Origin of the sequence: Rahnella sp. RcJ3, from assembly GCF_009498575.1 — a bacterium.
Taxonomy (GTDB): Bacteria; Pseudomonadota; Gammaproteobacteria; order Enterobacterales; family Enterobacteriaceae; genus Rahnella; species Rahnella aceris.
In genome coordinates, this window is record NZ_QSNX01000008.1 from 115344 (window position 1) to 172829 (window position 57486).

57 protein-coding genes (2 of these 57 running past the window's edge) are annotated in these 57486 nt (G+C 52.9%); 25 read left to right on the forward strand and 32 right to left on the reverse strand.

Annotation, left to right across the window (positions count from 1 at the left end):
• The 3 genes from DXU84_RS12410 to DXU84_RS12420 form a co-directional block, all read right to left on the reverse strand.
• Window positions 1-555, reverse strand: the 5' end (the start) of a protein-coding gene (locus DXU84_RS12410) for an amidohydrolase family protein (RefSeq protein ID WP_131638836.1). Its footprint begins 882 nt before the window's first position; the window shows 555 of its 1437 coding nt (coding positions 1-555); the start codon lies at window positions 553-555; the stop codon falls past the left edge of the window.
• An 11-nt stretch (window positions 556-566) separates the two neighbouring features.
• A complete protein-coding gene (locus DXU84_RS12415; protein WP_112151852.1) occupies window positions 567-1556 on the reverse strand; it encodes an ABC transporter substrate-binding protein in 990 nt (329 codons plus the stop codon).
• A gap of 261 nt (window positions 1557-1817) precedes the next feature.
• On the reverse strand, window positions 1818-2741 hold the full coding sequence (locus DXU84_RS12420) for a LysR family transcriptional regulator (RefSeq protein WP_119261491.1): 924 nt from the start codon (window positions 2739-2741) through the stop codon (window positions 1818-1820).
• 214 nt (window positions 2742-2955) lie between these two features.
• On the opposite strand from DXU84_RS12420, the gene DXU84_RS12425 reads away from it, so the two are divergent.
• From DXU84_RS12425 to DXU84_RS12460, 8 genes are all read left to right on the forward strand, one after another.
• Window positions 2956-3930 carry a PDR/VanB family oxidoreductase gene (locus DXU84_RS12425; protein WP_153375876.1) on the forward strand — a complete coding sequence of 325 codons (975 nt, stop codon included), beginning with the start codon at window positions 2956-2958 and terminating at the stop codon, window positions 3928-3930.
• Window positions 3931-3950: 20 nt separating this feature from the next.
• Window positions 3951-5231 carry a cytosine deaminase gene (locus DXU84_RS12430; RefSeq protein WP_153375878.1) on the forward strand — a complete coding sequence of 427 codons (1281 nt, stop codon included), beginning with the start codon at window positions 3951-3953 and terminating at the stop codon, window positions 5229-5231.
• Window positions 5221-5682 carry a RidA family protein gene (locus DXU84_RS12435; protein ID WP_013575208.1) on the forward strand — a complete coding sequence of 154 codons (462 nt, stop codon included), beginning with the start codon at window positions 5221-5223 and terminating at the stop codon, window positions 5680-5682. Before DXU84_RS12430 ends, DXU84_RS12435 begins: the two co-directional genes overlap by 11 nt.
• A 29-nt stretch (window positions 5683-5711) precedes the next feature.
• Window positions 5712-6593, forward strand: a complete 882-nt coding sequence (locus tag DXU84_RS12440) for a creatininase family protein (protein ID WP_112151848.1) — start codon at window positions 5712-5714, stop codon at window positions 6591-6593.
• 82 nt (window positions 6594-6675) lie between these two features.
• On the forward strand, window positions 6676-7590 hold the full coding sequence (locus DXU84_RS12445) for an ABC transporter substrate-binding protein (protein ID WP_370461772.1): 915 nt from the start codon (window positions 6676-6678) through the stop codon (window positions 7588-7590).
• On the forward strand, window positions 7587-8414 hold the full coding sequence (locus DXU84_RS12450; protein WP_013575205.1) for an ABC transporter ATP-binding protein: 828 nt from the start codon (window positions 7587-7589) through the stop codon (window positions 8412-8414). The genes DXU84_RS12445 and DXU84_RS12450 overlap by 4 nt, the downstream gene beginning before the upstream one ends.
• A 4-nt stretch (window positions 8415-8418) precedes the next feature.
• Window positions 8419-9234: an ABC transporter permease gene (locus DXU84_RS12455; RefSeq protein WP_013575204.1), complete on the forward strand. Its 816-nt coding sequence runs from the start codon at window positions 8419-8421 to the stop codon at window positions 9232-9234.
• Between the two features lie 26 nt (window positions 9235-9260).
• A complete protein-coding gene (locus DXU84_RS12460) occupies window positions 9261-10661 on the forward strand; it encodes an FAD-binding oxidoreductase (RefSeq protein ID WP_153375882.1) in 1401 nt (466 codons plus the stop codon).
• Between the two features lie 60 nt (window positions 10662-10721).
• Here the strand turns inward: DXU84_RS12460 and katG are convergent, their stop codons facing one another.
• From katG to DXU84_RS12475, 3 genes are all read right to left on the reverse strand, one after another.
• Window positions 10722-12932, reverse strand: a complete 2211-nt coding sequence (gene katG / locus DXU84_RS12465) for a catalase/peroxidase HPI (protein WP_153375885.1) — start codon at window positions 12930-12932, stop codon at window positions 10722-10724.
• Window positions 12933-13194: 262 nt separating this feature from the next.
• Window positions 13195-14220, reverse strand: coding sequence for an LLM class flavin-dependent oxidoreductase (locus tag DXU84_RS12470; protein WP_013575201.1), 1026 nt, complete (start codon window positions 14218-14220; stop codon window positions 13195-13197).
• A gap of 223 nt (window positions 14221-14443) precedes the next feature.
• Complete coding sequence (locus DXU84_RS12475) at window positions 14444-15229, reverse strand: helix-turn-helix domain-containing protein (protein WP_013575200.1); 786 nt, start codon at window positions 15227-15229, stop codon at window positions 14444-14446.
• 125 nt (window positions 15230-15354) lie between these two features.
• Here DXU84_RS12475 and DXU84_RS12480 point away from each other — a divergent pair, with 125 nt between their 5' ends.
• From DXU84_RS12480 to DXU84_RS12490, 3 genes are read left to right on the forward strand one after another with little or no spacing between them, the layout of a single operon-like run.
• Window positions 15355-17382: an FUSC family protein gene (locus DXU84_RS12480; RefSeq protein ID WP_153375887.1), complete on the forward strand. Its 2028-nt coding sequence runs from the start codon at window positions 15355-15357 to the stop codon at window positions 17380-17382.
• Window positions 17372-17587, forward strand: coding sequence for a DUF1656 domain-containing protein (locus tag DXU84_RS12485; RefSeq protein ID WP_013575198.1), 216 nt, complete (start codon window positions 17372-17374; stop codon window positions 17585-17587). Before DXU84_RS12480 ends, DXU84_RS12485 begins: the two co-directional genes overlap by 11 nt.
• Window positions 17584-18501, forward strand: coding sequence for an HlyD family secretion protein (locus DXU84_RS12490; RefSeq protein WP_112198307.1), 918 nt, complete (start codon window positions 17584-17586; stop codon window positions 18499-18501). Before DXU84_RS12485 ends, DXU84_RS12490 begins: the two co-directional genes overlap by 4 nt.
• Window positions 18502-18580: 79 nt before the next feature.
• Here DXU84_RS12490 and DXU84_RS12495 read toward each other — a convergent pair whose 3' ends face one another.
• Genes DXU84_RS12495 through DXU84_RS12510 form a run of 4 tightly spaced genes read right to left on the reverse strand, consistent with a single transcriptional unit; the run spans window position 18581 to window position 23587 of the window.
• A complete protein-coding gene (locus DXU84_RS12495; RefSeq protein ID WP_013575196.1) occupies window positions 18581-19963 on the reverse strand; it encodes a DHA2 family efflux MFS transporter permease subunit in 1383 nt (460 codons plus the stop codon).
• Window positions 19964-19991: 28 nt separating this feature from the next.
• Window positions 19992-20915: an aminoglycoside phosphotransferase family protein gene (locus DXU84_RS12500; protein WP_223509396.1), complete on the reverse strand. Its 924-nt coding sequence runs from the start codon at window positions 20913-20915 to the stop codon at window positions 19992-19994.
• 53 nt (window positions 20916-20968) lie between these two features.
• The gene (locus tag DXU84_RS12505; protein WP_200225136.1) at window positions 20969-22111 is read right to left on the reverse strand and encodes a hypothetical protein; all 1143 of its coding nucleotides are present in this window, start codon (window positions 22109-22111) and stop codon (window positions 20969-20971) included.
• 48 nt (window positions 22112-22159) lie between these two features.
• Complete coding sequence (locus DXU84_RS12510; protein ID WP_153375888.1) at window positions 22160-23587, reverse strand: bifunctional 2-methylcitrate dehydratase/aconitate hydratase; 1428 nt, start codon at window positions 23585-23587, stop codon at window positions 22160-22162.
• 467 nt (window positions 23588-24054) lie between these two features.
• Here DXU84_RS12510 and DXU84_RS12515 point away from each other — a divergent pair, with 467 nt between their 5' ends.
• Complete coding sequence (locus tag DXU84_RS12515; RefSeq protein ID WP_013575192.1) at window positions 24055-24942, forward strand: LysR family transcriptional regulator; 888 nt, start codon at window positions 24055-24057, stop codon at window positions 24940-24942.
• Between the two features lie 162 nt (window positions 24943-25104).
• On the opposite strand, the gene DXU84_RS12520 is transcribed toward DXU84_RS12515, so the two are convergent.
• From DXU84_RS12520 to DXU84_RS12565, 10 genes are all read right to left on the reverse strand, one after another.
• Window positions 25105-26319: an acyltransferase gene (locus DXU84_RS12520; protein WP_131638830.1), complete on the reverse strand. Its 1215-nt coding sequence runs from the start codon at window positions 26317-26319 to the stop codon at window positions 25105-25107.
• A 192-nt stretch (window positions 26320-26511) separates the two neighbouring features.
• The gene (locus tag DXU84_RS12525; RefSeq protein ID WP_037034806.1) at window positions 26512-27348 is read right to left on the reverse strand and encodes an MBL fold metallo-hydrolase; all 837 of its coding nucleotides are present in this window, start codon (window positions 27346-27348) and stop codon (window positions 26512-26514) included.
• A gap of 10 nt (window positions 27349-27358) precedes the next feature.
• Entirely contained in the window at window positions 27359-27685 is a 327-nt protein-coding gene (locus tag DXU84_RS12530) for a hypothetical protein (RefSeq protein WP_013575189.1), read from the reverse strand.
• A gap of 41 nt (window positions 27686-27726) precedes the next feature.
• A complete protein-coding gene (locus DXU84_RS12535) occupies window positions 27727-28290 on the reverse strand; it encodes a peptidylprolyl isomerase (protein ID WP_013575188.1) in 564 nt (187 codons plus the stop codon).
• Between the two features lie 107 nt (window positions 28291-28397).
• Window positions 28398-29180 (reverse strand): alpha/beta fold hydrolase, encoded by a 783-nt coding sequence (locus DXU84_RS12540; RefSeq protein ID WP_037034814.1) that lies wholly within the window; start codon window positions 29178-29180, stop codon window positions 28398-28400.
• Between the two features lie 448 nt (window positions 29181-29628).
• Window positions 29629-30600, reverse strand: a complete 972-nt coding sequence (locus tag DXU84_RS12545) for a chemotaxis protein (RefSeq protein ID WP_013575185.1) — start codon at window positions 30598-30600, stop codon at window positions 29629-29631.
• A 192-nt stretch (window positions 30601-30792) separates the two neighbouring features.
• Window positions 30793-31770: an oxidoreductase gene (locus DXU84_RS12550; RefSeq protein ID WP_013575184.1), complete on the reverse strand. Its 978-nt coding sequence runs from the start codon at window positions 31768-31770 to the stop codon at window positions 30793-30795.
• 105 nt (window positions 31771-31875) lie between these two features.
• A complete protein-coding gene (locus DXU84_RS12555; protein WP_153375890.1) occupies window positions 31876-32544 on the reverse strand; it encodes a TetR/AcrR family transcriptional regulator in 669 nt (222 codons plus the stop codon).
• A gap of 170 nt (window positions 32545-32714) precedes the next feature.
• Window positions 32715-34052, reverse strand: coding sequence for an LLM class flavin-dependent oxidoreductase (locus DXU84_RS12560; RefSeq protein WP_153375892.1), 1338 nt, complete (start codon window positions 34050-34052; stop codon window positions 32715-32717).
• 9 nt (window positions 34053-34061) lie between these two features.
• Window positions 34062-35048 carry an MsnO8 family LLM class oxidoreductase gene (locus DXU84_RS12565; RefSeq protein WP_112151839.1) on the reverse strand — a complete coding sequence of 329 codons (987 nt, stop codon included), beginning with the start codon at window positions 35046-35048 and terminating at the stop codon, window positions 34062-34064.
• Between the two features lie 230 nt (window positions 35049-35278).
• Between DXU84_RS12565 and DXU84_RS12570 the strand changes: the two genes are divergently transcribed.
• From DXU84_RS12570 to DXU84_RS12600, 7 genes are all read left to right on the forward strand, one after another.
• Window positions 35279-36463 carry a M20 peptidase aminoacylase family protein gene (locus tag DXU84_RS12570; RefSeq protein ID WP_153375894.1) on the forward strand — a complete coding sequence of 395 codons (1185 nt, stop codon included), beginning with the start codon at window positions 35279-35281 and terminating at the stop codon, window positions 36461-36463.
• 201 nt (window positions 36464-36664) lie between these two features.
• On the forward strand, window positions 36665-37597 hold the full coding sequence (locus tag DXU84_RS12575; RefSeq protein ID WP_037034824.1) for an ABC transporter substrate-binding protein: 933 nt from the start codon (window positions 36665-36667) through the stop codon (window positions 37595-37597).
• 15 nt (window positions 37598-37612) lie between these two features.
• Complete coding sequence (locus DXU84_RS12580; RefSeq protein WP_013575178.1) at window positions 37613-38128, forward strand: GNAT family N-acetyltransferase; 516 nt, start codon at window positions 37613-37615, stop codon at window positions 38126-38128.
• Between the two features lie 15 nt (window positions 38129-38143).
• Window positions 38144-39058 (forward strand): amino acid ABC transporter permease, encoded by a 915-nt coding sequence (locus DXU84_RS12585; protein WP_153375934.1) that lies wholly within the window; start codon window positions 38144-38146, stop codon window positions 39056-39058.
• A 15-nt stretch (window positions 39059-39073) separates the two neighbouring features.
• Window positions 39074-39919, forward strand: a complete 846-nt coding sequence (locus DXU84_RS12590) for an amino acid ABC transporter ATP-binding protein (RefSeq protein ID WP_228389005.1) — start codon at window positions 39074-39076, stop codon at window positions 39917-39919.
• A gap of 359 nt (window positions 39920-40278) precedes the next feature.
• Complete coding sequence (locus DXU84_RS12595) at window positions 40279-40683, forward strand: CidA/LrgA family protein (RefSeq protein ID WP_013575175.1); 405 nt, start codon at window positions 40279-40281, stop codon at window positions 40681-40683.
• The gene (locus DXU84_RS12600) at window positions 40676-41371 is read left to right on the forward strand and encodes a CidB/LrgB family autolysis modulator (protein ID WP_013575174.1); all 696 of its coding nucleotides are present in this window, start codon (window positions 40676-40678) and stop codon (window positions 41369-41371) included. The genes DXU84_RS12595 and DXU84_RS12600 overlap by 8 nt, the downstream gene beginning before the upstream one ends.
• 304 nt (window positions 41372-41675) lie before the next feature.
• Here the strand turns inward: DXU84_RS12600 and flgL are convergent, their stop codons facing one another.
• From flgL to flgB, 11 genes are all read right to left on the reverse strand, one after another.
• The gene (gene flgL / locus DXU84_RS12605) at window positions 41676-42638 is read right to left on the reverse strand and encodes a flagellar hook-associated protein FlgL (protein ID WP_013575173.1); all 963 of its coding nucleotides are present in this window, start codon (window positions 42636-42638) and stop codon (window positions 41676-41678) included.
• Between the two features lie 27 nt (window positions 42639-42665).
• A complete protein-coding gene (gene flgK / locus DXU84_RS12610; RefSeq protein ID WP_013575172.1) occupies window positions 42666-44318 on the reverse strand; it encodes a flagellar hook-associated protein FlgK in 1653 nt (550 codons plus the stop codon).
• A gap of 140 nt (window positions 44319-44458) precedes the next feature.
• On the reverse strand, window positions 44459-45409 hold the full coding sequence (flgJ, locus tag DXU84_RS12615) for a flagellar assembly peptidoglycan hydrolase FlgJ (RefSeq protein WP_013575171.1): 951 nt from the start codon (window positions 45407-45409) through the stop codon (window positions 44459-44461).
• On the reverse strand, window positions 45409-46515 hold the full coding sequence (locus DXU84_RS12620; RefSeq protein ID WP_013575170.1) for a flagellar basal body P-ring protein FlgI: 1107 nt from the start codon (window positions 46513-46515) through the stop codon (window positions 45409-45411). The genes flgJ and DXU84_RS12620 overlap by 1 nt, the downstream gene beginning before the upstream one ends.
• Window positions 46516-46525: 10 nt before the next feature.
• A complete protein-coding gene (locus DXU84_RS12625) occupies window positions 46526-47230 on the reverse strand; it encodes a flagellar basal body L-ring protein FlgH (protein ID WP_071823641.1) in 705 nt (234 codons plus the stop codon).
• A 127-nt stretch (window positions 47231-47357) separates the two neighbouring features.
• Window positions 47358-48140: a flagellar basal-body rod protein FlgG gene (gene flgG, locus DXU84_RS12630; RefSeq protein WP_013575168.1), complete on the reverse strand. Its 783-nt coding sequence runs from the start codon at window positions 48138-48140 to the stop codon at window positions 47358-47360.
• A gap of 21 nt (window positions 48141-48161) precedes the next feature.
• Window positions 48162-48917, reverse strand: a complete 756-nt coding sequence (locus DXU84_RS12635; RefSeq protein WP_013575167.1) for a flagellar basal body rod protein FlgF — start codon at window positions 48915-48917, stop codon at window positions 48162-48164.
• A 34-nt stretch (window positions 48918-48951) separates the two neighbouring features.
• Entirely contained in the window at window positions 48952-50196 is a 1245-nt protein-coding gene (gene flgE, locus DXU84_RS12640; protein WP_013575166.1) for a flagellar hook protein FlgE, read from the reverse strand.
• Window positions 50197-50273: 77 nt separating this feature from the next.
• A complete protein-coding gene (flgD, locus tag DXU84_RS12645; RefSeq protein WP_013575165.1) occupies window positions 50274-50978 on the reverse strand; it encodes a flagellar hook assembly protein FlgD in 705 nt (234 codons plus the stop codon).
• A gap of 11 nt (window positions 50979-50989) precedes the next feature.
• Window positions 50990-51394 (reverse strand): flagellar basal body rod protein FlgC, encoded by a 405-nt coding sequence (flgC, locus tag DXU84_RS12650; RefSeq protein WP_013575164.1) that lies wholly within the window; start codon window positions 51392-51394, stop codon window positions 50990-50992.
• Between the two features lie 6 nt (window positions 51395-51400).
• Window positions 51401-51811 carry a flagellar basal body rod protein FlgB gene (flgB, locus tag DXU84_RS12655; protein ID WP_013575163.1) on the reverse strand — a complete coding sequence of 137 codons (411 nt, stop codon included), beginning with the start codon at window positions 51809-51811 and terminating at the stop codon, window positions 51401-51403.
• Window positions 51812-51975: 164 nt separating this feature from the next.
• On the opposite strand from flgB, the gene flgA reads away from it, so the two are divergent.
• The 6 genes from flgA (at window position 51976) to DXU84_RS12685 (ending at window position 56660) form a co-directional block, all read left to right on the forward strand.
• Entirely contained in the window at window positions 51976-52707 is a 732-nt protein-coding gene (gene flgA, locus DXU84_RS12660; protein ID WP_015689767.1) for a flagellar basal body P-ring formation chaperone FlgA, read from the forward strand.
• A gap of 159 nt (window positions 52708-52866) precedes the next feature.
• On the forward strand, window positions 52867-53169 hold the full coding sequence (gene flgM / locus DXU84_RS12665; RefSeq protein ID WP_013575161.1) for a flagellar biosynthesis anti-sigma factor FlgM: 303 nt from the start codon (window positions 52867-52869) through the stop codon (window positions 53167-53169).
• A gap of 49 nt (window positions 53170-53218) precedes the next feature.
• On the forward strand, window positions 53219-53671 hold the full coding sequence (locus DXU84_RS12670; protein WP_013575160.1) for a flagella synthesis protein FlgN: 453 nt from the start codon (window positions 53219-53221) through the stop codon (window positions 53669-53671).
• Window positions 53672-54151: 480 nt separating this feature from the next.
• Entirely contained in the window at window positions 54152-54829 is a 678-nt protein-coding gene (locus tag DXU84_RS12675; protein WP_153375898.1) for a hypothetical protein, read from the forward strand.
• Window positions 54830-54841: 12 nt separating this feature from the next.
• On the forward strand, window positions 54842-56272 hold the full coding sequence (locus tag DXU84_RS12680) for a PAAR domain-containing protein (RefSeq protein ID WP_153375900.1): 1431 nt from the start codon (window positions 54842-54844) through the stop codon (window positions 56270-56272).
• The gene (locus tag DXU84_RS12685; RefSeq protein ID WP_121019424.1) at window positions 56265-56660 is read left to right on the forward strand and encodes a hypothetical protein; all 396 of its coding nucleotides are present in this window, start codon (window positions 56265-56267) and stop codon (window positions 56658-56660) included. Before DXU84_RS12680 ends, DXU84_RS12685 begins: the two co-directional genes overlap by 8 nt.
• A 498-nt stretch (window positions 56661-57158) precedes the next feature.
• Here DXU84_RS12685 and DXU84_RS12690 read toward each other — a convergent pair whose 3' ends face one another.
• Window positions 57159-57486: the 3' portion of a flagellar protein FlhE gene (locus DXU84_RS12690; protein WP_015689761.1), read on the reverse strand. 89 nt of this gene lie beyond the right edge of the window; 328 of the gene's 417 nt are visible here — the last part of the coding sequence; its start codon lies beyond the right edge, outside the window — the gene reads right to left on this strand; its stop codon occupies window positions 57159-57161.

The window sequence follows — 57486 nt, forward strand, 5'->3', positions numbered from 1 at the left end:
CATATAGTGGTCGAAATTTTCCGGTCGCAGCGCCTGCGGTAAATCCTGCTCAATCGCCCGTCCCTGCGTTGCGCCGCCCCGGCACAACACAATGCGCATGCCCAGCGCCTCCCCTTCACTGAACAGGATTTCCGAGGTATCGAACGGCATATCCGGCCAGTAAAGATAATTGTGATCCGCCACGGTGGCGCAGCCGGAACGCAGCAGTTCGGTCAGGCCGATACGCACCGCGAGGCGAAAGGTGGATTCATCAAACGTGGCGCGAAAGCGGTAAGGCGTCGCGCTTAGCCATGCAGTGAGACTTTTGTTCAGCCCCTGCGGTTCGCCTTTGAGCAATGACTGAAACAGATGATGATGCGTATTGACCCAGGCCGGATAGACCACGCAGTCGCGGGCATCCATCAGGCGCTCGCCGGGCAACGCCGTCAGGGGGCCGATCGCCTCGATGACGCCATCACGCACACGGATATCCGGCCCGGCGTGACGCGCGGCTTCTCCCGGCAGACCGGTGAGGATGGCGTGCGCATTTTTAATCAGTAAAGAGTCAGATGACATGGCAACACTCCTCAGGGTTTAACCTGCATGTGCTCAACAAATTCGGTGGTATACGCCTGCTTCCAGTCGGTATCCGCGTTTAGCAGTTTGGCGTTCACCATGAAATCACGGGTTTTCTGCCAGCGGGCTTCGGTCATGGTGCCCCAGCCCTGCGTCGCCGCGTCGCCGCCATCAATCAGGTGGTGCGCCTGGATTTGCTCAACACCCCAGGCCAGCAGGTCGTCGGTCATCTTCGGGTTATCTTTTTTGATCAGCGCATTACCCGCCGCCGGGTTTTGCAGATAACTCACCCAGCCTTCCATCGACGCCTTTACGAACTTCGCCATCGCGTCTTTCCGGCTGCTGATAAGCTCAGGACGGGTGATCAGAATGCCACCGTAAGGCGGATAGCCGTGCTCCGAGAACAGGAAGAAATTGGATTTCACGCCAGCCTTCTGCGCCTGAAACACTTCAGAGCTGACATACGCCTGTTGCGCCACGTTCCCGTCGGCGACGAAAGGCTGAATGTTGAAGGTATACGGACGAACCTGAGAATCACTGAGCTGATAACGCGCCTTAAGCCACGGCCACCAGGTCGATTGCCCGGAGCTGGACACCAGAATGGTTTTGTCTTTCAGGCCGTCGAGCGACGTCACGGACGCATGCGTCAGTAAACCCTGCGGGTCGAACTGGAAAGGGGCGGCGATAGCTTTGGCCTGAAAACCACGCTGCACGGATTCGAGCAACTGGAGGTCATAACCGATGATCACATCCGCGCGTTTTGACAACAGTAACTGCATGCCGTTGATCTGCGGGCCGCCGGACTGAATACTGACATCCAGCCCGTAACGTTTGTAAATGCCCGTCGCCAGCGCCTGATAATAGCCGCCCTGTTCAGCCTGCGCGTACCAGGAAGTCAGCAGCGCGATTTTCTCATCGGCCTGCGCCGACAGTGAGAAAGCACCAGCAATCAGCGTGCTCAGCACGCAGCAAGACAGGGGAATGCGGGAAATTGACTTCATTGCTCCTCTCCTAATCATCGCCGGAGGGAGGATAAGCAAACGCGGCTCAGCCCCCTGACCGGCTCAAAATGAACCGCGAAATGGTTGCTGAGCAATGTCCCGCGCAGTTGCCTGCACTGACCGCTTCTACTCACGTTTAACTATACAAAAACGATGCCAACTTCGCAGACCCGCTTTCCCTGCGCGTTGTCGGGATAAACAGGTCTCACCCCCTGCAACCTTTGATTCATCACAGAGCGCCAGGCACCAAATCAGTGCAAATCAGTGCCGGTTGCGCCCCGGCGTCTGGATCTGGCTGAATAGCATCTCCAGTTGTTTAAGCATCATCGAAGCGGCCAGAGAAAGTTGTCGTGAAGGGGCGACGCACAGGGAGAGCGTGAAGGTTTTTAACTGCGGATCGGTCAGCGGAATAAACTGCAGTTCCTCGCTTTCCACCTCATCCATGATATCGAGCCAGCACAGAATGCCGATGCCCATTTTCTCCTTAATCAGCGAGCGGATCATGTGGATGTTATTCGATACCGCGACCTCATGAATCATGTCGCCGTTGATATTCATCAGCGCCTGCACCGGCTCGGCCAGCATCAGCGGCGCGGCGGGCAGGATAAACGGATATTCCATGCACTGATTAAAACGCACGCCGCTTCTGCCCCCGAGCGGGTGCCCTTTCGGCACAACAACACCCAAATCGATTTCGGCAAAAGCCCGCACCTGCAACTCGCGGGAGCTTTGCGGATTCAGCATCAGTCCGAAATCAGCATCGCCCGACATCAGCGCCTGCTGGATGTCCACGTTGTTCATGGTGGTCAGGGTGAATGAAATGTTCGGATACTCGAGATGCACCTTTTTGAGCATCGACGAGAAAAACTGCCGGTTGATGGCATCGATGGTGGCAATGCGCACGTGTCCGCGCCGTAACCCGCGCAGATCGTCGAGCTGTTCGCAGACACGCGAGAAATCCTTTTTCCAGTTATTGGCAGCATGCAGTAACAGCTCGCCCGCCGCCGTCAGCCGCAGCCCGGTGGGGTGTCGCTCAAACAGCGGCATGGCTAATTCTTTTTCAACCCGCAATATCTGCCGGTCAATTGACGATGCGGCAACGTGCAGGGTTTCCGACGCCTTACGGAACGATCCCTGGCGGGCGACCTCAGTGAAGTACAGCAGAAACCGGGAGAATGCGAACATAATGAGTGCTCTCTTTTATGCAACGGGATGTGCGAATCAAAGCGCTGGACGCAACAGTTTTATAACAATAACGTAGCTTTCATTGCAACGGGAACAATCGTTTCACCGCTCATCAGGCCGGCTCCGCGCAGTAATGCGCGTTAAGACAGCGGGTTATGCGGCAAACGGACCAACTCCCCTTTTTATGAATGTTTCACCAGAGTCAATACGGTAAATGACGATGAAAGATGCCGGATTAATCCCTGTCACAATTAAAACCGCCAATATCAACGGTGTCGGGAATATTTCCCTGCAGCTTGTTGCGCAGCAAGGAAGTTTATTACCGGCTTATTTACCGGGAGCACACATTGACGTTTTTATTCCCGAACTCGGCCCGCGCCAGTATTCTTTGTGCAGTGAAAACAGCAGCGGTGAATATTATGAAATTTGCGTCAAACTGGCGGAAAACTCCACCGGCGGCTCGCACTTCATTCATCATCATTTCCGCCCCGGCGATAACCTGATGATCTCGGCACCGCGCAATCATTTTCCGCTGCCACAGGCCGGGCGATATTTACTGTTTGCCGGGGGGATCGGCATCACGCCGTTGCTGGCGATGGCGGAACACCTGGCTGAGCAACAGATTGAATTTGAACTGCATTACTCTGTTTCAGACAGGGAACACATTGCGTTTCTGCCGCGTTTAACCGCGCCTGCCTTAGCGAAACACGTCTTTTTTCATGACAGCAGCGCAAACGATTCCCTGCGCCATAACACGCCACTGAGTTTGTTGCAGCCGGATGAGAATACCCGGGTGCTGGCCTGCGGCCCGGACGGATTTATTCAGCGGCTTAAAGACATTATGCAGACCCATCACTGGCAGGAAAATCAATTATCTTTCGAACGGTTCAGTAATGCGAATCTGAATAATGAAGCCGACAGCCAGGCATTTCATATTCAGCTTAACTCCACCGGACAACGTTATTTAGTCGGCCCGCACCAGACGATTGCTGAAATTTTATTAAGTGCCAGAGTCGATATTATGCTGTCGTGCGAACAGGGTATTTGCGGCTCCTGTATTACTGACGTGATCGACGGTATTCCCGATCACCGCGACTGCGTGCTGACTGAAGAAGAGAAAGCGGAGAACACGCAGATAACGCTGTGCTGTTCGCGATCCAAAAGTCCCGTTCTGGTCCTCGACCTGTAATGTCCACGCGGAGCCTGACGATGAACATTCCCACCCCCGCTGCAACACTTAATGGCATTGCTAACGTTCGCCTCCCCGCGTGGTTGCTGCCCGACGGATGGCCTTTGCAGGCAGGCGAACCGGTGACGGCAGATGTGCGTTTTGATGCAGGCAAAATTGCGTCCGTGACGCCTTATCAGCCAGAACAAGATGATTTGTGGAACGCACACGGCGCACTGGCGTTACCGGGGCTGGTTGAACCCCATGCGCATCTCGATAAAACCTTCACCCTTGCCCGCAGCCGCCCGTCAAAACCCGGTCTGCTGGCGGCCATTGAAACCCTGCATCAGGACCGTCAGCACTGGACGGCGGCTGACATTCGCCAGCGTGCCGGCAAGGCACTGACCTGGGCGGCCGCGAACGGCGTGACCCGTTTGCGCACTCACATTGACTGGTTTGACGTGGTGCCACCGCAGGCCTGGCTTGAGCTGGGCGGGATGGCGCAACCGGGTGTCACGCTGGAGCGGGTGGCGCTGGCACCGCTGAGCTTTTTCACCGATGCCGAAGCGGCTGACCGCATCGCCCGCGCGGTGGCACAAAGCGGAAAAGACTGTCTGCTGGGCGGATTTATCCACTCCTCAAACTGGGATCCGGCGGCGATGACCCACCTGATGCAAAGTGCCGCACGCTGGAAACTGAATCTGGATTTGCATATCGACGAGGAGCTTTCGCCGGTGGCACACGGCCTGAGCTGGCTGGCGGATTACCTGTCGGAGAGCACATTCAGCGGCCATATCTGTTGCAGCCACGGCTGTGCGCTGGCTTCCGGCAGTGAACAACAGGCGCAGGAGATTTTGAGTGTGCTGGCGGCGCAGCGCGTCACGCTGATTGCGCTGCCGATGACCAACCAGCTGTTGCAGGACGCCGTCACAGGTCGCACGCCGCGCCAGCGCGGTATCACCTTGCTGAAAGAAGCACAGGCGGCGGGCATTCCGATGCTGCTTGGCTGCGATAACGTGCAGGACGCCTTTTGTCCGGCGGGCAGTTATGACCCGCTGGATACGCTGAGCTGCGCCCTGTTCGCGCTTCAGCTTGAAAACGTTTTTGATCAGCAGTCACGGCTTATTTGCGATGTCGGCGCACTGACCGGTGAGGCTCAGAACGCCCTGCCACTTGCGCCCGGCAGCGACGCCACGCTGGTTCTCTTTCCGGGCAGCGACAGCCTGACCTGGCCTTTACACAGCGCGGCCCGTCTGGTTATTCACCACGGCAGGCTGACGCACCAACGTACCTGGAATCAGGAGTTATCCCATGAGTCTTGAAGCGGGAGCGGGAAAACCGCTCGCCAAATATGCCGCGTGGCGTCGTGCCGGTGATTTCGTTTTTCTCTCCGGCATTATTCCCGTTAACCCGCAGACGGCGACCATCGTGCGCGGTTTTCAGGATATCCCCGCCGAAGCACGCCTGCTGCTGGGCGAAACCGGCGAATTCTCCACTGACGCCAAACAGGGGCCGGTTCTGGCGCAAAGCTGGTATGTGCTCGAAAGCATCCGCCACACCATTGAAGACGCAGGCGGGCAAATGAGCGATGTGATCAAGCTGGTGCAGTATTTTCGCAATCTCGATCACTTCCCGTATTACAGCCGGGTCAGAAAACTCTTTTATCCCGGGCAGCCGCCGGTTTCCACCGTGGTACAGGTCAGCGAAATGCTGCCAGATGCCGGGGTGCTGATTGAGGTGGAAGCCACCGCCTGGTTACCCCAGTCCCGCTAACCCTAAAATGTCCGACCACGAGGCACAGCATGATTAACGGTTATATTCCCGCAGCGCGTTTTCTCCCTTTTCTGAGCTGGACGGCCATTGCCGCCCTGCCCGACAAAGCCAACACCGTGATCGTCTTACCGACCGGTGCGATTGAGCAGCACGGGCCGCATCTGCCGTGTTCGGTTGACAGCGTAATCTCCTCCGGCGTGGCGGGTCATGCGCTGGCGCGGCTGCCGGAAGCTATTCCTGCTTACGCTATTCCGCCCATCACCTACGGCAAATCTGACGAACATTTAAATTTCCCCGGCACGCTGACCTTAACCGGCGACACGCTGTTGCAGACGGTTTTAGAAATTGCCGAATCCCTGTATCGCGCCGGATTCCGCAAGCTGCTGATGATTAACGGTCACGGCGGACAGCCGCAGGTGCTGCAAATGGCCTCGCGGGAAATGCGCCTGCGTCACGGCGACATGATCATGATCCCTCACGACGTGTTCCGCGTGCCCAACGTGGAAAATCAGTTCCTGAGCGCGCAGGAGCAGAAAATGGCGATGCATGCCGGTCACAGCGAAACCGCTGTAATGCTGGCGCTGGCACCGGAATGTGTCCACATCGAACATGCCGTCGCCAATTATCCGCCGGAATTCCCGTGCCCGACGCTGTCATCGGGCCGCCCTGCCGCTGCCTGGGCTTCCTATGATTTTGGCCCGAGCGGCGTCATTGGCGACCCGACCGGCGCAACCGCTGAACAGGGCCACGCGATCCTCGATTCGCTGGCGGCAAGCTGGGCGCAGGCGATCACCGAAATCCATCACATGCAATGGAAAGCCCGCAGCGAGCCAACCTGGGGAAAACACCACTGGAACGGCTTTGTGCAAACCAGCTTCACTCCTCCTTCGTCTTCTCTGGCCTCTGAATAAAGGAATTCTCAAGATGAAAACACAGCGTCCCTTCACTTACAGCCTGCTGGCCGTGCTGCTGGCCGGGGTTTCCACCACCAGCATGGCGGAAGAGAAATTTACCTTCCTGACCAACTGGTACGCGCAGGCGGAGCACGGCGGTTTTTACCAGGCGCAGGCCAAAGGGTTGTACAAAACCGCCGGTCTGGATGTCAGCATCAAAATGGGCGGCCCGCAGGTCAATGTGATGCAACTGATGGCCGCCGGACAGGCTGACTGTACGCTCGGCGACAACGGTCAGGCGCTGGAAACCTGGCAGGCAGGCGTGCATGCGGTGACAGTCGCGACGGTATTCCAGCATTCGCCGACGGTGTTTATCAGCCACGACAAAGTGGAGAAAGGTCAGGAACTGAAAGACAAAACCTTCCTGCTGGCCACCGAGGCATATACCTCTTTCTGGCCGTGGGCGAAAAGTGAACTGGGGCTGGGGAGTGCCAAAATCCGCCCGTACACCTTCAGCGTGCAGCCGTTCCTGGCAGACAATAATCTGGTGCAACAGGGTTATGTCACCTCCGAACCTTTCTCGATCGAAAAAGGCGGCAAACCGTTCTACGTCTACATGCTCAGTGACTGGGGTTATCCGCCGTATGGCAACTCGATTATCTGCATGGCGGATACTGTTAAAAAACGCCCGGCAGCGGTGGCCGCTTTCGTGAAGGCCTCGATGCAGGGCTGGAAAGAGTATTTGCAGGATCCGGCCGCGGGCAACCAGCTTATCACTCAGGCCAACCCGCGTATGGGGGCAGACCAGATTGCCTTCGGCATCGCACAGATGAAGAAGTATGAGCTGGTGACCGGCGGCGACGCACAAACCGGCGGTATCGGCATCATCACTGAACCGCGTCTGAAAAAAACCTGGGACATGCTGGTGAAAAACAAGCTGATCGACGCGGATAAAGTGCCGTTTGAGCAGACTTATTCCCTCGACATGATCAAAGACGCGAAGGTTATGCCATGAATTCAGCCCCTAAATTGACCGTGATGAGCGATGTCCGCTCAGCCAATCCGCCGCCCGTGCCTGCTATCGAAGTGCTGTCGGCGGAGAAAATTTACAGCAACGGCACCCGCGCCCTTTTGCCGGTCAATCTGACCATCAATCAGGGTGAATTCGTCACCCTGCTCGGCCCGTCGGGCTGTGGCAAAAGTACGCTGTTAAAAATGGTCGCCGGGCTGACGGAACCCAGCGACGGCAAACTGGTGCTGTGGCGGCGCGACAGCCGTGAAAAAGCGCAGGTGCCGCTGTCATTCGTGTTTCAGGAAGCCACGCTGATGCCGTGGAGCAACGTACAGAACAACGTGCGTTTGCCGCTGGATCTGGCGGGCGTGCCGCGAGCCGAAGCCAATACCCGCGTCAGTGAAGCACTGGAACTGGTAGGACTGGGGAAATTTGCCAAAGTCCTGCCGCGCGAACTGTCAGGCGGCATGCAGATGCGCGTCTCCATTGCCCGCGGGCTGGTGACGCGTCCGAAACTGCTGCTGATGGATGAACCTTTTGGTGCGCTGGATGAAATCACCCGCAACAAGCTCGACAGCGATCTGCTGCGCCTGTGGCGGGAACAGGGGCTGACGGTGGTGTTCGTCACGCATTCGATTCACGAAGCGGTATTTCTGTCGCAGCGGGTGATCATGATGGCCGCCCGTCCGGGGCGGGTAGTGGAAGATATCGCCATTAACGAACCCTTCCCGCGCAACGACGATTTCCGCGTCAGTCCGGCATTTTCACGCTATGCGAAGCAGTTGCAGGACAGCCTGCTGCAAGCCAGCCAATCGGGTATGGAGTAACGCTATGCAAACTCAAAAATCCTCTCCGTGGATCAATAACCAAACCTTTCGCAAGGTGCTGTATCCGGCTGTGGTCGCGATTGTGGTGGTCTTACTGTGGCAGGGCTGGGTGAGTTATTTCAAAATCCCCCAGTTTCTGGTGCCTTCGCCGGTAGTGATGCTGGAAAGCCTGTGGACCAACTTCGGTACGCTGACCATGTCACTGCTGTTTACGCTGAAAATCACTTTGATCTCGTTTTTACTCTCTATCGTCATCGGTTCGGTCGTGGCTTTCGTGCTGGTGCAGAACCGCTTTGTTGAAACCGCGTTGTTCCCGTACATCGTGTTTTTACAAGTGACGCCGATTGTCGCTATCGCGCCGCTGATCATCATCTGGGTCAAAGACACCACGTTGTCGCTGGTGGTGTGTTCGACGCTGATGGCGGTGTTCCCAATCATTTCTAACACCACGCAGGGGTTGCGCAGTGTCTCGCCCGGCCTGCTGAGTTATTTCCAGCTCAGCCGCGCCAGCCGTCTGCAAATCCTGATCCGCTTACGCATCCCTTCTGCGCTGCCGTATTTTTTCGGCGCGCTGCGCATTTCCAGTGGCCTGTCGCTGATTGGTGCCGTGGTGGCTGAATTCGTGGCGGGCACCGGCGGCAATAACACCGGTCTGGCCTACCAGATATTGCAGGCGGGCTATCAGCTCGACATCCCGCTGATGTTTGCCGCCCTGCTGTTAATTTCACTCACCGGTATCGCGCTGTTTGGTGTGATGTCGTGGATTTCGAGGCGCGCCCTGAGCGCCTGGCATGAAAGCGAAGCCGTGCAATCTCATTAACCTCATTCATTTTTGGCAGGAAGAATATGGACAGCGAACAACGTCAACAGGTGCTCGCCCTGATTCAGCAGGCGCTGCCTGATCTCGACTGGACTTTACAGACGCCGAAGGTTAAACGCCTTTCCCGTGATTTTCACTGGTTCAGCCCGGTGCTGAAACGGCAACTGGAAGACAAACAGGCCGATGCTGTGGTCAGGCCGCGCAGCGAAGAAGAGCTGATTTTGCTGGTGAAAGCCTGCGTTCAGCACCAGTTACCGCTGATTTTGCGCGGCGGCGCGACCGGCAACTACGGCCAACTGGTGCCGCTGGAAGGCGGAATTCTGGTGGACATGACCGGGTTTAATCAGGTTTGCGAACTGGCTAACGGTGTGGTGCGGGCACAGGCGGGGATCCGGCTGGCGGAGATTGAAACCCTGACCCGTCCGGCAGGCTGGGAACTGCGCTGCATGCCCTCCACTTACCGGCTCGCCAGCCTGGGTGGCCTTTACGGCGGCGGCTTTGGCGGTATCGGATCCATTAACTACGGCCCGCTCGGCGCACCGGGCAATGTGCTCAGCGTAAAAGTCATGACCATGGAAGCCGAACCGCGCATTCTGCATGTGCCCGCCCCGCAGGCATTGCTGCTGCATCACGCGTATGGCAGCAACGGCATTGTGCTTGAGGTTGAACTGGCGCTGGCACCGGTTCATCAGTGGATTGAACGGCTGGACGTGTTCGACGACTTCACCGACGCACTGGATTATGCCAACGCCTTTGCCCGTTCACCGGGGCTGGTCAAACGCCAGCTCGCGCTGTTTGCCGCGCCGATCCCGTCTTATTTCAGTCATCTGAACGGGCATTATCAGGCCAGCCAGCATGCGGTGATCAGCGTGATTGCGCAGGAAAGCGAAGGTTTCTGCGCCCATCTGCTGGAAAAGTACCACGGGCACAGCGCAGTGCGTCAGTCTGCCGACGCGGCGCGTGAGGCTAATGCGTCGCTGATGGAATATTGCTGGAACCACACCACGCTGCACGCGCTGAAAATTGACAGCACCCTGACCTATTTACAGACGGCGTTTAATTATACGAATTATCGCCAGCAGATCATCGATATGGCGGCTTTGTTCGGCGACGAGGTGATTTCGCATATTGAGTTCCTGCGTGACAATGACGGCAATATCACCGCCAGCGGTTTACAACTTGTGCGTTATTCCACCGAAGAAAGACTGAACGAAATAATGAAAATCTTCCGTGATAATGACGTGAAAATAAATAACCCGCATGTTTATCGCATTGAAGAGGGTAAACAGGGAGAAATTAAACCTGACGTCGTTTCGGTTAAAAAGTGTCTTGATCCCGACGGGTTACTTAACCCCGGCAAGCTCAGGGGCTGGGAGGTACGCGACACCCTGGAATTAGATAACAATCCTCTTTTATTGCGTGACTGAAAAAAAAGCCCGCTTAATAAAATTTAAGCGGGCTTTTGGCTTTCAAACGATCAGTTCAGATCAAAGCTCGAATCTGTCCAGATTCATCACTTTAGTCCAGGCGGCGACAAAGTCTTTCACGAACTTCTCTTTGGCGTCACTGCTGGCGTAAACCTCCGCGTTGGCACGTAATATGGCATTCGAGCCAAACACCAGATCGGCACGCGTGGCGGCGAATCTGACTTCTCCGCTGACGCGATCACGACCTTCAAAACGCTCACCGGAGCCATCAACAGGTTTCCATTCGGTACGCATATCCAGCAGGTTGACGAAGAAATCCGTGTTCAGCTCACCGGTTTTTTCCGAGAACACGCCCAGATTACTGCCGTCGTAGTTAGCCCCCAGCGCACGTAATCCGCCGACCAGCACCGTTAATTCCGGCACGGTCAGGGTCAGTTGCTGAGCCTTGTCGATCAGAAGATTTTCAGTCGATGTATTGGCCGTTTCGCCACGGTAGTTACGGAAACCATCCGCTTTAGGCTTAAGCAGTTCGAACGACTCAATATCCGTCTGATCCTGACGCGCATCCACCCGACCCGGCGTGAAAGGCACTTCGATGTCGATATGAGCCGCTTTCGCCGCCTTTTCAATACCAACCGAACCGGCTAAAACGATCACATCCGCCAGAGACACCTTCTGGAATGACTGCTGGATAGCTTCCAGAGCAGGCAGCGCGCGGGCTGCAATGGCATTCACTTCCCAGTCTCTTTGCGGACGCAGCGCCAGACGCGCACCGTTCGCACCGCCGCGTTTGTCACCGCCACGGAAGGTCGACGCTGACGCCCACGCCACCGAGACCAGTTCACTGACGCTCAGGCCGGAAGCGGCAATTTTCTCTTTAAGCTGCGCGATATCGCCAGCCGTCGGGTGATACACCGGCACCGGCAACGGATCCTGCCAGATTAAGTCTTCCTTTGGCACTTCCGGTCCGATGTAACGGGCTTTCGGCCCCATATCGCGGTGGGTCAGTTTGTACCATGCACGGGCAAAAGCTTCGTTGAAGGCCTGCGGATCACCGTGGAAACGACGGGAAATTTTCTCGAATTCCGGATCAAAACGCAGCGTCAGATCGGTCACCAGCATGGTCGGTTTGCGTTTTTTTGAGGTATCGAACGGATCAGGAATAATGTCCGGCGCATCAGCGGCTTCGAACTGAATCGCCCCTGCCGGGCTGCGGGTCTGCACCCACTCGTATTTGAACAGGTTCTCGAAGAAGTAATTGCTCCACTGCGTCGGGGTTTGCGACCAGATAACTTCCAGGCCGGAGGTGATGGCATCCGCACCGACACCGGTTCCGTGACTGCTTTTCCAGCCCAGACCTTGTGATTCAATCGGTGCGGTTTCCGGGTCAACACCCACATTATCGGCCGGACCTGCGCCGTGTGTTTTACCGAGTGTGTGACCACCGGCAATCAACGCGACAATCTCTTCATCATTCATGCCCATATTACCGAACGTGGCACGAATGGCCGGCGCAGCCGACGCCGGATCACCACTGTGATTCGGCCCTTCCGGGTTGACGTAAATCAGCCCCATTTCCGTTGCGCCCAGCGGCGATTTGGCCAGCTCTTCAGGATGGCGGTGTTCCAGCCAGGTGGTTTCATCACCCCAGTTAATGTCCAGATCCGGTTCCCAGACGTCTTCACGCCCGGCACCAAAACCAAAGGTGCGGAAACCGGAGTTTTCCAGCGCGACGTTACCCGCCAGAATATACAGATCGGCCCAGGAAATTTTCTGACCGTATTTTTGTTTCACCGGCCACAACAGACGGCGCGCTTTATCCAGACTGACGTTGTCCGGCCAGGAGTTTAACGGGGCGAAGCGCTGCTGGCCGCGACCGGAACCGCCGCGTCCGTCGACGGAGCGATACGTCCCGGCGCTGTGCCATGCCAGACGAATGAACAGACCGATGTAGCTGCCCCAGTCCGCCGGCCACCAGGGCTGCGACGCAGTGAGCACCCCTTTGAGGTCGGCTTTCAGTGCGGAGTAATCTAATTTGGCAAATTCTTTACGATAATCAAAGGATTCGCCCAACGGGTTTGAGCGATTTGAGTGCTGATTCAGCAGGTCAACCCTGAGCTGGTTAGGCCACCAGTCACGGTTAGTTGTCCCGCCGCCAGAGGCTTTATTTGAGTTTCCTTCATGGAAAGGACATTTACCGGCACCGGCTTCTCTGTCTGCTTCAACAATTGGCTTTGCGTCGTTTGCTTCTTCATCAATAGAACTGCTCATGCTCACACTCCTGTTATGTAGTCTCATTGCTACTCTATACGCGGATTGAAACCAGTCACATCTGAATCACCCTATGTATTTGATAGATTTTGCCTTAGGGCTTATACGCGATTTTTGCGGGTTTTATCACCAAAATGCCACCCGCTCTGATTATAGAATAGCCCCTGACTGACAGAGGTTTCTCTGTCAGCGTCTCAAAATGCAAAAAGCCCGCCTGAGTTTCCTCATGCAGGCTTTGGGTTTCTGAAACTTTCTTCAGCGATTATTCACGCCAGCCCATTTCAGGGGCGACATATTTGAGGATTGACTCAATCACATGCACGTTGTAATCGACGCCGAGCTGATTCGGAACGGTCAGCAATAAGGTGTCGGCTTCGGCGATCGCTTCATCCTGCTTCAGCAATTTGATCAATCTGTCCGGTGTCGCCGCATAGCTGCGGCCGAAAATCGCCCGGGTTTTCTCATCGAGGAAGCCGACTTTGTCGCCATCATCGCCGCTGCCGCCAAAATACGCGCGGTCGCGGTCATCCATCAGGGCAAAAATACTGCGGCTGACGGACACACGCGGTGTACGCTCATGCCCCGCCTCAGCCCAGGCCTGACGGTAAGCGCGAATTTGCTGCGCCTGCTGAATATGGAACGCCTCGCCGGTTTCATCATCTTTCAGCGTGGAGCTTTGCAGGTTCATGCCCAGTTTCGCCGCCCAGACGGCGGTAGCATTCGAGCCCGCGCCCCACCAGATACGTTCACGCAGCCCGGCAGAATAGGGTTCAGGGCGTAACAAACCCGGCGGATTCGCAAACATCGGTTGCGGATTAGGTTTCGCAAAACCTTCGCCGCGCAGGACATCAAGCAGTTTCTCTGTATGACGGCGCGCCATATCGGCTTCCGTTTCGCCTTCTTCCGGCTGATAACCAAAATAGCGCCAGCCGTCGATGACCTGCTCAGGCGAACCACGGCTGATACCGAGCTGTAAACGCCCCCCGGAAATCAGATCCGCAGCGCTGGCGCTTTCCGCCATATACAACGGATTTTCATAGCGCATATCGATAACGCCGGTACCGATCTCAATCTTGCGGGTTTTCGCGCCGATGGCTGCCAGCAACGGGAAAGGCGACGCAAGCTGGCGCGCAAAATGATGCACCCGGAAATAAGCACCATCGGCCCCCAGTTCTTCGGCTGCGACGGCCAGATCGATAGATTGCAATAAAGCATCAGCCGCCGAGCGCGTGCCCGACTGGGGGGATGGCGTCCAGTGCCCGAATGATAAAAATCCAATCTTTTTCATAGCGTCTTCATCCTCATAATCCGTAAACCGGTGCCCTGTCTCTGTCATGCGGAACAGGGCTTAGTGATGGGTTTACTTTACGCGACTCAGGATGAGAATAAATATCATTTGTTTAACATACTGATTCAGTTTATTTGATTAACAACAGGGGATTTTGCGGGTTCTGGCAGCAGATGCCTCGCCACGGCGCATTGAAGGTCATCGTCCGCGGGCCGTATCAGGCTTATTTTCTTTCACTAAAATAGAGCGCAGGCGTGCAGCCGACAGACTTCTTAAACATGGTGATGAAAGCATTGACTGACTCATAGCCTAATTCATTCGCCACATTTTGTACGGACTGGCCGCTGGCAAGCCCCCGTAGCGCAATAATTAAATGAAGTTGCTGACGCCAGCGTCCGAATGAAAGCCCTGTTTCGCGCACCATAAGTCGTGCAAGGGAACGTTCACTTAATGCCAGGCGTTTTGCCCACTCACGCAATGTACTGCGGTCTTGCGGATGGCTGACCAGCGCATCGGCCATCTCTCGTATTTTGGGATTTTCTGAGACCGGCAAATTAAAATTCTGCTGCGGCATATTCACCAGTTCATCAAGCGTGACCCGTGCCAGCCGTGCCGCATGGCTGTCCGGCGGGTAATGCGCATCTTCCCCGACCAGACGACTAATCAGTTCGCGAATAAGGGGAGAAACAGCAAATGTGCAGCATTGTTCTGGTAGTGCGGCGGCTCCCGGCTCAACAAATAAATAGCTGAGATGCGCATTCCAGGTGGCTCTCGCACTATGGGGAGTTCCTCCGGGGATCCATACGCCGCAGTGAGGCGGCACAATCCATATGTCATTCTCAGCCCGACAGGTTACCGCACCATAAAGGGCAAGAATGAACTGTCCCTTTCGATGGGTGTGAACGGGGACTTCCGCTTCGTACTCGGTGAAATCAATGTGGCGCGCCACAGCCGCACAGCCGGTGGAGTCGGGATCAAAAAGTGAAATAACGTCGCGGGAAAGCGTCATATTGGCCGGATTCAGGTATTTTCTGGCAGTATAGAGTATTTCCACCCCTGAGTAATCTGGCAATAATTGCCGGTATACGCAAATGACTCTTTTGCCACCACCGCTTGCCAGGGGCCATTACTCTCATGTTCAACTCTTTACGCAGGGCATTCCCCTCCTCCTTGCTTCTTAACGATGCGAATGCGTTGTTATATTCAGCCAAGACGTTTACCGCTGCCATGCTGGCCTATTACATCGCTTTGTCTGTCGGTCTGGACAGGCCTTCCTGGTCAATTATTACTGTCTATATCGTTTCGCAGACGTCCGTCGGTGCCTCACTGAGCCGAAGCGTTTATCGCCTGACGGGCACGATCACAGGCGCGGCGATGACGGTGGTGATTGTGCCCAATTTTGTCAACACACCGATAATTTGCAGTCTGGTACTGACCGGCTGGATAACACTTTGCCTTTATTTTTCGCAGCTTGACCGTACCCCCCGCGCCTATGCTTTTGTTCTGGCGGGCTACACGGCAAGTCTTATTGGTTTTCCTGCGGTGTTCGAACCCGGCGCGATTTTTGACATCGCCATCACCCGGGTACAGGAGATCATGATCGGGATCCTGTGTGCCAGCTTTATCCACCGCTATGTCATACCCAAACGCATTACGGGTCTTTTCAACAGCAAGCTCGCGGTAACACAGCGTGATGCCCGCCAGATGGTGATTGACACGTTAAAAAGAGAAGCCGGCGAGAAAGAAAAGCAGCTTCAGCTTGCGCTGACGTTACAGTCCCTTGACGGGTTTGCTCATCATCTGCCCTATGACTTCGCGATATCAAAATCATCACGTAAAGCACGTCAGTTAATACATGACAGATTGTCGCGGCTTTTGGTTGTGAGTAACCAGTTACATGATTATCTGCACGAATTAAACCTCTTACCGGACAGCATTGCGACGCTGGTCAGTGAGGTCACAGACTGGCTCGCCTGTGAGGATTCAACCGCGCGTAAGGCCGGTGCTGAAAGGCTGCGGCGACGTTGTGTGGCGTTGCAACAACGGTCATCCGCTGACGAATTAAATTTTAAAGAAGCGCTGCGCGTTAATTTTGTCAAACGGCTGGAAGAGACAATCATGCTTTTGCAGCAATGCGAACAGCTTTCTCATGTCCTCCTTTTGGCCAAACCTGAGCATATGATTGATGGAGCCGAAGAGGCAAAAGGTTACGTTTATCACCGGGATCATTTTACGGCTGCGCGTGCAGCGCTGGGGGCGTTTGCCATCATCTTCAGTGGCTGTCTGCTGTGGATTTACTCCGCGTGGCCCGATGGCGCCACAGCGGTATCGATTCTCGGCGTCTGCTGCACATTATTTGGCAGTTTCGACACGCCGGTTCCTCATATCGTTAAATATATTGCAGGCTCCGTCTATGGCGTGATTATCAGCCTGATTTATAGCTTCATCCTTCTCCCCCAGGTAACCGAATTTAGTGTGCTGGTTGCGGTACTTGCGCCTGCTTATTTGCTGGCCGGATCTCTGCAGGCCAGACCGCCCACCACGTTCATGGCTATGGGCATCACGCTGACACTGCCCATCTTGTCTGAATTAGGCGCGCGCTACAGTGGTGACTTTGCCACTGCCATCAACACGGCGGTCGCGTTATTTGCCGCAACCGGCTATGCCGTGGTCAGTATGGGTTTATTACAGACCGTACAGGCGGATTCTGCTATCCGTCGTCTGCTGCACCGATGTCGCCGTGACATCAGATATCGCGCAAAGGGTCTCTCATCCATGAATGATGTGGCCTGGGTGAATCTGATGATAGATCGAACTGCCCTGATCCTGCCCCGGCTCCCGCGCAGTAACCAGACGGCGGACTCAGTGCTAAATAGCCTGCTGCATTATTTAAATATTGGACTTGCAGTGACTTATTTAAAACGCTCACTGAATAAGCTGGAGGGAGAAACCGCATTACAGGTAAATACACTTCTCAACCTGCTGGCCCGCGGTGCGCAGCCCGGTGAATTACAGAAACGTATTAGCCTGATACTCGCCATTAACCCGCCGGTTTCACATCAACAACCGCACGCTCTTATTGAGCATATTATTGATCTGCACTGTGCGTTAAAAAACTGTGCATTAAAAGAGAGGGATAAGGAACAGTCACATGATTACTGACATTAATATCGGTGGCGTCTTTTTGCCTGGCTTATTAGTCATGGCTTTGATGGCATTTTCCGGCACGATTTTAATCACGCCCTTTTTATCTTTTAGCAGATTCTATCGGCGTTTACCCTGCCGGCCGCTCATTGATTTCACGACTTTTATTATTATCTTTGCCTTGTTAATGCAGGGGCTGGACGCGTCAGGATTATCAGTATGAAACCATTTTTTTCGCTGTTAGGCCGCTATATATTTACACTAAGCGCCGTCATGGTGGCAGCCATTATTGCCTTCATGCTGTGGAAACATTATGCACAGACGCCCTGGACGCGTGACGGTCGGGTACGGGCAGATGTGGTGCAAATCACGCCAGATGTTTCCGGGCCGGTAAACCGCGTTGCCGTGATGGATAACCAATGGGTTAATCGCGGAGATATTCTTTATTCAATCGATCCGCAATGGTTGAAACTGGCGGTACTCAGCGCTCAGGCTGAGGTTGACGCGAAGCGAAATGAAATGCAAATGCGTCAGGATGCTGCCAGACGTCGCAGTCAGATTAGCGGGGTAATCTCTAAAGAAGATATACAAAATACCAGCAGTGCGGCGGGCGTTGCGGCGGCGGAATATCAGGGGGCACTGGCCGCGCTGGAACTGGCAAAGCTCAATCTTTCCCGCGCGATAATTCATTCTCCGGCAGACGGCTATGTCACGCATCTGAGACTGCGTCCCGGCGATTATGCCAACGCGGGGGAGACAAAAGTTGCCATTATTGATGCCAGCAGTTTCTGGGTAGTGGGTTATTTTGAGGAAACGAAAATGCAGCGTATTCATGTCGGTAGCACGGCAAAAATCGTGCTGATGGGATATGCACCAGCGCTGACAGGCCACGTAGAAAGCATTGGTCGCGGGATAGATGATAGCAATGACGCACCCGGTAGCCAGGGCCTGCCGGATGTAGAGTCCACGTTTAGCTGGGTGCGACTCGCTCAGCGTATTCCGGTACGCATCCATATTGATCATCTGCCCAACGGGGTCGAATTAGTGGCGGGCATGACTGCCAGCATCGCCATTAACGCGTCAAAGAGCGCGGACACTAAAGCAGGGTATGCGGATTTTTTGTCATCTGACCGGTGAATGGCTGAATAACCCATCCGTCAGAAAACCCGCCGCAGGATGGCATTTATCCTGCGGCGGGCATAACGCATAACCTCTCTTACCGGTGCAGGCGCAGCATACTTGAGACAGAAGATAGCGCAGAGATAAGACAGGCCAGCCCGAAGACATAGACAGCGAACTGTGCCCCCGCCTGCCCCGTCAGTCCGTTCAACAGTGCAATAACCATCGCGACCAGCGCCGCACCAATGGATTGCCCTGCTGTCCTGGCGGTCGACAATACCCCCGAGGCCGTGACCGTTCGGTTCGGTGCCACATTCGAGAACATCTCTTTATTATTCGGCGGCAGGAACAGTCCATAGCCAATCCCGCAAACCGCCACGCGCCAGAGAAAATCATTCACCGTCGCCGCTTGCGGCAACAGAGCCAGAGATCCTAAACCCAGAGAGAAAATCACCACGCCGGCTGTCGATATCTGGGTAGGATTTAAACGATTGGACAGCCTGCCCGCCACCGGGGCGCAGATTGCAACGGCAACCGGCCACGGTGTAAAGATGAACGCCGATTCCAGCACCGAATAGTGATAGGCATGCTGCAGTACAAAGGGCAACCCCACCAGCGCCATCCCCTGTGCCACAAACATTGAGACAGAAGAGATCACCGCAAAGGTATACCGCCTTGAACGGAATATATCGAGCGGCAACAACGGGCTTTTTGAGCGCGTCTGCACGCTGACAAAGATGGCCAGCAGCAGCACCGAGGCGACGCCGCAAAGCATGAGTATGCGGCTATCCCAGCGCCCGATCTGATCCACAGCGATGACCATCAGCCCTAAAGCGACGGCTGAGGTCACCGCACCTCCCCAGTCGAAGCCTTTTTCCTTCTCAGTATCGACGCCCAGGGAGATCAGGGAGAAGACAATGGCAAGTGCACCCAGCGGGAGATTGATATAGAACAACCATGGCCAGTCCAGATAAGAGATGATCAGGCCGCCTAACGCCGGGCCGATGGCCGTCCCCACCGCAAAAGCCAGCGCGTTCAGCCCTAAAATGGTGCCCAACGTATGCGGCGGAAAGATAACCCTGTACAGACCCAGCCCGACGCTGATCATGACCGCATAGCTCACCCCCTGAAGTATACGCATGGCAACCAGCATGCCGAAGGTCGGGGAGAGGCTACAGCCCAGCGATGCCAGCGTAAACAGCACCATGCCCGCGGTGTAGAAGCGCCGCTCCCCTATCCTCGAACCCAGCGATGCACAGATCAACATCGTTGCAGCGCTGGCAACCTGATAGGCGTTGGTCACCCAGATGACAGAGGCTGAATCTACCCGTAAAGCCTCCGCAATAGAGGGCAAGGAAATATTGACGATGGAACTGTCCAGCGCCGCCATAACCACGCCAATCAAAATGGCGGCAGCCGCCAGATAGCGCCTTGGCGCCTCAAATCCTTGTTCTAAGGGACTACTGCTTACCAGCGACATATCCTTATCATCCTATATTGAATTGAAATTACGCACAGAGGCTTTCAGCCTCAGCAACCGGTCCTTCGAGGTAGGCCAGCAGGCCCAGCATCAGCACTTCTTCCGGGCTGGCAACAACGGGAGAGCGCGGCGCTTTCCAGGGCTGTTTACTGCCGTTGATGCGGATACTCCTCAGGAAACAGTAGGTGGTGAGGACATAGAACCGGTTGCGCATACTTTCCCCCATCAGCGGCAGCAGGCCGGAAATACCGCCTAACTCAGGGATCTCGCTAAGAATGCTGCCGTAGTCCGGTTTCGCCAGCACGAACATCAGTGCATCCGCCATCGGGACCATTTTGACTGCATCCTTCACCTCTGCCGCAAGCTCATGCCAGAACGAAAAAGCAAACCGCGAGAAGCCGAAAAGCGGATCCAGCCCGCGTACGGAAAAGTCAGGGTCAATGAAACGTGTCTGAGCATGCTCCTCGTTATAGAGCACATTGCCGAAGTGAAAATTGAAATGGGCTTTTTCTACCGATCTGAACTCTTCAGTCCGGGCCAGCTCCAGCGCTCTTTCATAGACTTCCCGGGCCGTGGTACTGAAACGCACCCCGTTAAGCAGAATAGGTTTATCAAACAGCTCATGAGCGAAGCGCGTGCCTTCCCACTCTTCCTGTAATCTGGCGGGCATCTCGTGGGTTATTGCCGACGAGGTTTCTGATTCCAGGCTGATCGCTTTCTGTACATTTTCCAGTGCGTTTCTGACGATCATCCTGCGCTCAGCCAGCGACCGTTGTTCGTCAAAGACGATCCTGGACAGCGGAAGGGAATCCATCTTCTCGAGAATATAAAATTGCCGCCCGGCGGCCAGTCCGTCGTGCAAGACCGGCACCATCAGTTCCGGATAAATATCGTGCAATGCCCGGATCTGATCGACTTCGGCTTTCAGTTTGCCATTGAACATTTCGGACATGGCCGTCTTCACAACGAAGCCTGAACTCAAAAAATCTACAGTATGTGAGCTTGTCATTTTTCAATCCCCTGGAAAGTTGCCACTGGCAGGCCAAGCGCGAGGCTGCGCGCTACAGCACGTACCACAGCGCTGTAGCCGACGGTGTTGTTAACAAACGACTGGATGATGACCTCACTCAAATTCTGACTGGCCAGATAGGCTGGCCGGAGAATGAGCAAGTGATTCTGATCGGAAAGAATGGTTGAACACCGGCGCTCGAAGGCATACGCACGGCTTCCTAACGGCGACCGCGATGCTTTCACAACATGAGGATGCGTCCCGCTCACCCGCTCAATCGCCGCCTCAATGAGACCGGGGGTTAACGCACCGCCATCCTTAACGATGAAACGGTTAATCTGATAGCCGGGGGCATGCACAGGCGCGCGTAATGAAACGGTATTCACTAACGGTGCCCAGGGCATCACCTTGTCCTGACTCATGGCAATTTGTGAGAAGCTCGGACGGAGATTGTCGCGCGCATCCTGCAGGCGTCCTTCAAACGATCGGGTACCGAGTACACCGTTAGGCGTATCCGGATGCACGATATCGGTTTCAACCGACACAATATGCGAGGCGTTGCATTGGATAGCCCTGAGCGCCTCGGTGAGTACACGCAGTGAGGCATGCATACCATTGGTCTGGCAGGAGCCGAGGCAATACATGCCCGAACCGACCACCTGGCGTTGTATCGTGTCGATATCATCGCGGGTCAGATCTTCCAGACAGCCATAGATACTCGGCAGTTCGTTGGCCTCTGCAACGCCCAGCACCACGTCCGCGAGTTCTTGCATGTTGCGGGCGACAGGGCTGTTTTTGTCCATATCCAGCTTACTGGTTGCGATAAAGCCAATGTCGAAGCGACCTGTCTGCGGAGGAAGATCTTTGGCAAGATCGCCAAAGAAAAAGTGAACCTCACGACCGTCGATCCGCAGGGTGTCATTATCGATAATGTCGATGTGAGACTGGATGCCGGGATGCGCCATCGCCAGACGGGCCACGATGCCATCTATCGGACGCAGTTCAGGATAATGTTTATCTAAAGAAGGAGGATTCGTGACGACGGTTTGAATAACAAAACCATCCTTCGCCGGATCATTCTGAATCAGCAAATTCGCGCCGATCTCCGCTCCGCAACCCACTAATATGGCTTTTTTCACTTCATCACCTCGCGCTAAATGAATATAGGTAAGTGTGTTAAATGCGGCCTAGTCCCAGGAGAACATTTTCAGCAGATCAGTGACGGACATGGCATCAAGCTTCGATTCCGAAATCAGGGTTTCGGCCAGAATATGGGCGCGGTCACGCAGCGGGCTGTCTGAAAGATTCAGATGGAATTTCGTCAGCAGCGCCCCGAAACACTCTTCACGGCGACGAACATGGCCGAGCGGATATTCAATGGTTTCGGAGATCTCTTCAGTCATGCCATGACACTTCAGATAGAGCGCATTGGGAATGGCGCGCTTATCAGGGTCGTAGTAGCTCTCTGTAAAGGAAGGGCGTTCAGTGCAGGTGATTTTCAATCGCAGTGCATCCAGTTGAGGATCGCTGGCGAGCGGTTCGTGGAAATCTTTAATCGTCAGATTTCCGGTCTGCAGTCCCACGGCAACCATGTACTGGAGACAGTGATCGCGATCGGCGGAGTTATTCAGCGGCCCTGATTTATCAATAATCTGAATCGCCGGTCGGGTTGTTTCTACCCGCACATACTCGATGCTCTCAGGCGTAAACCCGGCTGCCAGTATCCGTTCCCGAAGGTTAATGGCCGCTTCTACAGCAGTCTGGGCGTGGTACTCAGCGGGATTGGGAACCTTGAACAAGATGTTCTTAATGACAAAATCTGACAGGTTGCGCGACAGATTGAAGGGTTTGCCCCGCAAAACAGCATCATTGAATCCCCACCGGCTGACCGTCAGCGCGGTGGGATAACCCATTTCGCCGGTTTGCGCGAACAGCGCCAGTTGCAGGCCACGCGCCGTGGCGTCCCCGGCGGCCCATGACTTACGGGTACCGGCATTTGGCGCATGCCGGTAGGTTCGGAGAGAGTGACCGTCGATAATAGCGTTGGACAGTGCACTCAGTGCCTGGTCTTTTGACAAGCCGAGGAGTTGAGCTGAGGCGATGGCAGAAGCCACTTTCACCAACACCACATGGTCAATCCCCAGCGCATTAAAACAGTTCGACAGACACAGCACGCCGTGGATCTCATAAGCACGAATCATCGTATTCAGGACGGCTGTCATATCAGCGGGCGGCTGATTACCGTCAGTCAGGCTATGCCAGGTTGCGGCAGCCAGGATGGCCCCCAGATTATCGGACGGGTGCCCCCACTCCTGCGCAAGCCAGGTGTCATTGAACTCCAGCCAGCGGATCATCGAACCGATATGAAAGGCCGCCTCGATCGGTCCCAGTCTGAGTCCGGTACCGACCACCGGGACACCCGCCTGACTCTTGCTGAACTGAGCGCTGCCCATTAGTTTCAGACAGTCGTGATCGGCAGAGGCGGCAATTGCGCAACCTATCGAATCCAGCAGACAATAACGCGCCAGGCGTAAAGTCTCATTATCAAAGGTTGTCCGCTCATAGGCGTAGTCAACCAGCTCAACCATTACCTCATCAAACTCTGCATGCGCCATATTTCACCCCATAAACAAAAATGAATTGTCGAAATACACGTAATTGAGATCCGGTAATATATATATCCAGATAATAGAAATAGACAACGCGTTGATTTATATGAGAATACTCTCCATCACTCATAAAATCGTAATGGGCATGGCAATAAAAGACCAGCGAATAAAATCGAGGCATTCATCGAAAGTATTGATGCCCTGACAAAATGCCTGTTGAGGAGGACGGAAAGTTCAGGGAAATGAGCATTAGTTACAGAGCGTGAAAATAAGCACAGTCTGTTGTTGAAATTCGTAATTCAGAATTAATGTCTGCCGGAAAGGTAATAATAATGACACGCACCCTGATGTGGCCACGCAGTGCCCGCAGTGGTAGCCCGGAGCGGAGATTTTAAAACATAGTGACAAACTCACTAATACAGAATATAAATAATTGTTGTGACGGTGAACTAATTTTTAGCATGAGGTCTCAAATGAAGCTAAGTGAACTTCTTGCGTTCGTGACAGTCGTGGAGACAGGGAACATAACCCAGGCAGCCGAGCGTCTGAATCGCGTGCAATCGAGTATTTCCCACCGAATCAGGAGCCTGGAGGATAATCTGGATGTCACCCTGTTAGATCGAAAAACCGATGGGTGCTCACTGACTGCGCAAGGCCAGATACTTTATGACTACGCACTTAAAATATTGAATCTTGCGGATGATTGTAAAAACAACATTTCCCACTCCAAAAATAGCCAGCTGAATATACGTATTGGCATAATCGAATGTCTACCCCCCTATATTGTCAGTTCACTGATCGATTTAGGTCATGATTTGGGCTGGAATATCGATATTTCGATTGGGAACACCATAAGCTTGCTTAATGCCTTCGACCAAAACGAATTTGATGCGGTAATAATCGGTGCAGGTTTTTCAAACACGCAACATGCACGCTCCATATTACTCTCCAGCGAACTGGTTATTATTACAGAGAAAAATTACCCCACCATTAAAGACATCTCCAGTCTGGATGGCGAAGTTTTTTTACTCAGCAGCAAAAAATGTGCAACCACTACCCGCAATTATAATGTTCTTTTTAATGAAGGGCATATCACGCCTAAGCGGGTGGTAGAATGTGGTTCCTATCCCGTACTGTTCTCCAGCATCGCTGCCGGCAAAGGCGTATCGTTAGTTTTACGTTGTTCGATCAGCGGCGAGGTACAAAATAAGATAAAAATTCATGAACTCAGTGGCCAGTTCAATGACTTCAAAATAGAGCTTGTTTATCGTACAGATTCACCTTATCTGGATAGCACTAAATTCAGAGGCATAATGACCTCACTTTTTCAGGATCCCCGGCTGCACAATATCGGTTATTAAGGCATTCGTAGCCAACACGTACACTCCCCATGTTAGTGAAATTCCCTCATCTCAAATACAAATGGGAGAGCATACATCTGCCGTATGCCCTCCCATCCCATAAGCCTGCTCTCCCCCGTTCGTCGTATTCTGACGACAAGATGATCAATACTCCGTTATCCGTTATGAAGGTTTACGCAGAGCCACTAAGGCTTTCGCTCTGCACTTCTCCAGTATTAATTTCATCACGGGCACTTCAAAGTACTTATATAAAAAAGAGGCAAATGAGACGGATAAAACCAACGCGACGGCGATAAGCGCAATTCCCTCCGGTAAGCTAAACTTTCTTCCTGCCGTAAGATTCAAAAAATAAAAGAGCACTAAGAAATGAACCATATAGAAGGAATAGGATATTTCTCCTAACCACACCGATGTTTTACTGTTTAACAGAGTGTTTCGGTATTTTAAATCATCACCCGCAATCGAAACGATTAATAAACACACCGGGATGATGAAAACCACGCTCATACTGAACTGGTAAGGGATATACATGGAACCGATGTAAGTTGCTGCAAGCAGGGTAAACGAAGCCGTTTTCGTCAGCACGAGCATTCGTCCGTTCATCAGCAGCCGGGCTGCAAACATACCGGCAAGGAATTCAAATATGCGTGATGGGGGAAAAATATACGAAACCCAAAAGTGTTGCTGAGAAATCGGAAACGCCCCCATCATCTTGTCCGGCTCAACCCAGATGTAAATATATGTTTGAACCAATAAGGATGCCGCCGTTACTATTATTAATCCGGCTAAATCGAATTTTTCAGGTATTGTCTTCATTACTCTGAAAAGAAAGGGGAAAGAAAGATAAAACATCGCTTCTATACAAAGAGACCAGCTGGGTCTGTTACCGACGAAAAAATAGTGAACATCATCAACCCAGGTATTCAATAACAGAAGGTTTGATGACCAAAGTTTATATTGATAGATACTCATGGCACCAATAATGAACGCTATAGCCCAGGTCAGACAATGCGTAGGGTAAATCTTTGCAAAACGTCGCAGGTAAAAATCGCCCACGGTGTCATTATCTCTCGCAGACCACACCATAATGAATCCACTGAGTATGAAGAAATATGAAACGCCGAGCCAGCCCGCTTTACCCACAATAACGGTGAAAATGTGCTGTATGGTTGGATCTGAAAAGGGAGCGAGATCGCTGGGTAGCGATGAATGAAATAAAAAAACTAATAAAGCCGCCCAGAATCTGCTTCCGGTAAGCGATGGAAGTTTGATCTGCGGGGGTAATTTCCCGGTTGTTATTGGCTGACTCCCCGCCATTTCAATGGCGTCAGCATGAATAGCATCAATACTTATTTCTCTGTTTATTGCAGGATTCATGGTGTTCCCCCTGAGGATAGTATTTTATACCGGAAGATTTATTCAGTAGCATAGCGACAATGTTACACAGCAAAAATAAATAGCGGCAAAGCAACTTAAGCAGAGCCTGACCGGTTACCAATAATTAACCGTTGCGTTGCCGGTCAGGAAATAAAGTATTTTCAGAGCAGAACGTTCTGATGAAAGTTTTAACTAGTGGATATCGACGGTCACGTATCCGGATTTACGTTTTTCAATATAACCAAATCCTTGTTCGCCAAAATGCATACCACCGACAAGAACGCTGTCCGAGCTCACGCTTTCAAGTATGCGGGAACGTGTCTCTGCCGCCATTTGAGGATCATAGTCAAAGGCAATGGCAACATCCGGTTTTAGCAGTTGAATATGAGGAAAATGAACAATATCACCCCAAATCAACAGGCTATCTCTGTTACCCTCAATCCGGTAACCTGTATGACCCGGCGTGTGACCTTTCAGCGGGATCGCAAAAACACCAGGAAATACCTCGCCTTTATCGATGAGACGAAGATTTTTCTGATACTTTTTGAATATACTTCGCGCCAGCAGGAAATTGCCTTTTACGCGGTCACTGACGGCAGCGAAATTTTCATCATCTTGCAGATAATTAAATTCATCGCTGTTTATGATCAATTCGGCATTAGCAAATACAGCCTCACCTTCTGCGTTTAACAATCCACCAATATGATCAGGATGGGCATGTGTGAGTAATACCGCGTCAATATTGCCAGGTTGTATCCCCAGCAGATCCAGATTAGCAACCAGTTTGCCGCCCCAGCCCTTAACGCCTCCTGCCCCGCTATCGATAAGAATATTTTTACCCTTCTGGCGGACTAAAAAAGTATTAATATGCACCGCATTGAGTTCACTGACTTGTGCACTGCGCTGAATTTCCTTGCACTCGTCCTCATCCACATTTGAAAGCATTCCGAAGTCGACATGCAGATATCCATCACTTACCGCAGTAACCGATATATCGCCGAGATCTCTTGTTGGAAAATTAACATTCATAATCCGTTCCTTAGTTCTTTGCATAAATATTACCCGCTTCAAAAGAGAAACAGCGAATTCTCGCTATGACTCCTGTCTTCTCCTTAATTAATAAATCAACCTGATGCATGAATTCATCCAACACCGACAGGGTTCGGAAAACTTCCTGGCGTAGTCTTGCTTCGAAATAGACCGGTGTGCCAAAACCTATCTCTGCGGTGAGGTAGCTGATGTGAATATTATTTTCTTTCGCTTTCAGGATCTCTATGGCGAGACGGGCTAAAGCCGTTGAAAATTCCGCAAAGGCCTCTGCATCTAACCGGTGGCTTGCAGCGGTATAGAGAGTAATACTGGGCATCTTCGACTCCTTCGAATGGATATTTACGCCGCCAGGTTATTTTATACGGCTCTGACAGACACTAATCGCATGCTTTTTATGACATCGGGATTGACAACCGTGCCAATGTCCGAAGCCCCCCGGCGGAGTTGGTCAATTAACTCGATGCCACTCGTTACTTTCCCAAAAGCAGTGTAATTCTGGTCTAAAAAACCTGCCCTCGCGGAGGTGATGAAAAACTGATGACGGGCGCTGTGTGGATGCCGTGATCTGGCCATGCCGACGGTACCGCGTTCAAAAGGCAATCGGTTAAACTCTGCGGCCAGCGCCGGTAATTTCGTGTAATCCAGCCCTGTATCTTTTATCGGGTCACCCGTTTGTGCCATAAAGCCTTCTATGACCCGGTTAAACGGCATGCCATCATAAAATTTGGCCTGTACCAGCGATTTTATGCGTTCAACATGCCCGGGGGCCAAATCGGGAAATAAGCGGATGCTCACGGTTCCACTCTCCAGTTGCATCTCGATAATATCTCTCTGAGCCATTACCCCTTTGAAGGCAGCCGGAAGCATTGCAACACCCGCGCACAAGCCCAGGCTTCCACCAATAAATAACCGACGATTCATAGAATTTACTCCGTTCGCGCATCAGACTTTTCATCGTCTGCCATGCCAGATTTGCTCATTAACAGCGCCCGTACGTCCTTACAGGCGCTGACTGCCTGCGCTGATTGTTAATGCGTATTCTTGTTATCAATGAACGAGATGATTTCATCAGTGAGCGCTTCGGGTTGCTCATAATTCGGTAAATGGGCGGCGCCGGGTAGGGTATGCAATTGGGCATTGCGCTTGTCGGCCAGACGTTGCGCGTAGTCCGGAGGCGTAAGTTGATCCTCACTTCCTCTGACCACCACAGCCCTTACCCCCGGAATATTCATATCGGTCAGATCGGTGTCGGCGATGGCATAAGAGCAACCCGCGAAGGCTTCAACCGAAGTGCGGCGCAACATCTGTTTCATACCCTCCGCGTAGGGCGAGTCGATAAATTTCGGTGTGACCCATTTGCTCAGAATCCCCATTTCGAGATGTTCAACACCGTGGTGAAATACATCTTCAGCCCGGGCGCGCCAGAGCGAAGGCGGAGCGGCATTCACCAGTGCAGTATCCACAATGATCATTCCCTGAACTCGTTTGGGGATCTTGAACCCAATCCATTGCGCTATTGTTCCGCCGATTGAGACCCCGGCAACATAGAACTCGTTAATGTGAAGATGATCCAGCGCCGCCACGACATCGTCGGCCAAATCTGACATTGAAAACTGCAGAGAATCGACTGCGCTTAATCCATGCCCACGGATGTCCAGGCGAATAACACGATAACGTTCACTCAGACGCGGCATTTGCAAATCCCAAAGGTGCAAATCCGTCCCCAAAGAATGAAGAAGTACCAATGTCGTTGCATTGTCAGAACCCTGCACATCGACGTGCTGAGTTAATTTAAGTGGCCGGATAAACATTTAATACTCCATATTCTTTTTGCTTCTGTTTCGTCGGCTCTCCGTCACGCATTACCTGATCCGACGTCTCGTCCTGCTTATAGAACCATGAATTCTGCTACGCCATAGTCGCAACGTATCCATAACGACATGCTGATATTATTTTTTCAGTTTCATGCAAATAAATTTTTTCGTTATGAGGGTCAGCCTTAAATACGTTGTTAACGCTGTTATTATTAAAACAATTCTTATCGTCGCTCTAATGGATAATTTCGATATCACTATCGAAATTGTAGATACGGGGCGGATCTTAATAGGGGAAAACGTGGCGAAGGAACAGACTGACCGGGGAAATGCTGCGCAGCAGGAAATGCAGGCAATAATTTTTCTGCACGTTGTTCGGTATGCCGCTGATAATAAAAAGCCCGCACAAGAGAACGGGCCTTTTATACATCAGTGTTTGATGAAATTACACATGGGCGATTTTCTTCGCATCCAGCGCTTTATGAATAGCCGCTTCCAGTTCGTTGATTTCAAACTTCGCCACGTAACCGTCTGCGCCCACTTTACGCACGTGATCTTCGTTGGCGCTGCCGGATAATGAAGAGTGAATGATCACCGGAATATTTTTCAGGAATTCATCACGCTTGATATTGAGTGTCAGCGTAAAGCCATCCATTTCCGGCATTTCCAGATCAGTTAAGACAAAGGAGATTTTATCGGAAATGGGCAGCCCCTGGGCTTTGCATTCTTCGGCCATTTTGCGGATTTTATTCCAGGCTTCCAGACCAGTGACATGCATCTGCGCCGGAATCTCCATCATGTTCAGGCCTTTTTCCAGCATCTGACGGGCAACTTTAGAGTCTTCGGCGACAATCGCCACCGTACCCGGCTTGAGTTTAAACGCGCTGGTTTTCTTCTTATCCATGTTGATATTGCTGTTGGGAATAATGTCATGGAGAATTTGTTCGACGTCGAGCACCAGCGCCAGACGGTTACTGGATTTATCGCTGTCCAGACGCGCAATACTGGTGATGTTGCGGCTCTTCACACCGGCTTCGGCGGCCAGCACCTGACTCCATTCAAGACGCACAATGTCGTCTACGGATTCCACTGCAAACGCCTGGGTGCTGCGCGCATATTCGGTGACCAGCAAAATGTTCAGGCCGGTTTTTGGTACGCATCCCACCACGGCAGGCAGGTCGATGACCGGAATAATTTCGCCACGGATGTTCGCCATGCCCATCATCGGCGAGACCATTCCGGCGGCTTTGGTCAGCGTTGGCATCGGCACGATTTCGCGCAATTTAAAAACGTTGATACCAAAAAGTTCAGATTGCTCATCATCCGGAGAGGTCCCCAGACGGAACAGCAAAAGCTCAAACCGGTTTGATGAAGTGAGATTGGTTCTCTCATCAATTTCTTTCTGAAAATTATCCATACTTTCCCCATGCCTGTTGTTATTCGTTTTTGACTATGTTTGTGCTGTACGTCATTCGGAAAATAAGGAATTCCATTCTCTTTTTTCTCAGAGGGACATTCTTTATATCGGCCGCTCAGGAGGAATTCTTTATAGCGGGGAGAAAATTGAAGGGAAAGCACCCGGTATCACGGAAATACCGGGCAAAAAGGGTCAGCCGCCGATTTTTACCAGCGTCCGGCCCTGAATTTTATTGTTCAGGAAATCGGCTGCGACAGCCGGAGCTTGTTCCAGGGTAATTTCCGTCGCGGCCTGCTGATAAAAATCATCCGGCAGTGTATTCAGTAAACGCTCCCAGACGGCAGCACGGCGTTCAGCGGGAACCGAAACCGAATCCACCCCCTGCAAACGGACGTTGCGCAGAATAAACGGCATCACGGTCGTCGGCAGGTTAAAGCCCCCGGCCAGACCGCAGGCCGCCACGCAACCGCCGTAGTTGGTTTGCGCCAGCAGTTTAGCCAGCACTTTGTCACCGACGGTATCGACCGCACCGGCCCAGACTTGTTTTTCCAGCGGACGGGTCTCTGCAAAATCATCGCGGGAGAGAATTTCGCTGGCACCCAGTTTACGCAGATAATCATGCGTAGATTCACGACCCGTCACCGCAGCCACGGTGTAACCGAGTGTATGCAACAAGGCCACCGCCGTACTACCCACGCCGCCGCTGGCACCCGTCACGACCACGGTGCCGCTTTCGGGTGTCACGCCCGCCTCTTCCAGCGCCATGACGCACAGCATGGCAGTGAAACCGGCGGTGCCGATAATCATGGCATTGCGCGCAGCCAGACCTTCCGGCAGCGCGACCAGCCAGTCACCTTTGACGCATGCCTGCTCCGCCAGACCGCCCCAGTGCGTTTCGCCAACGCCCCAGCCGGTGAGAATGACGGATTGCCCGACGGAGAAACGCGGGTCGTTGCTGCGGCTGACATGGCCCGCAAAATCAATGCCCGGCACCATCGGAAACTGACGAATGATTTTGCCTTTCCCGGTAATGGCCAGGGCATCTTTGTAATTCAGCCCTGACCAGCTGATATCAACCAGTACGTCGCCTGCCGCCATGTCCGGCAGCGCAATCTCTTTCACTTCGGCCAGCGTGGCCTTGTCTTGTTGTTCCAGAACCAATGCTTTCATTTTTTTCCCTTTATGATTTCAGGAGATTAAAGTTTTTGTCATGAGGTATGCGATGACTCACGTAATGATTGCAGGTGCTATTTTTTGAATTTATGGCCGACGAGTTTATGAATGAACAGGTGACTGCAGCGTATGACGGAAATACGCCCAGAACTGATCCAGCGGTTCGGCCGAGCGGTACAGTTTTGCGCGCATCACCGCGCCTTCCCAGCCAGACCAGAAAATCTGCGCCAGTTGCGCAGGCGGCATGGTTGATGCGATATCTCCGGCCTGACGGGCTTCTTCCAGACAGGTGGCAACACGGTCTTCCCATTCGCCCAAAATCGTTTTGAGTTGCTGCGAAAAATCTTCCGGCAACAGCGGGGATTCCTGCAATAAATTGCCGACCAGACAGCCGCGTCTGAACTCAAACTTCGCCATTCCCTCACCGGCATGGGTCACAAACGCACCGATGCGTTGCAGCGGCGACAACTCAGCCCTGAGCAGAAACTTGTCGAGTTTGTGGGTGAAAAATGAGCCGTAAGCCGTCAGAACGGCCATGCCGAAATCCTGCTTACTTTTGAAATAGTGATAAAACGATCCTTTCGGCACCGCGATGTTTTTAATCACCGCGTCGATGCCTGCCGACAGGTAGCCCGTTTCGGTGATCACTTCAAGCCCCGAACGGATCAGCGCTTCACGCGTATCATCAAACTCGCGTGCCGTTCTCGGCGGACGCCCGCGGCGCGGTTTGACTGGCACGTCAGGTTCAGTAGAAAACTCAGCACTCATCATTTAGACCGATCGTTTTTTAATTGCAGAAAGCCTACGCCCAATTTTTTAGGCGGGCAAGTCCGTGAATGTTTTTACAGGGTAAAAAGTCCCGGACCTAAAAAACCTGCAAAGCAAAAAGCCCGCCCGGAGTTACCGGAGCGGGCCTGTGATACAGCATGAGTATGTTGTAACTATTTTTCGTTCACTGTCTCGCGGCGGGTTTCCTGCACGCTATAACGGTTGGTTTTGAACGGAATATTCAGGCGCTCACGCAACGTCGTTGCCTGCGAGGGATGCCAGTAGCCACGGGCTTCCAGCACCGGTAACACCAGCCGGGTAATGTCGTCCAGCGCTTCGGCCAGTACCGGTCCGCTGATGATAAATCCGCTGGCACCGCCCTCTTCCACCCAGCGGATCAACTGGTCGGCGACCTGCTCAGGCGTGCCGAAGAATTCGCCGCGCGGCAGCGTGGTCTGATACGCCACTTCACGCAGCGTCAGGTTTTCCTCCCGCGCCAGCTTCTTGATGCTGTCGGTGGTGGAGCGGAAAGTGTTTTGGCCTAAATCGCCCAGTTCAGGGAACGGGCCGTCCGGCGGATACTGGCTGAAATCATGGTGATCGAAGAATCGCCCGAGATAGGCCAGCGCATCGTCAAGTGACAACAGCGACAGAAGATACTGATATTTGGCCTCGGCTTCCTCTTCGGTTTTGCCGACAATCGGGCTGATGCCAGGGAAAATACCCACCGGATGGCGGCCATTTTTGCTGACCTGTGCCTGTAATTTTGCCGAATATTCCTGTGCTTCTTCCAGCGTCCGGGCGTTAGTGAAAACGGCATCGGCAGATTTACCTGCCAGCGCGATACCGGCATCCGACGCGCCAGCCTGGAAAATCACCGGCTGCCCTTGCGGTGAACGCTGGATATTCAGCGGCCCTTCGACCGAGAAAAACTGTCCCTGATGATTCAGTTTATGCAGCTTCGCCGCGTCGAAGAACACACCACTTTCGCGGTCACGCACAAACGCGCCGTCTTCCCACGAATCCCACAGTCCCTGCACCACGCTGATGTATTCTTCGGCAATCTGATAGCGCAGCGCATGTTCAGGATGGTCTTTGCCGAAGTTTTTCGCCGAACCGGCCAGCGGCGAAGTCACCACGTTCCAGCCCGCCCGTCCCTGACTGATGTTATCTATTGACGCCAGCTGACGTGCGACGGTAAAGGGATCGCTGTACGAAGTTGAAATAGTGCCTGCCAGCCCGATGCTGTGGGTGGCCGAAGCCAGCGCAGACAGCAACGCGACAGGTTCGAAACGGTTGAGGAAATGCGGCAGTGATTTTTCGTTGATGTGTAATCCGTCGGCCACAAACAGGAAATCAAAACCAGCCGCTTCGGCGCGCAAGGCTAAATCACGGAAATAGGGGAAATTGACACTGGCATCCGCAGGCGCTTTTTCGTGACGCCACGAATTCATGTGGCCGCCGGCACCGTGCAACATCAGACCCAGCTTGATACTTTTTGAATGGCTCATGAAATCTCCTTAAAGCTGGCCAGCCAGCAATTCGATGGACTTCAGCCGCACACCGGCTTCAGTCAGTGGAGTGTGAATAACAAATTCGTTCACGCACAGGCGGCGCTGAATATCGCGCAGTTGCTCGTGGATATCGCCCGGCGTGCCGTGCAGCACGCTGATTTGCTGCTGTTCGATCTGGTATTGCGTCGCACCTGACTGCCGCACAAAGGCTTCAGCCTGTTCTCGGGAACCCACCGTAACGTGCCGGTCGCCCAGCGTGACGCGAAAATTATGCTGGCCGGTCACCAGTTCAGCGGCCTGCTCGCGGGTTTGTGCCGCCAGGGCCGCCAGACTGACCAGCGCCTGCCCTTGTCCGGCGGAATATTCGTGGAAGGCCAGCACCGATTCGGTCATCACTTGCGCTGAAGCATTGATAAAACCGGCGAAGACAAAGTTCCAGCCCAGTGACGCGGCCAGACGCGCGCTTTCTTTGCTGGCACCGAGTAAAAATCGCTGCGGTGCCACCGGCGGACGCGGCAACGCACGTGCTTCTGTGCCCGCCAGATGGTCATCCAGATGCGTGAGATAATGTGTCAGTTGCTGTAACTGCGCCGGGAAACCAGGCGATGATTCGGCCGGTGCGTGGGCACGCAGCGCTTTGGTTGACAGGGGTAAACCACCGGGCGCTTTGCCGATGCCGATATCCACGCGATCCGGCGCCAGTGATGACAACAGATGGAAATTCTCTGCCACTTTATACGGGCTGTAATGTTGCAGCATCACACCGCCGGAACCGATCCGCAGCCGGGAAGTGCGCGCCAGCAGCCAGGCGATCAACACTTCCGGCGAGCTACCGGCCAGCTTTTCAGTATCGTGATGTTCTGACACCCATAAACGGTGATAGCCCAGTTTTTCTGCTGCCAGCGCAAAAGTCAGCGTGGCGTCTAGCGCCTGCGCAGCGGTCTGCCCGTCATTAATCGGGCTTTGATCTAATAAACTCAGTCGGTAATTCACCTGCGCATCCCTTTTTATCCGTTGTGATAAAAAGAGTTCCACGAAATAAGTTCAAAGCTAAATAATAAAAACACGTTTCTATAGTCAGTATTTTGCTATGCAGGCCACTGTGCAAAACGACTATAAATTATAGCGACTGAGTATTTAGTGATTGGCTTCTGTCTGACTAGCATGAAATGAAGCGCTACATTTGGGTAACAATCATTTTCAGACAATAAGGTTATTTCGCCATGAGCATTTCACTTGCCGAAGAAACAAATAGCATTGCCCCCCGACATGAGACAGGACTGGAAGAACAACTCATCGCTTATCGCCGTGAATTACACCAGCATCCTGAATTATCCAATCAGGAATTTGTGACCACGCAAAAGATTACCCAATGGCTGAATGCTGCCGGGATCCGCATTTTATCGCTCGGGCTGAAAACCGGCGTGGTGGCTGAAATTGGCCCGGAACACGGCCCGGTTGTTGCCCTGCGCGGTGACATCGATGCCCTGCCGATTGAAGAAGCCTCCGGTGTGCCGTTCAGTTCGCAACAACCCGGCGTGATGCACGCCTGCGGCCACGATTTTCATACCTCTGTTATTCTCGGCGCGGCCCATCTGCTTAAAGCAAGGGAAGACCAGCTACCGGGCCGCGTACGGTTGTTTTTCCAGCCTGCTGAAGAACGGTTTGGCGGTGCGTCGCAACTGATTAAAGCCGGTGCACTGGAAAACGTTGATGCGATTTTCGGCCTGCATAATGCGCCAGAACTGCCGGTCGGCACCTTTGAGACAAAAGGCGGCGCATTTTATGCCAATGTAGACCGCTTCCAGATAACCGTGACCGGCAAAGGCGCGCACGCCGCACATCCGGAAGAAGGTACCGACAGCATTGTCACCGCCAGCCACATTGTGACCGCGCTGCAAACGGTGGTCAGCCGCAACGTCAGCGCTCAGGAGGCGGCGGTAGTCAGCGTCACCCGTATTGAAGGCGGCAACACCTGGAACGTATTACCCCAAACCGTGGAACTGGAAGGCACGGTGCGCACCTACAGCAACGAGATCCGCGAGCAAATCCCTCAGCGGATCCGCAAGGTGATTACCGGGGTGGCAGATGCGCTGGGGGCGAAGGCCGAACTGCACTGGTTTGGCGGGCCGCCAGCGGTGGTGAATACACCGCGCTGGGCAGACTTTGCCTTACAGGCCGCTGCGGAATTTGGCTATAACGCGCAAGTGGCGCAGGCACAAATGGGTGGAGAGGATTTTGCATTTTATCTGCATCATGTGCCGGGTGCGTTTGTCAGCATCGGCTCTGCCAGCGATTTCGGCTTGCATCATCCGCAATTTAATCCTGATGAGTCGGCTATTTACCCGGCGGCGAATTATTTCCAGCAACTGGCAGAAAAAGCGCTGAGTGAATTAACCGGAAAATAACCTTTTCATACCTGACTTTATTTCCTCACGCCCGGATATTCCGGGCATTTTTCGTGCAAAATTTCCGGCGCAATGTATTTCCACTTTCTCTCTTTGATTATTTAATTTTGTTGTTTTACATCCCTGTAACACTCGGGAATAGTGAAAGCGTCACCTCACGGTCATCACCCCTTAAAATAAGAATGCAGGGTAAAAATAATAATGATGAAACATAGCGTAACCATCACAGCCACCGCCATCGCGGCAATATTAAGTTTTTCATCAGCGGCATACGCCGCGCCAGGTATTGATCTGATTGCCAATGAAACGCCGGTGAATACACCGAAAAGCCCGGAAGCCGTGGCAAAAATCCCGGCCAACTTTAAGTTTGTCGAACCGGGTACGCTGACCGTGGCGCTGGCTGTGCTCGGCAGCGCCCCACCCTTCGGGCTGTACGCCCGTGACAATAAAACCGTGATCGGCAGCGAGGCGGATATCGCCCGTCTGGTCGCCGACGGTTTAGGCCTGAAACTCAAAGTGGTTCCGGCTTCGTGGGAAGACTGGCCGCTGGGCGTGACGTCGGGGAAATACGACGCGGCCATCTACAACATTACCGTCACCAAAGACCGCAAAACTAAATTTGATTTCGCCACCTACCGCGAAGATACCCTCGGTTTCTATGTGAAAAGTGACAGCAAAATCACCTCGATAAAATCCGCACCCGATATCGCCGGTAAACGCATTATTGTCGGCTCCGGCACCAATCAGGAAGCCGTGTTGCTGGCGTGGGACAAAGAAAACCAGGCTAAAGGATTACCGGCGCTGAAACCGCAATATGTCACCGATGACGCTGCCGCGACGCTGGCTATCCAGTCCGGTCGTGCCGATGCCACGTTCGGCCCGAACGTCACCGGCGCGTATAAAGCGTTGCTGACCGGCAAAACCAAACTGGTCGGCACGGTGCCGGGCGGCTGGCCGAAAACCGCCAATATCGCGGTGACGCTGAAAAAAGGGAATGGTCTGGTGGATGCCGTGCAGGCGTCGCTGAACAGCGCCATTGCCAGCGGAGCGTATATCAAAGTGCTGGACCGCTGGGGCGAAAGCGTCGAGAAAATCGATCACTCTGAAATTAACCCGCCGGGGCTGGGCGACTGATCAGGAGCAGAAACGATGAGCGAAGATATTTTCATTCAGACCGTGCCGGAAGACCCGCTGATTGCGCCGGTCATCGAAGGATTATTCGGTGAATACCGCGACCGTTACGGCGATTTCTTCTCGAGCCAGCCGCCGGAAGATGACAGCGTGTTTTCCGCGCCCGATGGCACCTTCATTGTTCTGCTGAGAAACGGCGCGCCCATTGCAATGGGCGCGTACAAACGCTACGACGAGCAGACTGCCGAACTCAAACGCATCTGGACTCACCGCGCGCTGCGCCGTCAGGGACTGGCACAAAAAATCCTGCATGAACTGGAACGTCGTGCAGCCGCGTACGGTTACCGGCGGGTATTTCTCACCACCGGATTCCGCCAGCCCGAAGCGGTCGGATTGTATTTGTCCCACGGTTATCAGCCGCAATTCGACACCCGCCTCGATCCGGAGGTCTATTCCCGGCCACCGTATGACGGGCGCCTGCCGTTTACCAAAACGCTGAAGGCGGACGTGCCGGTCACGTCATCTGCAACGTAACAGAAAGAGAAAATGATGAGCGAAAATGCCCCTTCATCTGTGAATCATCCGCCGCTGAAAGTGGTGCCCGCGCGCTATCCGTGGCGTCTTGCCGGTGCGGTTTTTTCGGCGTTTATTCTGCTGGGCATCATCCAGTCGATTGCCACGAATTCCCGCTGGGAATGGGGCGTATTTCGTCAGTGGTTTTTTGATCCGGTGATCCTGTCCGGGCTTGGCAAAACCCTGTTGCTCACGCTGCTGGGCACCCTTTTTGGGGTGATTTTCGGCACGGCACTGGCCCTCGCCCGCCTGTCGAAATCCTATTTACTGAACGCACTGGCCTGGGGGTATATCTGGCTGTTCCGTTCCCTGCCGTTGTTGCTGGTGCTGATCATTCTCTACAACTTTTCCTATCTCTACGACAACCTTTCGCTCGGCATTCCGTTCACCACGATTTCCTTTTTTAGTACCCCGACGGTGGATTTGCTGGATCAGTTTTCCGTCGCCGTGCTCGGTCTGTCGCTGGTGCAGTCGGCCTATACCGCCGAGATCATTCGCGGCGGGATTTTAGGGGTAGAACACGGCCAGCATGAAGCTGCGGCCGCGCTGGGATTACCGACCTACCGCCGGACCTTCCGCATCATTTTGCCGCAGGCGTTACGTTCAATTCTGCCAACCGGTTTTAACGAAGTGATCAGCCTGGCGAAAGGCACATCGATTGTTTACGTCCTGTCGATGCCGGAACTGTTTTACACCGTGCAGGTGATTTACAACCGCACACAGCAGGTGATCCCGCTGCTGATGGTCGCCACCATCTGGTATCTGCTGATCACCACCGTGCTGTCGGTTTTGCAGTATTACGTCGAACGCTATTTCTCCCGCGGCACCGTGCGTCAGGTCGCGCCGACACCCTTGCAGCGCCTGCGTCAGTGGCGCGTCGCCCGTTCTTAATAAAGGGAAAGCACTATGTCAGAAGCCTTTGATTTATTCGTTAACCGCCCGCAGGAAGCGCCTGTTGAGCAGCTGTTTCCACGCAAACCTCAGGCTGCTACCGTCGGGCGCATCGAAATCAATAATTTGAGCAAATACTACGGCGCGCACAAAGCGCTGGATAACGTGAGTCTGCGCATCGAACCGGGCACCGTGACCGTGATCCTCGGCCCGTCCGGCTCGGGGAAATCGACCCTGCTGCGCACGATTAACCATCTTGAGCGCGTCGACGAAGGTTTTATTCAGATTGACGGCGATTACATCGGCTACCGCCGCAAAGGCGATACGCTGTATGAACTGAAAGAGCGCGCCATCCTCAAACAGCGCACACATGTCGGTTACGTTTTTCAGAATTTCAATTTATTCCCGCACATGACGGTGCTGGATAACATCATCGAAGCGCCGGTGGTTCACGGTCTGCTGAGCCGCAAAAACGCCATCGCCCGTGCCTATGAACTGCTCGACACGGTCGGTCTGCGCGAAAAAGCGCACGCATGGCCGCGTCATTTGTCCGGCGGACAGCAGCAGCGCATCGCCATCGCCCGTGCGCTGGCGCTGAATCCTAAAGTCATGCTGTTTGATGAACCGACGTCCGCCCTCGATCCCGAACTGGTTGGCGAAGTGCTGGATGTGATTAAGAAGCTGGCGCAGTCGGGCGTCACGCTGGTGGTCGTCACCCATGAAATCGGCTTCGCGCGCCAGGTGGCGGATCAGGTGGTGTTTATGGTGGATGGTCGCGTGGTTGAAAGCGGCGCTGCCGCACAGGTGCTGGAACGGCCGGTTCATGCCAGAACCCAGGCTTTCCTGGAGAAGGTGCTTTAAGACTGGCAAATTTAGTATTTCTTAAGACCGGGAATATTTCGGTTTCTTACGTGCAGTGCTCATTTGACGCGCTGCGCCGAAACCGCCCGGGAGGGAGAAGTGCTTTTCCCTCCCGGATCTCCCTTCGCTTTTTCAACCAGCGCTCCGCTCGCTGGCTATGTTTCAGGTATCACCGCGACAGGCTGGAACCTCTCATTCAGCAAGCTTTCTGAATCGCCCGCAACCCACAATCCGTATTTTCCCCGTTTACCAAACGCCATTTTGGAATACACTTCATTCCTAAATTTCATACTCCGTTTTGTGGCGCAGATCACATCTTAATTGTATGATGAATACATTATTCAACTGGGTGATACACCATGAGCACCGCAATCTCTCTGGTATTCCAATATGTTCGGGCGTTTATTCTGATTTATCTCTGTTTATTCGCCGGGAATGCGATTTCATCTCTTTTACCGCTCACCATTCCCGGCAGCATCATCGGCATGCTGATCCTGTTTGGTTTGCTTTCAACCCAAATTCTGCCGTTCAAATGGGTCAAACCGGGCTGTAATGTTCTGATTCGCTATATGGCGTTACTGTTCGTCCCTATCGGCGTCGGGGTCATGAATTATTACGAGCAACTGCGCACGCAGTTCGGGCCGCTGGTGGTGTCGTGTCTGGTCAGTACCCTGATTGTATTGCTGGTTGTCGCCTACTGTTCCCACTATATCCATGGCGAACGCGGTGCGGTGACGGATAAAGCGGAGGATAAAAATGATTGATATATTGTGGTCGCTGCCGCTGACGCTGGTGGTGTTTTTCGCCACCCGTAAGCTCGCTATTAAACTTAAAATGCCGCTGCTCAACCCGCTGCTGATGTCGATGGTGGTGATCATTCCGCTGTTGCTGGTCACCCATATCCCTTACGCGCGCTATTTCGCGGGCAGCAAGATCCTCAATGATCTGCTGCAACCCGCCGTCGTGGCGCTGGCGTTTCCCTTGTACGAGCAACTGCATCAGATCCGCGCCCGCTGGAAATCCATCATCAGTATCTGTTTTATCGGCAGCGTGGTGGCGATGGTGAGCGGCACCGCGATTGCATTATGGATGGGAGCAACGCCGCAAATTGCCGCATCGGTATTACCGAAATCCGTCACCACGCCGATTGCCATGGCCACCGCGCAGTCGATCAATGGTATTCCGGCCATCAGCGCCGTGTGCGTGATTTTCGTCGGCATCCTCGGCGCGGTCTTTGGTCATACGATTTTGAATGTTCTGAAGATCACCACCAAAGCCTCACGCGGGCTGGCGATGGGTACCGCATCACACGCACTGGGTACCGCCCGCTGCGCAGAAATGGATTATCAGGAAGGCGCATTCAGTTCACTGGCGCTGGTGATCTGCGGCATCATCACCTCCCTGCTCGCCCCGTTCCTGTTCCCCGTCCTTCTCGCCCTCTTCGGTCATTAACCCATAACGGGCACAGATTCCTCTAACGGGTTCGGATTGTATCAAGGCGGCAACTGAGCGAATCCCCGGGAGCTTACAATAAGTAAGTGACTGGGGTGAACGAAGGCAGCCAACGCAGAGACAATTTGAAGCAGGACGAGGAAAAAGTGTATGTCACTTAAACCTTAGAAAAAGTGACATACAAAGCTGAAAGTACCCGGTTTAAGTACAGTCAGAAAAGAATCTGCCGGTCTGCCGTAAAAGCAGACAGGCAGCGATAACGAAGAGATGGAGCCTGGCGCGTAAACTTACGCGCCGGAGAGTATTACGAATTCATCTGGAACAGTGACATACCCTGCATGGCGCTGTAGGTCTTATAGGATGCCTGAAGCGCAACCTGCTGCAAGGTGTAGGTCGAAATTGCTGAGGTCCATTCGGTATCGACCAGATTACTGAGTTTGGTCGAGTTCGATACATCGCGGTTGTCGCCCAGTGTATCGAGATTATCCAGTTCGGACATCTGCGTACCCAACTCTGAACGCACGGAAAGCACGTTGTTGAGTGAGTTACTCAGGCCACGGTTAGCTTTATCGATGGCATCGGTGTATTGCGTATCCGTGGTGTTATCCGCCGATGGCGTTCTCAGCGCAGTCAGCGCACCGTCGATGGTTTTGAATAAATCTGATTCGCTCGGAGAACCGTCCGGTTCGGCTTTCGCATCACCGGTTAAGGCATTAAAAATCTGGTTACCGGTATGGTTGATGGTCATGGTACGACTGGTATCAACCTGCTGAGTAATAGACGTCGTGCCCCCGGAATAGGTTACCGCACCCGTTGTGGCGTCCTGCGTATAAGGCGGAGTATCACTTTTGTAACCGGCGAAGATGAAGCGGCCGTTACCGTCGGTGCTGTTCGCCAGGTTCACCAGTTGCGATTTCAGGCTGTCCAGTTTAGTCGCCAGAGAAGAACGGTCGTCATCGCTTAAAGAACCGTCACCGGCCTGAACGATCAACGTCTGTGCATCCTGAATGGTCGAGGTCACGCTGCTTAAAATCGACTCTTCCTGACTCATACTCTGGTTAGCAAAGGTACGGGCCACGGAAAACTGGCTGTTCTCCGATTGCGCCTGCCGTACCAGCACCGCCTGCGACGCCGCCAGCGGGTCATCCGAAGGCTTGCTCACTTTGCTGCCGGTCGACAACTGTAAACCGGTCGCCTGGAAGCGGTTCTGACCATCCAGTACCGCATTCATGTTTTGGTTGTAAATCATATTGGTACTAAGACGCATGGCATCAGTTCCTTATCAGTTCTGGGATCAGCGAATGTTGATGATCGCGTCGAATATCGTCGAAGCCGTCTGCACGACCTGCGCGTTCGCCAGATAATATTGCTGGTAACGTTGCAGATCGCCGTATTCTTCATCGAGGTTAACCCCGGAGATAGACTGCTGTTGAGCGGTGAGCTGCGTGACGATATTCGCCTGTGAGGTGCTGGTGGTGGTCAGCGTGGAAACCTGGTTACCCACGTTACTTACCATGCTGGCGTATGCGCCCGACAGGGTGGATTTACCTTCCACCAGTTTCGCGGTTTGCAGATTCAGCAGTTTCTGCGCGTTGGTGTTGTCACTCACGCCGCTGTCTGCCGCACCCGCTGCGGCGATCAATGAAGAATCACTGATAGCCAGATTCATGCTGCCCGCAACATTGCTGACCGTTTTGATGGTGATGCTGTCATTGGTATTCGGCGTGCCGGTGACGGAAACCGACAAGCCATCGAAATTCATCGTCGGATCACCGTTGCTGTCGGTGCCCGCCGTCGGGGTGATTTTTGCCCCGTCGGAAACGCGGGTTACATCCCAGCTGGTGCCGTTGTAAGCCATGGTGTAATCGCTGGCTTTCACCGCGGCCGTGTCGGTATATGCCACGCTCAGTTGGGCGCTGCCGGTATTTTTGGTGTTGCTGACCGTGGTCGCGCCGGTGAAGGAGAAGAAGTCCGTCCCCGCGTCACCGTTGAGGTCAAAACCGGCTTTGTTGGTGGTATTGAAGCTGTCAGACAGCGCCAGCGCCAGTTGCCCGAGCTGGTTAATGGCCGGTTCCAGGTTGTCTTTACGGAAAGCCAGCGTGCCGCCGAGCGAACCGGTGGTCAGACGGCTTTCCTGAATTTCAGAAACCGAACCGTCCGGTTGGGTCATGCCGACCGTCAGTTTGGAAGGATCGGCACTGGACGGCATCGCAACCACCGTTTTGGCGTTGCCGCCGCTCACCAGCGGCGTGCCGTTGGCGAATGAAATATTGTAAGTATCGCCGTCCTGCTGGGTCACGACCACACCGGTGACGTTGTTCAGCTGACTGACCAGTTGATCACGCTGATCGAGCAAGGCGTTAGGTTCCTGTCCGGTGCTGCCACGCGTCGCGGTGATCTGACTGTTCAGTTTGGCAATCTGCGACGCATAGGTGTTGATCTGGTCAACATTCTGCGTGACTTGCTGGTTAACGGCGGTATTCATGTCGTTCAGGTATTTGGCTGAACTGTTGAACTGCGCGGTTAAACCCTGTGCCTCACCCAGCACTGCCTGACGAGCCGCACTGTCGCTGGCATTGCTGGTCAGCGTTTGCAGGCCTTTAAAGAAGGTCGACATGGTGGCATCGATACCTGTGGAACTGTCGCCGAGCAGGTCATCGATAGAGCTGGCCTGATCAAGCTGCGTTGACAGCGCGCTGCCGGTTGCGCTGGCACCCAGAAGCTGCTTCACCACGAAAGAGTTGTACTCACGATTCACACCGGTCACCGTCACACCGTTGCCGATATAACCGGCAGGAGTAGAGATGCCATTACTTTGCGTAATAATGGCGGTCTGGCGGTTATAACCGGCCACACTCACGTTAGCGATGTTGTTCCCGGTGGTACTGAGCGCCGCCTGCGCTGCGTTCAGTCCGCTCATTGCGGTATTAATTAAGCTACTGGACATGAGTGACCTTTTGGCTGCCGGTGACTTTTTACCACCGTGTAATTAAGGAAGCTGAGCCGGGGGTTTCCCCTTTTCCCATTCTGATCGTGTTATCGGCCTGCACCGCTAAAACTTGAGAAAAAAAACGAGGATTTGCGGGTCTAGAAGATATCTTTTAAATCATGGCTATAGGCTTTCACCGCCTGCTCGCCCGCGCCTTTGATTTTCTGGATCACACTCACCAGTTTGTCGGCATAATTCGGGTCGGTCGCGTAACCTGCACGTTGCAAGGCATGCGCGGCTTGTTCAGGAGTACTGGCCGAGGCAACCTGCGCATAACGCGGGTTGTTGGTGAGCAATTTGATGTAGTCGCTGATGGCTTCCACATAGGAGCCGTACACGCGGAAACTGGCCTGCACTTTTTTCGCCACGCCGCTGGTATATTCCGTGGTGGTGATTTGGGTGGTCGGACCGTCCCAGCTGCTGCCCGCTTTGATACCGAACAGGTTGAAGCTGCGTTTGCCGTCGGCAGTCGGGATCTCGCGCTGCCCCCAGCCAGATTCCAGCGCGGCCTGCGCCATGATCAGCTGATGCGAAATCCCGCTGTCTTTACTGGCGACCTGTGCCGGAATGGTGAGGCTGGAAACGAACTGTCCGCTGTCGGCTGGCAACGGTGCGCCGCCGGTGGTGCGGTCCGGCGCAGTCGGAATGACTTTGCGCAGATACTGTTCCATTGCCTGCAACGGCATGGTTTTCAGCACTTCGCCGTCCAGCGCCATCGGCACCGTTCCCGCCAGTTCTGACGGTTGCTTGCTGCCACCGGTCAGTTGTTCGACCATCATGTCGGCCATGCCCAGCCCTTTGTCGGACATGTCCTGAGCAATTTGCTGATCGTACATCGATGTATAAAGTTTGGTGGATTCGTTATCCAGAATCCCCCCTTGCGGCAGTGCCTGACGCATGCTTTTCAGCATCATCTGCACGAACACCCCTTCAAACTGCTTCGCCACTTCTTTGATGTGCGCCTGAGGATCCTGCGCCACATCCCGCTTCAGTTTGTTAAGGGATTGCGTGTCATACGCCGCCCCTGACATCGACATCAGATCGCTCATCAGATAATTTCCAAATCAGCACGCAGGCATCCGGCTGTTTTCATCGCCTGCAGAATGGACATCAGATCGATAGGCGTCGCGCCTAACGCGTTCAGGGTACGGACAACGTTGTTCAGGCTGGCACTGGAGCGTACCTGCTGAATCGACCCGCCGGACTGGCGTACGGAAATATTGGTGTTCGGCGTCACTACCGTCTGACCGCCGCCAAATGGCGTATTCGGCTGGCTGACATCGTTCTGGCGATCGACCACCACAGACAGATTGCCCTGTGCAACCGCACAGTTATCCAGGGTTACATCGCGGTTCATGACCACCGAACCGGTACGGGAGTTGATGATGACTTTCGCATCCATCGGCCCGACGTTCACTTCGATATTTTGGATCTGCGCCAGAATGCGCACCTGAGAGGTATTGCCACGCGGCACCACCACCTGAATATTGCGGGAATCCAGCGCTGACGCCACCCCCATTCCCTGACGGTTGATGGCGTCACTGACCTGCTGCGCCAGGTTGAAATCTTCGTCGTTAAGTTGCAGGCTGATCACGCCTTCGGTGCCGAACGTACTCGGCAATTCGCGTTCAATGGTTGCCCCGCCGGTAATACGCCCACCTGAAACCTGGTTAACTGTCACGCTGCTGCCACCGGAGGAAGCGCCTGCACCGCCGACCAGCACGTTACCCTGCGCCAGTGCGTAAACCTGATTATCCACCCCTTTCATCGGGGTCATCAGCAAGGTGCCGCCGCGAATACTTTTGGCATTACCCATGGATGAAACCACCACATCGATGGCCTGACCGGCACGCGAAAACGGCGGCATTTTGGCGGTGACCATCACCGCCGCCACGTTTTTCAACTGCATGTTGGTGCCTGCCGGTACCGTGATACCGAGCTGGGACAACATGTTAGTCAGCGTCTGGGTGGTAAAAGGTGTTTGTGTGGTCTGGTCACCGGTACCGTCAAGGCCCACCACCAGACCGTAGCCGATCAGGGCGTTATCACGCACCCCCTGTACCGTCGTCAGATCACGAATACGGTCGGCGGATGCGGGCAGTACCACCAGGGCGGACATCGCCAGACAGAGAATACCGGAAAGGAGTTTTCGCATGATTGCCTCGTTATAACGGCGATAAGTTTAAGAAGAACCGCTGCAACCAGCCCATGTTCTGCGCTTCATTGATGTAGCCATTCCCGACGTACTCGATGCGTGCATCTGCCACCTGCGTGGAGATAACGGCGTTCGAACCGCTGATGGTGCGCGGGTTGACCACACCGGAGAACCGGATAAATTCAGTTCCCTGATTAATTTCGATTTGTTTCTCTCCGACAACTTTCAGGTTGCCGTTTGCCAGCACTTCCCCAACCGTCACGGTCAGGGTGCCGCTGAAGGTGTTATTGGCCGCTGCGCCGCCTTTACCGGCAAAGGTGTTGGCACCGGTCATATCGAGGTCGGCACGGGCATTACCGAACAGACCTTCCAGATAACGTGGCGCTGTCGCTGCGCCAAAGCTGGTCGCGCCGTTGCGGCTGGCGTTCGCTGAGGAGCTTTTGCTTGCACTGACATTTTCCTGCAAGACAATGGTCAGCGTGTCGCCGACATTACGTGGACGGCGGTCTTCAAACAGAGGCTGATAACCGTAGTTCATCGGCTGAACTGACTGGAAAATCGAACCGTTAGGAACCGGCGGTGCCGCAGGCGCAGGGGTCGCTGTGGTTGCTCCGGGTACCAGCGGGGTATGCGGCATATACGCGCAGCCATTCGCCAGTAACGTGATTAACAGCGGCAGCACCAGCTTGCCTGGTCGGTCTTTAGAAGAAGTCATTACCGACGTGTTTTTTTTGGTCACCACAGTTATCGCCTTTAAAAAATCGACCTGGTAGGGATCTGAACCGGTTCAGGACAGAAGCGTTTCCGCCCCTGCCCTCTTGTTTTCAATCAACCGCCAAACATTACAGCTGGGAAAGTTTCTGTAGCATTTCGTCCGAGGTGGACACGGCTTTACTGTTAATTTCGTAAGCACGCTGGGTCTGGATCATGTTGACCAGTTCTTCCGCCACGTTGACGTTAGAGGTTTCCACATAACCCTGATACAGCAGACCTGCGCCGTTCAGACCCGGAGTGCTTTCGGTTGGTGCGCCGGAGCTTTGGGTTTCCTGGTACAGGTTTTCACCGAGTGATTCCAGGCCGCTGTTGTTGATGAAGGTGCTCAGCGTCAGTTGCCCCACCTGCTGTGCCGCCGTCTGACCTTGCGTGGTCACACTCACGATACCGTCACGCCCGACCGTCATGCTCAGCGCATTCGCCGGAACGGTGATCGCAGGAATAACCTGATAACCACTGGAGGTCACCAGCTGACCGTTCTGATCAACCTGGAAAGACCCGTCACGGGTATAGGCCGTTGTGCCGTCCGGCAACTGAACCTGGAAGAAACCTTCCCCTTTGACGGCAATGTCTTTGCTGTTGCTGGTCTGCGACAGGTTGCCCTGCGAGAACAAACGCTCAGTAGAAACAGGACGCACACCGGTACCAATCTGTAAACCGGATGGCAGGTTGGTTTGCTCAGAAGACTGCGCACCAGGCTGACGGACTGTCTGGTAAAGCAGGTCTTCAAATACCGCACGCTGGCGTTTAAAACCGTTGGTGCTGACGTTCGCCAGGTTGTTGGCGATTACATCCATATTGGTCTGCTGGGCATCCAGACCGGTTTTCGCAATATACAGCGATGGGATCATGTCATTACTCCTCTGCCATCATCAGCTCATTGACAGCAGATTGTTGGCACTCTGTTCATTTTCATCGACGCTGTGGATGACTTTCATCTGCATCTCAAAGCGGCGGGCGTTGGCGATCATGTCAACCATGGTTGAAACCGGATCCGCGTTACTGCCCTCAAGCGTTCCGGGCATAACGTGAATAGTCGGGTCAGGCTGTAAAGCCGCACCCCGTGCCTGAACGGTCGCCGGCGTTGGCCGGAACATACCATCATCGCCACGGGTGACTTCATTGTTGGCCGCTTTCACCAGCTTGAGCTTACCGAGCTGGCCCATGGTGTTGGGGTCAGCACCGGCTTCAAGCACGGCAATGGTCCCGTCCGCAGAAACCGTGAGCTGAGAATTCGGCGGAACTTCAATCGGGCCGTTATCCCCCATCACCGGATGACCCTGAACGGTCAGCTGGTTAGTCGGTGACACTTGCATGTCACCGTTACGGGTATACGCTTCAGAGCCATCAGGCATCTGCACCGCAAGGAAACCGTCCTGCTGTAAAGCCACATCCAGCGGACGGCCGGTGTAGTTCAGCTTGCCCTGCGTCATATCTGCGCCCGGCGTGGAGGCCGTGACCAGCGTGCGGGTTTGCAGGCTTTCACCGTCTACCGGCACTGCGCGCATCGCTAAAAGCTGCGAGCGGAAGCCCGGTGTATTGGCGTTAGCCAGGTTACTCGACGTCACCGACTGCTGAACCAGCGTCTGGCTGGCTGCGCCGCCTGCGGTGTAGATAGCGTGATCCATAATGCTGCCCTGTTCTCAGGTGATAAAACGCGTATTAACGCAGGTTAACCAGCGTGTTCAGGATGGAGTCCTGAGTTTTGATGGTCTGCGCATTCGACTGGTAGTTACGCTGAGCAACAATCATGTTGACCAGTTCCGCACTCAGATCGACGTTGGAAGATTCCAGCGCGCCGCTGGTCATTGACGCTAAACCGCCCTGACCCGCGATACCGGTTACAGCCTGGCCGGAAGACGCGGTAGCCGTCCACACGTTGTCGCCTTCAGATTTCAAACCTTCCGGGTTAGAGAAGTTACTCAGCACAATCTGGCCCAGTAACTGGGTTTTGTTGTTGGAGTAAGTGCCGGAGATTGTGCCGTCGTCATTGATGGTGTAACCGGTCATCTGACCCGCTGCATAACCATCCTGAGTCTGGGAACCGATGCTGTCGCTGCCGGTGCTCTGCTGGATACTGCCGGTGAAATCCAGGGAAACGGTTTGTGGCGTCACCGTCCCGTTAGTCGCGGTGTTCATTGGCAACGTCAGTGCCAGACCGGCATTGGCGACGCCTGCGGCGTTAGTGGTACTCACCAGCGCACCACTGGTATCAAATTGCATTGCACCAATTTTGCCAGCTGTTGAACCTGTGACGCTGCCGTCTTGCGCGTAAACATCCCAGTTGTTCGCAGAGGTTTTCACGAAGTAGACGTTGTTATCGTGGGCATTACCCTGTGAGTCATAGGTGGTGATGCTGTTCACGTAGTTGTAGCTGGTGTCATCGCTGCTGCTGAACGTTTTGGCGGCCGGGATCGCCGTATCCGTTGAGTTCAGGTTAGCCACCATCGTACCCACCGTGGTGGCTTTTGCGCTCATCAGGGTGGTCGGGATGTTCAGGGCAACCGGCTGTGCGCCTGCGGCGATAGTCGGGGGGGTGCCGGTGGCCGGAAAACCGGTGACACTCAGACCCTGCATGTTCACCAGATTACGGTTGGCATCCAGTGAGAACTGACCATTGCGGGAGTAATAAACCGCGCCACTGGTGTCCGTCAGACGGAAGAAACCGTTGCCGCTCAGGGCCACATCCAGACCGCGGGAGGTGTTGGTGGTCGTACCGTCATTGAAGTTCTGAGTGACAGCGGCGACTTTAACGCCCATACCGGTTTGGGAACCGGCAAACATATCGGCAAAAGAGGCGGTGGCTGTTTTAAAACCGACGGTCGCGGAGTTGGCAATGTTGTTACCAATCACATCGAGGTTAGTCGATGCCGCGCTCAGGCCGCTGACTGCTTGGGAAAAGCTCATGTTAGCTCCATTGTACTGTGTGTAGTGTTTTTAGCTCCTGCCCCGGCGAAGGGGAGGGAGCGGTCTGAGTGACTCACTTACAAAATCTGGCGTACAGAATCGACTTTCGCGGTTCCGCGTACGCCCAGATCCAACGCGGTATTCCCGGCTGAATCTGTCGTTACACCATTGACCAGCGCATAGTTCAGCGGTGTTGCCACCATTTGCTGACCATTGTTCAGGGCATTGATGCTGAAGGTGTAGCTGCCATCCGGTGCTTTGGTGCCATCGTCCTGTGTACCGTCCCAGGTATAGCTGTGCACACCGGCAGTCTGGGAGCCCAGCGTGATGGTTTTCACCACTTTACCGGTGGCGTCGCTGACTGTAGCGGTGGTGGTATCGGAGGCCGTTTCCAGTTCAAATCCGAATGGCGTGGTGCTGACAGTGCCGTCAGTGTCGCTGCCGACCAAAATTGCGCTGCCGGACACCATCACGCCGTGACCGATCAATGAACTTGCCTGAACAGATGAACCACTGGTGATTTGTCCGGAAATGCTGCCCAGCGTGGTATTGAGTTTTTCAATCCCGCTGACGGTGCTGATCTGCGCCAGCTGACTGGTCAGCTGACTGTTATCCATCGGATTGGTGGGATCCTGGTTTTTCAGCTGGGCGACCAGCAGAGTCAGGAAACTGCTGGATAAATCATCCGCAGAACTGGTTCCGGTTGTGGACGAACCACCGGAACTGGTGCTGGCGATCGTGGTGTTATCAGTGGTGTCATTAATCGACGTGGTAATTGCCATGATTCGCTCCGCTATTGCCCCAGAGTGAGGGTTTTCATCATCAACGACTTGGTGGTGTTAAGCACTTCGACGTTGGCCTGATAACTGCGGGAAGCGGAGATGGTGTTCACCATTTCGCTGACCACATCTACGTTTGGCATCTGCACATAGCCTTTTGCATCCGCCATCGGATTGCCCGGCTCATACACCATGCGCATGGGTGCCGGGTCATCAACGACCTGCGCCACTTTCACGCCGCCGGTTTCCTGACCCGGTGCCGCATCCACCTGGAAAACCACCTGCTTCGCTTTATACGGCTTACCATCCGGGCCGGTGACGCTGTCGGCGTTGGCCATGTTACTGGCGCTGACGTTCAGGCGCTGAGACTGCGCGGCCAGCGCAGAACCGGCGATATCAAAAATACCAAGCATTGACATGGGCTATTATCCTTGCAGCACCGACATCATCCCTTTGATTTGCCCGCCGAGAACGGTCAAATCGGTCTGATAGCGCACGCTGTTATCCGCAAAATTGGTACGTTCACGGTCCATATCGACCGTGTTGCCATCTGCCGATGGCTGGTCAGGGATCCGGTACATCAGATCCATATCAGCAGGCTGTACGTTGGACGCCGGGATATGGCGGTCAGACGTCAGAGACAAGGAGATGCCGCTGCCGCTCGCACGTCCCTGCTCCATCACCTTCTGCAACTGACTGGCAAAATCGATATCGCGCGCCTGATACCCTGGGGTGTCGGCGTTAGCGATATTGGCTGAAAGAATTTCTTGCCGCTGGGCGCGCAGGTTGAGCGCTTCCTGTTGGAACTGTAGTGCGGCGTTCAATTTGTCGAGCATGCGCCCTCCGCAAAGTGAGATTTTGGAGTCGACAGCATAAATGCGAGTGTCAACTGGCTATCGTCTGAATAAGCATGAAATCGGGCGCTATTTGTCCCTTTAGGAATTGCAAAGTGAGCGTAGACTTGTGGCCAGTAGTAGGTTGGCACAAAGGTAAAACGCGAATGAACATGCTGAAAATATGTCGTACAGGCATTACGCTGGGCTGCATCATGACCGGTGCGACGTCTGGTGCTGTGAGCTATGCGCAGTCTTTGCCAGTGCAAGTCAAAAGCGTGCCTGCCTCGTCCAATAGCGATACACTGCTGTCCTCGCAAATTCAGCAGTTCTTCCGCCAGCAATATGCTGAAAGCGGAATGCAGGTGACCGTGGTCGTGAACACCCCGGCGGCGCGTCAGCCCCAATGTTTATCACCACAATTTATGCTTTCACCGAACAGTCGCACCTGGGGCAATGTCTCCGTGGCGGTGAACTGTAACGGCAAGAAAAGTTACGTACAGACCAAAGTGCAGGTCAGCGGAACGTACTGGGTGGCGGCGAAGAACGTGCCAGCGGGCGCTCACCTGACACAAACCGATATGCAACAAAAAACCGGGCGACTGGATCTGCTGCCACCGAAAACCATTCTTGACAGTCAACAGGCGGTGAATGGCATCACGCTGCGAAACATCAGCATCGGCCAGCCGTTAACCTTATCCATGCTGCGCCGTCCGTGGATGGTGCATGCGGGGCAGGAAGTTCAGGTTCAGGCAACAGGCAGTGGGTTTAATGTATCGAGTGCCGGTAAGGCGATGAACAATGCTGCAGCGAATGAATCAGTGCGGATCAGAATGCCGTCAGGTGCAATTGTGAACGGAACAGTAGGCTCAGATGGGTCTGTGACAGTGACGATATAATCCTAAAGTGCAGCCGTTGTTCTGCAAAAAGCTGCAATAAAAGCTAAAGTTATTTCGCCACATGTCGATAACACACGTATCAGAGTCGTCCGCGACGGCATTTTTAAGGGTTTTCATGAGATGTTCAAAACCCTGATCCCCATACTGGAGAAGAAATTTATGGCTATCGATCGTACTCAAGGTGTTTCACCTTTAACCTCGATCCAGCAACGCGAACCGTCTGAAGCTTCAGTACAGAACACGCGTAAAGAAGGCACTGTTTCTGGCACCACCACCAGCGGTACGGCGGTGACCCTGAGTTCAGCACAGGCATCTCTGACTCAGTCAAGTGCGCAGGACATTAACACGGCACGTGTCGAAGAACTGAAACAAGCTATCCGCGACGGTAAACTGACGATGGATACCGGCAAAATCGCTGATGCTTTGTTACAGGACACGCAGGATTATCTCAAAGGTCTTTAAGCTGAAGACCTCAGTGTGAAGACAAAAAGTTGGAAGGTAATAAGGCCCGATGAAGAACTTTATCAAGACCATGACTACCTTGGTTGAAACGTTGCAAGCGCTGGATCAGGTGATTAATCACGAACAAACGATACTGTGCTCTGGCCGCGTAAATGGTGCAGCCTTGCAGCATATAACCGAGCAGAAAAGTTCATTGTTAGCCACGGTAGACTATCTTGATAAACAGCGTCGTCAGCATGACGAACGCCTCAGACAAACCGCACCCTACTCAGATCCACAAGGGCAGAGTCAGCCGGAAATCGCCGCGATGTGGCAAGATATTGTGCAAATGACCGCCAGGCTGAGTCAGATAAATCGTCACAACGGCATGTTACTGGGCAAACAAATCGCCTATAACACCGAGGCGCTGGCGATCCTTAACGCCAGTCAGACGCAGAAATTCTACGGACCGAACGGGCAGGAAACCGTATCGGGGCAAACCGTCAGGAAGATCTCCGTTTAACGCCAGACGAGGGGAACGGTTTCCCCTCCGTATTCGTATTTCCCCCGCGATTCACATCCCGACCTCTGCTGATACCTCTGTCAGATTAGCCAGTCTTCTGATTTATTCCGATTTTTTCCACCCGTCTGATGAGCAGAATGGCTTGCCTGTTGGGCTTTGCCCTGCCCCCGGTTCAGATAAGTTGTCAACGTGGTTTACCTGGCTCCTCCCCCTGCGAAGTGGGAGGATAGCCTACACATCATATTGAATATTAAAGATATTAATTTTCTATTATGAATTTATATCCTGTTTTTTATCCAGCAAATAAATCTTATACAAACTAATTTCTGTTGTGAAGAAAAGAGCACAAATAGTTCAAGCGTTATTCAAAACTACAATTCACTGGATAAATTTTACTCATTGAATTCATTGAAATTTGACATTATTTCCACATAAAATGCAGGTGTATATTATCGTTTTCTCAACGAAACGGTAATCATTATGCCTCACACGACAAAGCGTCTCTACTTCTATGCTCCCGGTGATCATTTCCATCTTGCCCCTCTTGATATGTACGTAGTCTCAAAGATATCTGTAAGAGAGAATGGCATTCACTGGCTGGAACCGGTTTGGTCAACTGGCCTGACGCCCGATAAAAACGGGCTGCTTTTATTCACTTCAAAACTTGACGCTCTAATATGTGCTTTTGTACTAAACAAAAGCTCTGGTGAATCTTGGAATGTATATTCGTTTAATGATGTCAGCGTTACAGAAATGATGATCGATGTTGCATCAATCACAGCAAAATATCACATCCATATAGCATTCTGTTTCAGTATAGATAATAAAGAATGCCTATTATTTAAAAACGATAATTTGAAAACCCGAAGTTTTATACAGAGTTTTACAATTGAAAAGGAAATGTCTGCATTATCACCCATAACGCTTAAATTTAATAAGTCGTATTTTGATGAAATTAATTTTTATTGGGAGCAATGTTACCAAAACTATTGCGAAAGCATCAAAAAACAGAATTTAATGGATAATTCATTGCTTATGAATATCGCGTTAGAAGCTATAAAGAAAATGAACCTATCAAAAATAGATAAAGTTAATGACTGTGACTGCATATCACATTATTCAATAGACAAACAAAAATGGATAATTTCATTTAACTAGAAGGAAATAAAAATGGCTATTGGATATTTTATACGGCTGGGTGATAAAACCTCATGCGGCGGAAAAGTAGTAAGTGCAACAAGTCGTATTATACACCACGGTTTAAATTTAGCTCGACTTGGTGACAAAGTTACATGCGGTAAAAATGAAGGTGTGTTTATCTTATTAGGTGGAATTCATAACTATACGAGCGACGGTCTGCCCTGCATCGGTACGCTTGAGAGTTCTAGTAGTTGCCCTTGTAAGGCGAGATTATTCGCAAGTGAATTTTCATCCAGTTACTATCCTGAAGCGCCGAAAATGGCGTCACAGAAAACCACTGACAATGAACCTGAGCAACACGCACAGGCGGCAAAGAAACAGATGGTTACTGAAACTAAACCAGAATCGGCACCAGCTTCCCCTCTAAAAGAGGATATACCACCACGCGAACCGGTGGATGCTGGATTCTGTATTGTTGATTTACCTGCGAATGTAAAAGATTTTGGTGACTATTTATTTTATAACCCTGTAGCAGGTGCAAGAGAATTATACGATACACTCAACGGCAGCGGACCAATCAAACCCGCTTCTATTCTTTTGTTAGTTGATCCTGAGAAACAAGATCCAAACCAAATCGAAACTTTGAAGAAAGCAAAAGCAAAAGTTGATACAGCATTAAGTGATTTAACTATGGATGAAGCCAGTTTCTTACATAAACACAAAGATACAATAGATACTTTCACCGGTTTTGGAAGTGGTATTACTGGCATGGCATCAGAAGTCGGCGGAAAATATTTTGAAGAAATTGAAAAGGTATTAAAAGAAATACAAGAAACTTACAAGAATGCTTATATTACAAGAGGTGCATTAATTGGTGAGAAATTCTATACTCAAAGGAAGATTCATTTCAAAAAGCTCAATTTGTTGCTTAATAATTTCATGAAATACAAATTGGGTATGAATGAGTATTCTGACATTAGACGGGCATTAGGTCTATCAAGTAGAAGCATAATGCGGCATTGGTCGCAAACTGGCGTAACAGAGATAGAAGGTTATGCAACGTATATTGAAAAATCATCGAAGCTGATTAAAGCAATGAAAAAATTGGGATATGTTGGTATCACCTTAGATTTTGCAAACACGACTAATATTATTTATGATGCTTGTACAGTTGGTAGAGAGTCAGAGTGTAAGAAAATGACAGTTGTTGAGTACAGTAAATTTGCTGGTTCTCAAACTGGCGGATTATTCGGTGGGATAATAGGTGCTCGATTATCAGGGGCGGCCTGTGTGTGGGGGCTGGGTTTGCTTACAAGTGAAATTGGTGGTGCAGGAGCGTTGTTATGTTCTGCTGTAGCAGTGACAGGAGGGTTAGCCGGGGGAGAGGTTTTAGGATCGGTAGGGCAAGACCTCGGTAGTAGTGCCGGGCAAGCTCTGTATGAGGCATTCTATAGTGAGTGATAAAAACGTCATTGATATGATTACATTCTTACTACTTATATTAGTAATAATATTAGAGTTGGTAGTAACATTTTTCAATGAAAGACGTTATAAAGAACTATGTAATGAATACAAAAAGAAACATAACATCACCCCCCCCGGAGTTATGTCATTTAAATATTTCAATTTTAATATTGTATATATAAGCGTCCCGGTTGAAAAAATATCCTATGTTTACTTCCCACTTTTTTTAAGGAAAGAAAATCGTCTGATCAAAAAGGATTTTTATTTTTGGCATGATTTTATAAATACAAGTAAGTTTAAATTATGGGGAATGATTGAAGTTTCTTTGATTATAATATCCGCAATTATCTTCATTTCCTTAATTGCTCATTATTATTTTTTTTGATGAAAAAAGATGAAGGTATCTTTAAAGAAAAAGGTGCGGGCTTTAGTGTCTGTGATCGGCATGATTCGGATATCCTTTCGAGTAAGTTGATATCCGGTTTTATATCCGGTTTGATGTGCGCTGTCTAGCAATTGCACGCCAGCGCAAGCAACACTAAATCACTTTAAAAACAATTGATTATACCGATGATGCAATGGTGTGCAATGGCCTGCAAGTGTGATATTTCCCCCTGCGAAGCGGGAGGTTGGGAGGGGGTTTTAAGGGCTAACACCTGGTCAGTGCAAACTTCAACATATTGATTTTTATTTAATACCCCACCCCAACCCTCCCCTTCGCAGGGGAGGGAGCCGTTCTCAGTTACAGGTGATCCTGGTGTAGCGACCCGGCCAGATGAGTTCCGGTGATAGCTGAACATCCATACAGATAAAATGGGCAAACATTGAGAATGGGAGACGGCGTCCGGAAGGTTTTCAGGGATTACTAGAGCCGGTGGAGGGCTTACTTATAGTTCACGATCACTTCATTACTGATCACCCGCAGCGGCGTATTCATTGCGCCAGCGCCGGGGACAAAATAAACCAGTCTTAATGGTGAAGTGGCGGACTGGCCGTAAAACGATTTTGTCACCCCGCCTTCGGCGTCCAGATTGATGCAGTGATTCATGGTGTTGCAGAGTCTGACCTGTAAACCGGCGGGTCTTGCGCCGAGCACTTCATATTTCCAGCTTAGGGTTGTGATGGTTGCGGAACCTGAACTGCGCACGGGCGCGGATGCCGGCGGTGCTAACGCGCCCGACGACATCATCACGCCACGGTTTTGCAGCACC

Coding starts and splice junctions, on each gene's coding strand:
- DXU84_RS12415 (WP_112151852.1), bottom strand. CDS start 1,556: ATGAAGTCAATTTCCCGCATTCCCCTGTCTTGCTGCGTGCTGAGCACG.
- DXU84_RS12420 (WP_119261491.1), bottom strand. CDS start 2,741: ATGTTCGCATTCTCCCGGTTTCTGCTGTACTTCACTGAGGTCGCCCGC.
- DXU84_RS12425 (WP_153375876.1), top strand. CDS start 2,956: ATGACGATGAAAGATGCCGGATTAATCCCTGTCACAATTAAAACCGCC.
- DXU84_RS12430 (WP_153375878.1), top strand. CDS start 3,951: ATGAACATTCCCACCCCCGCTGCAACACTTAATGGCATTGCTAACGTT.
- DXU84_RS12435 (WP_013575208.1), top strand. CDS start 5,221: ATGAGTCTTGAAGCGGGAGCGGGAAAACCGCTCGCCAAATATGCCGCG.
- DXU84_RS12440 (WP_112151848.1), top strand. CDS start 5,712: ATGATTAACGGTTATATTCCCGCAGCGCGTTTTCTCCCTTTTCTGAGC.
- DXU84_RS12445 (WP_370461772.1), top strand. CDS start 6,676: ATGGCGGAAGAGAAATTTACCTTCCTGACCAACTGGTACGCGCAGGCG.
- DXU84_RS12450 (WP_013575205.1), top strand. CDS start 7,587: ATGAATTCAGCCCCTAAATTGACCGTGATGAGCGATGTCCGCTCAGCC.
- DXU84_RS12455 (WP_013575204.1), top strand. CDS start 8,419: ATGCAAACTCAAAAATCCTCTCCGTGGATCAATAACCAAACCTTTCGC.
- DXU84_RS12460 (WP_153375882.1), top strand. CDS start 9,261: ATGGACAGCGAACAACGTCAACAGGTGCTCGCCCTGATTCAGCAGGCG.
- katG (WP_153375885.1), bottom strand. CDS start 12,932: ATGAGCAGTTCTATTGATGAAGAAGCAAACGACGCAAAGCCAATTGTT.
- DXU84_RS12470 (WP_013575201.1), bottom strand. CDS start 14,220: ATGAAAAAGATTGGATTTTTATCATTCGGGCACTGGACGCCATCCCCC.
- DXU84_RS12475 (WP_013575200.1), bottom strand. CDS start 15,229: ATGACGCTTTCCCGCGACGTTATTTCACTTTTTGATCCCGACTCCACC.
- DXU84_RS12480 (WP_153375887.1), top strand. CDS start 15,355: ATGTTCAACTCTTTACGCAGGGCATTCCCCTCCTCCTTGCTTCTTAAC.
- DXU84_RS12485 (WP_013575198.1), top strand. CDS start 17,372: ATGATTACTGACATTAATATCGGTGGCGTCTTTTTGCCTGGCTTATTA.
- DXU84_RS12490 (WP_112198307.1), top strand. CDS start 17,584: ATGAAACCATTTTTTTCGCTGTTAGGCCGCTATATATTTACACTAAGC.
- DXU84_RS12495 (WP_013575196.1), bottom strand. CDS start 19,963: ATGTCGCTGGTAAGCAGTAGTCCCTTAGAACAAGGATTTGAGGCGCCA.
- DXU84_RS12500 (WP_223509396.1), bottom strand. CDS start 20,915: ATGTCCGAAATGTTCAATGGCAAACTGAAAGCCGAAGTCGATCAGATC.
- DXU84_RS12510 (WP_153375888.1), bottom strand. CDS start 23,587: ATGGCGCATGCAGAGTTTGATGAGGTAATGGTTGAGCTGGTTGACTAC.
- DXU84_RS12515 (WP_013575192.1), top strand. CDS start 24,055: ATGAAGCTAAGTGAACTTCTTGCGTTCGTGACAGTCGTGGAGACAGGG.
- DXU84_RS12520 (WP_131638830.1), bottom strand. CDS start 26,319: ATGAATCCTGCAATAAACAGAGAAATAAGTATTGATGCTATTCATGCT.
- DXU84_RS12525 (WP_037034806.1), bottom strand. CDS start 27,348: ATGAATGTTAATTTTCCAACAAGAGATCTCGGCGATATATCGGTTACT.
- DXU84_RS12530 (WP_013575189.1), bottom strand. CDS start 27,685: ATGCCCAGTATTACTCTCTATACCGCTGCAAGCCACCGGTTAGATGCA.
- DXU84_RS12535 (WP_013575188.1), bottom strand. CDS start 28,290: ATGAATCGTCGGTTATTTATTGGTGGAAGCCTGGGCTTGTGCGCGGGT.
- DXU84_RS12540 (WP_037034814.1), bottom strand. CDS start 29,180: ATGTTTATCCGGCCACTTAAATTAACTCAGCACGTCGATGTGCAGGGT.
- DXU84_RS12545 (WP_013575185.1), bottom strand. CDS start 30,600: ATGGATAATTTTCAGAAAGAAATTGATGAGAGAACCAATCTCACTTCA.
- DXU84_RS12550 (WP_013575184.1), bottom strand. CDS start 31,770: ATGAAAGCATTGGTTCTGGAACAACAAGACAAGGCCACGCTGGCCGAA.
- DXU84_RS12555 (WP_153375890.1), bottom strand. CDS start 32,544: ATGATGAGTGCTGAGTTTTCTACTGAACCTGACGTGCCAGTCAAACCG.
- DXU84_RS12560 (WP_153375892.1), bottom strand. CDS start 34,052: ATGAGCCATTCAAAAAGTATCAAGCTGGGTCTGATGTTGCACGGTGCC.
- DXU84_RS12570 (WP_153375894.1), top strand. CDS start 35,279: ATGAGCATTTCACTTGCCGAAGAAACAAATAGCATTGCCCCCCGACAT.
- DXU84_RS12575 (WP_037034824.1), top strand. CDS start 36,665: ATGATGAAACATAGCGTAACCATCACAGCCACCGCCATCGCGGCAATA.
- DXU84_RS12580 (WP_013575178.1), top strand. CDS start 37,613: ATGAGCGAAGATATTTTCATTCAGACCGTGCCGGAAGACCCGCTGATT.
- DXU84_RS12585 (WP_153375934.1), top strand. CDS start 38,144: ATGAGCGAAAATGCCCCTTCATCTGTGAATCATCCGCCGCTGAAAGTG.
- DXU84_RS12590 (WP_228389005.1), top strand. CDS start 39,074: ATGTCAGAAGCCTTTGATTTATTCGTTAACCGCCCGCAGGAAGCGCCT.
- DXU84_RS12595 (WP_013575175.1), top strand. CDS start 40,279: ATGAGCACCGCAATCTCTCTGGTATTCCAATATGTTCGGGCGTTTATT.
- DXU84_RS12600 (WP_013575174.1), top strand. CDS start 40,676: ATGATTGATATATTGTGGTCGCTGCCGCTGACGCTGGTGGTGTTTTTC.
- flgL (WP_013575173.1), bottom strand. CDS start 42,638: ATGCGTCTTAGTACCAATATGATTTACAACCAAAACATGAATGCGGTA.
- flgK (WP_013575172.1), bottom strand. CDS start 44,318: ATGTCCAGTAGCTTAATTAATACCGCAATGAGCGGACTGAACGCAGCG.
- flgJ (WP_013575171.1), bottom strand. CDS start 45,409: ATGAGCGATCTGATGTCGATGTCAGGGGCGGCGTATGACACGCAATCC.
- DXU84_RS12620 (WP_013575170.1), bottom strand. CDS start 46,515: ATGCGAAAACTCCTTTCCGGTATTCTCTGTCTGGCGATGTCCGCCCTG.
- DXU84_RS12625 (WP_071823641.1), bottom strand. CDS start 47,230: ATGACTTCTTCTAAAGACCGACCAGGCAAGCTGGTGCTGCCGCTGTTA.
- flgG (WP_013575168.1), bottom strand. CDS start 48,140: ATGATCCCATCGCTGTATATTGCGAAAACCGGTCTGGATGCCCAGCAG.
- DXU84_RS12635 (WP_013575167.1), bottom strand. CDS start 48,917: ATGGATCACGCTATCTACACCGCAGGCGGCGCAGCCAGCCAGACGCTG.
- flgE (WP_013575166.1), bottom strand. CDS start 50,196: ATGAGCTTTTCCCAAGCAGTCAGCGGCCTGAGCGCGGCATCGACTAAC.
- flgD (WP_013575165.1), bottom strand. CDS start 50,978: ATGGCAATTACCACGTCGATTAATGACACCACTGATAACACCACGATC.
- flgC (WP_013575164.1), bottom strand. CDS start 51,394: ATGTCAATGCTTGGTATTTTTGATATCGCCGGTTCTGCGCTGGCCGCG.
- flgB (WP_013575163.1), bottom strand. CDS start 51,811: ATGCTCGACAAATTGAACGCCGCACTACAGTTCCAACAGGAAGCGCTC.
- flgA (WP_015689767.1), top strand. CDS start 51,976: ATGAACATGCTGAAAATATGTCGTACAGGCATTACGCTGGGCTGCATC.
- flgM (WP_013575161.1), top strand. CDS start 52,867: ATGGCTATCGATCGTACTCAAGGTGTTTCACCTTTAACCTCGATCCAG.
- DXU84_RS12670 (WP_013575160.1), top strand. CDS start 53,219: ATGAAGAACTTTATCAAGACCATGACTACCTTGGTTGAAACGTTGCAA.
- DXU84_RS12675 (WP_153375898.1), top strand. CDS start 54,152: ATGCCTCACACGACAAAGCGTCTCTACTTCTATGCTCCCGGTGATCAT.
- DXU84_RS12680 (WP_153375900.1), top strand. CDS start 54,842: ATGGCTATTGGATATTTTATACGGCTGGGTGATAAAACCTCATGCGGC.